Raw genomic sequence first — 57671 nt, forward strand, 5'->3', positions numbered from 1 at the left:
GGTTGCGATGTCGAGCGCATTCTGGAAATCGATCACGCCGCCGTTGCTGGAAGCCGCACCGCTGGCGTCATTGCCCGTGGTCGCAACCGACGCGCCACCGCTCACCGTAACGGTCGAACCCGCGTCGCTCGCGGCAATACCATCGGAGTCCACGCCATTGGTCGTGACATCGACGGCGGCCAGGTTGATGGCACCCTGGTTGGAGGCCTGCACACCCGCCGAGCTGTCGCCATTGGTGGTGACCCCTGCGTCACCGGTAATGTTGACCGTGGAGCCCGCGTCCGTCGCCGCAATGCCATCGGAGTCCAAGCCACTGGTCGTGACGTCGGCCGTCGTCAGGTTGATGGCACCCTGGTTGGAGGCCTGCACACCAGCCGAGCTGTCGCCGTTGGTGGCAACGCTGGCATTGCCTGACACGGTGACGCTGGAACCCGCGTCGGTAGCGGCGATGCCATCGGCATTGAGCCCGCTCGTTGTGATTTCAGCCGACGCCAAGCTGATGGAGCCGCCGGTGGTGGACAAGACCCCTGCCGAATCGTCGCCGTTGGTCGCCACAGTCGCATTACCGGTGATCAGAATGCTACTTCCTGCATCCCAGGTCACAATACCGTCAGCATCTTGGCCGCTCGTTGTGATATCGACCACGCCAAGATTTAGCACGCCGCCAAGGCGCGCGAGCGCCCCTTGAGAAAAGTCGCCCAAGGTGACCACGTTGGCCGCGCCGGCAACCCTTAGGATGCTGCCGGCATCCCTCACATATAGACCGACGGCGCCGTTTCCTCCGCCTTCCGTCCTAATGGACGCTGATCCGCCGACTTCCAACGAGGCTCCGCTACCTACGGTGAGACCACCAGACGAATCTCCCAGAGTCGTCACGGTTGCGTCGCCCGTTACTCGAAGCGTCGCGCCGACCGACGCGATTAAGCCGCCCGCGTTAAGACCTTGGGTGTCGACATTAGCGCTACCGATCGTGAGTTCGGCCCCGCCGCTTGTGCCGCCCTGCGCGCGAATGCCTGTGGCGTTGTCGCGACGTGTTGCGACCGTCGCCAAGCCATCAATATTCATAGTGGCGCCGTCATAGCTCCGGATACCCTGAGCTCCCAGGCCGTCGGTCAGGATCGTCGCGTTCCCATGGATGTCGACCGCAGAGCCTGCGAAGGCCGATTGAATTCCGAAGCTAGTTCCATCACCGGAGACTGAAGCCACTACATCCCCGTGCGCCGCGATACTTCCGCCAGAAACTGCGTAGATTGCGAAAGCGCCACCACCGCCAGTTGTGCTGACATCGAGGATGGTCCCCGATCCGCCCGCATTGCCAAACACGACTTGCGAGCCCGGGTTCTGGACCACCACGCCTCGGCCGGACGCGCCAGCCGCCGTCGTGTCGATGTCCGCACCACCTGGAACAGGAAGGACCGTGCCGTTCGTATGAACGATCCGCGTGGTCACTACTTGGCCGTACGAGCCACCTGCAAACAGTGCGCCTACTGCTAAAGCAACAGAACCAGTAAGCACACGACCACCGGTGGGCGACACGGCGCCGCGATGCGTCCCCGACTTCTTCCTGCCCCGCGCGAACTCAGAGGCCACCGTCCACTGACCCAAGACGGTGTTCCATACGACTCGATAGACCATATTCATGATGACTTCCCAACCGATTAATGCGTGCGTCAATTTCTTGACGCGTCGGGTGTCACACTACGAATCGCGACCCATGCGGATTTGAGTTTGGTCAATCAATCGCGCACGGAACGGTGTTAGACGCTGATACAGCGTGACGATGGACGTTCGAAACCTCGATCGCCGCCGGTATCCGAAGGTGCGGATATCACAGCGTTTGTGGCGTGGCTGGCGCCCGGAACCCATCAGCCGCGCTCTCTCGACGAGAAATCTGAAGTAGGGAGCTTTTGAATCGCGCATAGAAAAGCGCCATGACAAGCAAAATGCGCGTCATGAGGACTTCATGGCAGTCTCGCAGATGGACGCGACGGATCAGCGGCTCATGGTCATGCGTTCCCGCTGACGCGCGGCGACGTGGCGACCTCTACGGCATGGCGCGTGATCGAAGGACGGACATCGATCATCGGCGCAGTCGCTTCTGACAAAGGCGGCGACGTCTTTGTCGTGACGCTCTGGATTCAAAAGGACTCTTGACGTCGCCATGAGGACCGCATCCTTGTCGATCGCTTGCCAGGCATGTCTCACCCATCGCCACAAACAGAGACATCCTTCATCGGGCTGCCCGGAGGACGCGCCGGACGCTACACCTAGGCGTGTGATCTTGGCGTGACGCGGATCGCCACACGACGGCAAAGGCGCCGAGGGTCTCGCGCGCAGGCCAACTCGTAGTGTCGGAAGTCTAAACAGCGGATGCAATCTTGCAGGCGCATAATCGTCCTTGAGCACAGACTTCCTACGTCCTGAAGCAGGACGCGCGGGAATCAGACTTCGACCAGCCCTGACCGTAAGTTTCGGCAGCAACCAATGGACTGGCCGAGCGCGGCACGGATCCAAATCAGCATGCTCCGACGCTGGACCATCGCGCCGGTTGCCGGCCACGCAGGGCTGCCCTCCTTGTCTCGTGCCACGCATGGGCACCAAATGCGCGCTGGCGTGGCTCGCCTAGACAGGCTTATATCGGTTAGGAGCTATATGCGGGTCGTCTCGTCGCGCGACAGGGCACGCCATAGCTCCAGAACGCGCTCGCCCAGGATCTGCGGCCTGCCTCGGAAGATCAGCTTCTCTATCGCCTGAGGCCCTGCCAACTCGCTGGCGAGCGAGCGCCGTTCCTGCGCGTTGTTGATCAGCCGCAGTGCCGCGGCCTTGTACTCCTCGTGCGTGCTGGTCGTCATCCATGCAGGAAACCCCAGCCGCGCAAACATCCCCTGGTCGATGTGCTCGTTGACTTCTCGGCCCGTCTTGTTGACACCCACGAGCCCTGCCCAGACGGTATCGACAATGCCGTTGGTGTTTCCGAACGGAAACGGGTTCAGGAACAGATCGCAGTCTGCGATCACCTTCATGTAACGTTCGTAGCTCTGATGTTGGTGGACCACGGCATCCTTGCCGACCAGGCGACGCACTATGTTGCGCACCTGCGGATAGGTCAGCCCGGAGGCTTGGCCGACGAGAAAGTGAAACTCCACCGGCACGGCCGCCTCCCGCGCTATCTCGCCGCACGTTTTCAAAAAGCCTGGATTGAGCTTGATGATGGTCGCCGCGACCGCCACGCGTACTGTGTCGGCTGAGCGCGGCGGGGGAAGATGTCCTTTTGCGAGATTGAGCTCCAGCAGGGCCGAAGGCGCCCGATACGGCATTCCGTCCTTTGGCAATTGGAGCAGTTTTTCTGAAAAGCACGTCGGATCGCCCACATAGTCTTCCTCGACCACTACGTAGTCGATCGCGTGTCCATGCGTGGTGGCCGGGTGGCCTAAGGCCATCAGTTGCAACGGCGCTACGCGCAGGTTCGCCAGCATCATCGTCAACGGAAACATGCCGACGGATGGCATGTACATCACCTGTGCGCCCCGTGCCTCGCTCACCTGCCTGACATGAGCGACATGGCCCCACACGTTGTTGCCTTCCAGTGGGACGAATTCATCAAACACGTCGCGTCCCACCTCGTCGACCCGACTTTCAAACCCCATACCAACCAAATGAAACTTATCGCGCATCGCGACCATGGTTTGCGAGTGAGTGCGGTAAATCGAATGGTTCTTGGAGAACCACTCGAGTACGACCAGCAGCACCGGCTTCGCTCCCGTCGCACTGTCGTCACCCAGGCTGGCCGGCGGCCGAGCGACGTCGTGGAGATCGAGGCTGGCGAGCTTGCGCCGAATCAACGCGTTGATTGGCTTCTTGATGTCGTGCTTGCCCGGTAGGTCCGCATAGGAGCAATGCATGTAGGCATCGTGTAGTACGCCGGCGGGCAGCTGATCAAGGCTCTCGATCTGATCCAGCCGCGCAGGCAACCAGCGCAGGAGCATCTCGCGCTTCTGGTGAGCCGCCGGCGAGGCGACCAGTCGCGTCGCCAGAAGCGAGATGGCGAGATTGGCCGCAGCCACCTTGTCAAAGCGCCAGAACACATCCCAGTCCAGCCGCATTTCCGATTCGGCTAGGTAGAAGAGCTGAAACTTGCGCGTTTCCTCAGTGCGCATCGCCAAGGTGTTCTTGGCGTGGGGATCATTACCGAGCGACCGCAGAATATGGTCGGCATTGCGGAACGGACTGACTGCGAACAGGGCGGAAAGCCATCGCTGGAAGTGCGCAAGCTTGGCAATGCCGTAGTCCGAAATCGTGAAGCCGGGGTCGGTGACCAGCGCGGTGATAGCCGCGGCGAGCCGCGTTGTCAGGTGTTCGTCCATGATGTCCTGCGCTTCGGCTGACTGTGCCCAGTCGTCCACGTCCATCAAGACGCCATAGTGCTGGTCCACACGCTCCAATAGCGCCAAGAGCTGTCGGCCCGCGGTCTCATGCTCGCGCCGATAGCAGTGATACTCGAACTGGGTTATCGGGAAGACTTCAGGCATAGAACACCTTCGAATCGGATGCGGTGTTTGGACAGGCGTGAAGTAAGCCCGCTTGGCCACCGTGGCTGCTTGTATTCGGCGAATGGCTGGGTTCGTCAGGCACGGCCGGGACGGGAACCTTAGATCTGCCTACTGGCGCCAGGAGAGGGAGAGCCAGGTTTGAGTTGATCGATCGCCTAACTCGACCCACGAGCCATCGGAAAAGCCGAATGGTTTTGCCGCCGTCAGCGACAGCGTCGCTCCGATCGGTGTCAACCAGGCGAGCTCCAAACCGTAACCGGCGAGCTTGCGCGTGTTACTCACATCTGGAATGCCGACATAACTCTGCTCCCAGTTCAGCCAGGGATCTGCGTTTACGCGCGCGTAGGCGAAATCGGCAATCGGACCCAGTTGCAGTTGATGGCCCTTAGCGATCGCCAGACGCTTGTACATGCCCAGGCTGAGGATGAGGCCTTCATCCGCTGACCCCTCGTCAGTCCGGTACGCGCGCACCGCACCTGGGCCGCCCAGCATCAGCTGCTCGGAGGGGTCCAGGTTCCGATTCGCCCACTGTCCGCTAGCGCCCAGCGTCGCGAACAGATCGTTTGACTCGTTCAACATCAAACGCCCGAAACCGGAGCCTGAAAGTTTTGCGTAACGTCCTGCCCTGCGTGGTCCGATGTCCAGCGGATCATCGTTGTCCTGCCGTCCGAACGTCAGCGCGGAAGACGCGCTCCACAAGCTGGTGCGCAATTGCTGCGCGCGATCTCCGCTGTTACCGCTCAACGAAAGCTTGAGCCCGTCGATTTGCCCGTGCGTGGCAAAGTTGAAGTCGGTGAACTCGATTTCGGTTTCACTGTGCAGGTAGGACGCCCCGCCCCACAAATTGAAGTCGAGCCCGCGCGCAAACGGATAGGTCGCTCCGGCTGAAATGATATTGGCTGTCCCAGCCACGCGCGTGCCGACTGCGTTCACCGTGTATTGCTGCCGGGTAAAGCCGCCCGCCAGCCGTAGACCGTCGGAAAAGACCGGGATGCTGCCCGTCAGCGCACCGGTCCACATTCCCTCTGTCGTCACGGTTGCGCTTGCCGCGTAATCCTCCCCGAGCCCGAGGCGATTGTTTCCCCGGGCCGATACCGTGAACCTGGTTCGCCCGGTCGCCTCCATTCCGTTGTTATCGACCATCGCATCGAGGCTAACAGGCTTGCCCTTCGACGTGATCGCGAAGCTCACCTCAACATCGCCAGCCCCTGCGCCGGGGCCGAAGCGCGGCGCTCCCGCAAGGGCCACCCCAGGCAAGTCCTGCAGCAGCTGCGTGGTTCGCTCGAATCGCCGGGTTTCGAACAGGCACGTGCTCACGGGATCGCCACCTTGTTCTCGGCGTTCGGAACCCGACAAGGCGCGTACGTCGAGGCTTTCGTATTCGCACAGGGCCCTCGCGATCAGCTTCTCAAGCCGCTCGTCCTTGACCTGCGACTCATTCACCAGCTGAATCGCGCTAACGCGTCCCGGAAAGGCGGTAAATACCGTGTGCCCGGTCCGTTGCGCATTCGCCCAATCCATTTCGGTCATCAACACTTGACCGATCGGGAAGCCGCCCGCCCGAAGGGCCGCGGTCAACGACTGCGACCAGGCATCCACTTCTTCCAAGGTGCGTGGCGCGCGCTCTCGGGCCAAGGCATCGACCAGCGCAGCCCGAACCAAAGGCTCCTGTCGGCTTCCGGCTGGAATGACATTGATCGCAACCGTCGATGACGTCCGGTCGCCATCCCCAACTCGTGATCCGATCGGCCCCAACACGGCAGGCGATGGTGCGGTCTCCGCATTCGCCGGTCCTGCAAGCAAGAGCACAAGAAGGGTCATCGGTACCGACGATCCCAGCCTCCCGCGACACATCGCCACCGATGTGCTGCGATCTGAAGCGACCCTGCATTCCATATGCTCGCCACCCTTTGAGGACGTGTACTCGGTGCCTCGCGGCCGTCCAGTACAATCCTCGTTACATCCCCGCCTCGAAGGCGGCGATCATTCGACGATCAGTGTCGCCCGCCATTCGCCCACCCAGAGCCCTGCCAGCCCAACCGGGGACTGGCAGGAGACAACGCTGGAAGTGAGGTCAGATGGCTCCAGATTGCGCCTACTTCTTTGTCAACCAGCCGTGCGCCTTGACCGTGTATGGCTTGCCGTCCACCACGCCAGTCTCGATGAAGAAGTACTCACGTGTCTCTGGATTGACCGACAACTCGGTACGAATGCCTCCATCTTCGCTTGCGTAATGGCGCACTCCATCGCCACTGTCCTGCAACGTCAGCGTGCGTTGGAGCTCGCCCTGCCGTGTGTTCAGGCACACCTTAGCCGTTCCGGCCTGAACGTCCAGGCAGGTGAGCTGCGAGCCGTACCAAGCGGCTTGGTCGCCAGCCTCAACCGTGAGTGCCTGTGCCGAGTCCAGCGCCCACATTGCGTCGGGTCCGGACAGCGCCGCAGTCAGCCCCGCAATACCGCCAACGACTGCGACCCCTGCTGCTGCAGCACCCGAACCACCGCCGGAGGAACCGCCCGAAGTTGGAGGAGTGGGCGACTCCGGCGTTGGGGGCGGAGGCAGCACACCTTCCGGGAAGGTGCCATTGCCGGCAATCCTGGGATTGCCGTTGGCGATCACAGTCACCGTGCCACCGTTGCTCTCGATGATCGTGCCATCGTTGTTCAGCCCGATTCCGTCGGTCGAGTTGGCCGTCACATTGGTCGAGGAACCATCGCCGTCCGAGCCGATCGTGCCGTCATTGTTGACGCCGGTTCCGCTGTTCGATTCGCCCGTGATGTTGAGCGATCCGCCATTGGTGCTGCCTAGGTTTCCGCTGTTATCAACACCCGTGCCAGTCGTCGAGTCGCCGGTGACGTTGGTCGACGAACCATGGCCGTCGGAGGAAACACTGCTGTTCTCGCCGACACTGACACCTGCGCTCGCGTTCGAGCCGCCGGTGATGTTCACCGAGCCACCGCCAGTGCTGCTGCTGTCGCCCTTGAATCCAACGCCATCTCCGCTGCCCGCTGCATTGCCGGTTACGTTGGTGTTCGACCCCGTGCCGTCCGAGGACGCACTGCCGTTCTCGCCGACGTTGACGCCGGTGCCGGAGCCGTTGGGATCCGTGGAGTTGCCCTGGATGTTGACCGAGCCGGCGTTCGTCGAGTTGGCATCGCCGTCCAGGGCCACGCCGTCGCCAGTGTTGGACGTGCCGGTCACGTTCGTGCCCGAGCCATCGCCGTCGGAGGCCAGCGCGCCGTTGGCACCGATGTTCACACCGGCGCCGTCGGTCGAGTCGCCGGTGATGGTCACCGAGCCGCTGTTGGTCGAGTTCGCATCGCCGTCCAGGGCCACACCGTCGCCGGTGTTCGACGTGCCGGTCACGTTCGTGCCCGAACCATCGCCGTCGGAGGCCAGCGTGCCGTTGGTACCGATGTTCACACCGGCCCCGTCGGTCGAGTCGCCGGTGATGTTCACCGAGCCGGCATTGGTCGAGTTGGCATCGCCGTCCAAGGCCACACCGTCGCCGGTGTTCGACGTGCCGGTCACGTTCGTGCCCGAACCGTCGCCGTCCGATGCCAGCGCGCCGTTCGTACCGATGTTGACGCCCACGCCGTCGATCGAACCCCCAGTGATGTTCACCGAGCCGCTATTAGTCGAGTTGGCACCGCCGTCCAGGGCCACACCGTCGCCGGTGTTCGACGTGCCGGTCACGTTCGTGCCCGAACCACTGCCATCGGAAGCCAGCGTGCCGTTGGTGCCGACATTGACGCCCGCGCCGTTGGTGGAGTTGCCGTTGATGTTTACTGAGCCGCTATTGGTCGAGTTGGCATCGCCCTCAAGGGCCACACCAGCACCGGAGTCGGAACTGCCGGTCACGTTGGTACTCGAACCATCTCCGTCCGACGCCAGCGCGCCGTTGGCGCCGATATCGACGCCCGCACCACCGGCCGACTCGCCGGTGATGTTCACCGTGCCGCTGTTGGTCGAATTGGCGTCGCCGTACAGAGCCACGCCGTCACCAGTAGTCGATGTGCCGTTCACATCGATAGACGAACCTTCGCCGTCGGCCGAAACGCTGCCTTCGGGACCAACACTCACGCCGGCGCCTGAGTTGCTCGCGCCGTCGAGGTCGATCACACCCGCGCTCGTCGCATTGAGTGTGCCCCCTAGTTCAACGCCATTGCCGACGTCTGACGAGCCAGACACATTTACGACCGAAGTTTCGTCAGTCGAAGCGATCGTGCCAGTGCTGGACACGCTAACGCCGGCTCCCTCTGTGGAGCTCCCCGCGATAACCAATGTGCCACCGGTATTCGTTCCTGCTGCCCCGCCAATGTCTACGCCGCCACCGCTATTCGAGGTACCAGTGACAGTTGTTATCGCATCGACTGCGGAAACAAGCGAACCACCGGAAGGAGTGAAGTTGGCAGCATCGTACAGCACTGAATCGGGTTCGACGATCCATACGCCGGAACTGTCCGAGGACGAGGTCCCGATAATGGTAGTTTCCCCCCGGTCACCCGCAGTCGTCAGGTTGCCCAGTAGCGCAACTCCTCCTCCCATGCTCGGAGTGAGAGTGCCGTAGATGTTGATGGGCGCCTCACCGTCCGAGGTGCCGGTGAAAGATGTGACGCTATTTTCTGCGGTCACATTGCCTTGAATAATCACACCAATGCCGGCGTCTACATCCCCGGTTACGGCCAATACGCCGTTACTGGCGGTTGCCGTCCCATCCAGCTGTACACCAACTCCGCTTCCCGAGCTACCGCTCAACGTCAGTTCGCTGTCCGCAACCGTAAGCACGCCACTTGGACCAACGTAAATTCCTTTATCGCCTTGTGATGCGCCAAGGAAGTTGATGGTGCCATTATCAGTTGCTTGCACATTTCCATACAGGCTCATGCCGTTTACTGAGCCAATCGCGGTGGTAGTTCCGCTGACTGTAATGACACCACCATTGGAAGCAGCGAGGGTCGTGTTCGCGTATTGGTAATATCCTCGTTGGTTATGCCCCGTCCCGGCGATGCTGATGGTGCCATTATCTATTGCCGTGATGGTTCCACCTCCTTGCGCACTGCCATGGGCCACCGCACTGCCGGTTCCGTTCGAGGAGCCGCTAATCGTGAGATCGCCGGTGTCGGCTACGGTTACGTCACCGAGCAGACGCACGGCCGAACCCGCACCAGACTCTAGTGTTCCATCGATGCTTAAATTGCCACCCGTGACACTGACCGTAGAGTTCGTGGTGAATTGGACGCCGTGGGCGGAGTTTGACGTGCCCTCAATGGAGACATCCCCACCAGTGACATTTATCGTCGCGTTTGCGCCAAGAAAAACACCGCTTCCTCCGTTCGACGATCCCTGGACGGCAACATCGCCTCCATTGACATCGATTCGTGAGCCAACGCCAAGGTACACGCCCGATCCAGTACCCGCAGAGGACGTCCCGTCGACGTTGATTGCGCTGTTTGCCTCTGCGACGATTGCTCCCGACGTATTTAAGAAGACGCCGTGACCAGTTCCAGATGTTCCTGTGATGTTGACGGTGCTGTCAGTTGCCGACACCGCAAACCGTTGCCCCAAGCTCACGGCGCTGGAGGTGTTTGATGCGCCGACAATTTCGAGTGCGCCGCCGGTCATGTTTAAGCTGTTGTTGATGTAAACGGCTACTCCACCATTCGCCTCACCGGAGATCACGCCTCCACCAATGTTGGACAACGCCCCTTCCAAGCTGACGCCACGCGCGCTCGGCGTCATCGTGCTATTGCCGGAGACAAAGAGGCTGCCGCCCCCCAGGTCAATGGTGCTCCCGCTTGCTGTCGCTACTGTACCCACGCCACCGTTGCCCACATCGGCAGTCAGATTGAGATTGCCGCCACCCAGCGTGATGTTGCCCTGAATGCTGACATTGCCAACGGCTTCCATTGTGAGGTTGTTGGCGCTGCCACTAGTGATATTGGTACCCGCGGACAGGGTGATGTGGCCCGAGGCTGTGCCGGCAGTAGTGACGTTAGTGGTGATGAGAACGTCCGTCGTGCCGAGCGCTGCTTCGATCGAGCCGTTGTTGACAACGGCCGTGGTGGCGGCCGTGGCATTCGGTGAGAAGGTGCCGCCAGACTCAGTGCTGTTAGCACTTGCGCTGGTATTGATCACGATGTTTGTCGGATCAATCAGCCACAGACCCGCCTTTCCTTCGCGTGCCGACGCGCTGATGGTGCCCGCAAGCGCGAGCGCCTCGCCCGAGGTCTCGACGAAGCCGCCGTCGCCATGTGCGGAGCCCGCATCGATGTTGACGCCCTTATCGACCTGGGTGTAGCTCGCCAGTGCAACCTCATCGATCAGCCCAGCCGCTGAGGTGCCCGGGATCTTGCCGAGATTGTCACCACCGATGATCGCGGTGCCGCCTTGCACATCGCCCGTCACGTTGATCGAGGCGTTGTCGAACAAGCCCACTCGATCGCCGGAGAGGACCACCACCCCGCCCTTGCCTCCGGCAATGTTGTTCGAGGCATCAAGCTGGCCCGTCAACACCACGTCGCCCGTGGTTCCCGCATCGGCCACAATCGTGCCGGCTTTGACCACGCCCGACAGGTTGATCACCGTGTCGAGCACGGTATTGGCGCCGCGGGCCGTGATCAGGACGGAGCCATTCTCCCCGGCCTGAATGTTGCCACTGTTGTCCACCAGCGCATTCGCCGACGCGTTGGACAGCGTCACCGACACGCCCTGGCCGTTACTGAGCGCCACCGTCGCACTATCGCCCGCCGCCAGCACCACCTGGTTAGCGTTGATCGCGCCGCTGTTGCGGATCTGGTCGCCCACAAAGGTCACAAAGCCTTGGGCATTGACCGTGCCTTTGTTCACCACGCCGGCATTGGAACCCGTCGAACTCAGGGCAAGCGGACCTCCGCCATGAATTGGCCCGGATCCACATTCTTCGTGGTTGCGAGCAGCGAGCCCACGTTGACCGACGCACCGTTCCCGAATAGCACGCCGTTTGCGTTCTGAATCAGCACTTGGCCGTTCGCGCTCAGGGCACCCTCGATGCTCGAGGGGACGCCACCAATCACCCGGTTGAGCGTCTGCGCCTGTGCGTTGGGCTGGTTGAAGGTGACCGAGGCATCTTGACCGATGTCGAATGTCTGCCAGTTGATCGCGGCGCGTTGAGTCGACTGGTCGATGCTCATCGCAGACCCAGACTGTCCGATGATCGCCTGCCCGCCTATCACCTCGCCACCGGTGGGAAGGGCGCCGGAGGGCACCGATTGGGCCATCGCGCCCACGGGGTGCAGAAGCGTAGCCACAGCGACTGCGAGCATGGTGCGCTGGCCCGACTTCTTCTTTCCGTGCGCCAGTTCCGAGGCCACGGTCCACTGACCTGTGGCGGCATTCCATACGACTCGATAGATAGTATTCATATGACTTCCCAACCGATTCATGCGTGCGTCAATTTCTTGACGCGTCGGGTGTCACACTACGAATAGCTCCCCTTGCGGATTTGAGCCTCGTCAATCGATAGCGGGGAAATTAGTGATACGAGTCGAACGCAGCCTTGGCGAGGAGAGCTCAGATTCAGTGACAGCGACTTTGCATAAGGTGCGGATATGCTTTAAGCGGAAGTCCACATCGTCGCCCTCACGGGGCGGATGTTCAGCGCCGAGTCGCAACAGAGTTGAATTTTTTGAAAAGGCAAAGGCCTCGATGGGCAAAGCGCGCATGGCGAGGCGCTTGCGGCATGTTGGCGCCATGCGACGACCGGGGAACCTGCCGCGTGCGCGTCTGGCGCACTCCGACGTGCTGCGTCACCCGCGCACTACGCCCCGCCAGGGAATCGATGAGGGCAAAGGACATCGGTCATCGGCGCAGTCGCTTTTGACAAAGGCGGCAATGCCTTCGCCGCGACAGGCTGACTGTGCTCTGGAAATTCTTGTCGCCATGCGGACCGCATCCTTGTCGATGGCTTCACCAGACTTGTCTCACCCAGCACGAACAGAAACCTTCTTCGAGCTGCCCGGCGGACGCGCCGGACGCTACACCAAGACCTGTGATCCTGGCGTGACGCGCATGCCCACGAACGCCACAAACCGCACAAAGGCGAGCGTCACTTCATGTCAGTCCGCGTCACCCGTCGGGCTCGTTGCGCGTCTGCTCCCAAGAAGCAGCGGCGTTCACATCAGCACCTTCCTGTGCCGTGGCGCGGGTGCCCAATCCCTTGACGGTGCGGCATATGCATCCATCCCTCGCACGACCCACGTCATGGCACTCAGTGCCTTCGCACGCTAGTGGAAAGCCGCTAACGCGCCTTCGATGGGTTTGGGTCGAACACAAGTCCGCCGCGGTAGACCCGCCGGACTGGAAGCGCCTCCCCTAGCGCGCCAACTCGTTTTCGCAAACGGTGCAGGGTCGCATTCAGACGCGCGAGGCCCGACCTCCCGGTCTCCGCTCCGTACATCTCGATCAACAGTTCCGCAGTGGGCACCACTGCGCCCGCATTCCGAACGAGGGAGCCAAGCAGGACGCGCTCGTGCATATTCAGCTCGATCACCGCCCCTGATGGACACTGCAGCGTCCACCCATCCTCGCTTATTGCCCAACGTATGCGCTGCTGAGGCGCGATTCTGCGCGCGACCGACTCGATCGCTGCGCCGAGTACCTGGATAGCCACCGCCTTTACGAGACATGCATCGGCACCGGCCAGAAACGCCGCACTGTGCTCCGAACCGGCATGGGTATCCGTGAGCACGATGATGCCGATATGTGGGTCGGCGCGCCGCAGTTGCTCAAGCGTTGTCAAGCCGCTCTCCTTCGGCAATGCCAAGTCAAGCACCATGATGTCAAATGATGTGTGCGCAAGAGCCACCCAGAAGGTCTTCGCGCTGGGGCAGCCAATCACGTTGAAGCCGTAGTCGGCGAGCTTGGCAGACAGCTCCTCTAGGAGTTCAAGATCGCCCTCAACGATCGCTACGCTCAGTTTCGAGGGACTGGGAAGCGGCGTCACTCAGCGCAGACCACGGCGATCACGCATCCGAATTATGGGCGGGCTGCTTGATTTCGATAGCTGCATTCCCGTGCGCCATTGTGAACATACGAAGCGACGCTAGTCGTTCGAGCACACACGAACTTGATTCGGATCAACTCACCTGAACTGCAGGTGGCTCAAGTTCCGTAGGCCGCAAGAAGGAACGTTCTGATCAGTGCGCGTTACTGAGCCAATATTGCCCAGATGCGGAAATTACTGACGCACCGCGACTCGTGAGGCGATTGCATGTCATTGCTTAGCGAGTTCCTCTCTGCGCAGCAACTCTCGCCACGAGCATTTGCCCGTTTTGGCTTTCCGCGCATTGTGCGCCTGCCTTCGGCCGACACTTCAGCAAGTTGCGATGCCATGAATATTCGTTGCTTATCCAGTCGCCGTTGCCATACGCAACTGTTCCGGCCGTGCGTGATGTCGCGTTGCACCGCAGGCTCCGCGCTCTCGGAGCGAGCCTTGGAAGCCTTGGCCCGAGCCTCATCGTCGCACTGCGCTGACACAGGAGCAGAGGCGATCACGTTAAAGGCGGTGGGCGTGCGCCGATCCGCAGGCTTGGTGGAGACGGCATAAGTGATACGCGAAAGCCCGTCCGCTGGGCCCTCATGGCGACGCCCCGCGCCCGCCTCCACAGATGTCACCCGTGAATCTGTGGAGGCGCTTCTCGCGCGAGGTGGTCAGATCGAGAAGCTGCCCATTGGGGCACGCGGCACACCGCTCCTGCGGGACACACGTCCATTCGAGCTACGCAAGCACACCGGGAACGGCACATCATGAGATGCGTGTTGCAGCGAGACGCACAGCTCGGCACGCGGCGTCATAGCGCGTCACGGACTCCCGCGAAGGCAGGCGATACTCACCAGCTAAGACTTGGCGCGTATGACAAGCGGGCGCTGCGGAGCGGCCGAACGCTTTTCGCACGCAGGCCTTCATTGCTCTTTTGACGGTGCGCACGCCGATGCAGCTGGATGCATGGAGGCTTATGCGCGCACTGCGGATCGTCCTTGCACTGCTTGGACTCTTCTATGTTGTGGATGTCGTCTACTCGACCGTTCTTTACGGCGCACCGTCGCTCAAGTCGATCGCCTTCGCTTGGATGGATCTCTCCGTCGCGGCCTTCTCTTATGACGCGTCGAGTCCGCTCGCCGCTCGATCGGCGCCGCCGCATTCGAATGGCGAGACATCCAGATCCGACACGTGAACCTGCACCATCACCCCATCTCCTGCGGAGGCTCATCTCATGAACAAAGCCCAGCTCGTTGAAGCCATTTCCCTGCGTGCGCAGCTGCCCTCGTCGCAGGCCGAGGCTGCGCTCAATGCGACCCTCGCGGCCATTACGCAAGCACTGCAGGATGGCGAGCCGGTAGTCCTCGTGGGATTCGGCACGTTCGAAGCGCGCACGCGCGCGGCACGGTCAGGCCGCAACCCGAAGACCGGTGAAGCGATCGAGATTGCGGCGTCCGTGGTCCCGGCGTTCAAGCCAGGCAAGACGCTCAGAGCGTCGTTGCGATAACAGACGTCCGCCCCCACCGTGCGCTTTCCGCCAGCGAGGCGCGAGTTCCCTTAACGGCTCCCCAGGATGTCGGCCCGCGGAGATGGAGGGCGGGCCAGACCACCGGCTCAGGATTGGTCTTCCATGCCAATCCTGAGCCAGAGGTCGCAGACCATCAGGCCGAGGCAAGCAATGCGCTACCAGCCAACTGCGCGTCTGCCTCGACACGCCATCCCCACCCCCCGCAGGTCGTCTCGATCGCGATCTGACCGTCCACCGACTCCGCGTCAGGCACGGCAGTGGCGGCGCCCCAGATATCGGGATATTTCGCGATGAGGCCACCCAGCAGTGCGATCCTCAGTTGTACGGATTTCGTGGTTCGCAGCGTCACGCCATCCGCCATAAGGCCGCCCACTGTGCCGTCGTTGGAATGACGTTCCACCAGGTACTGCAGCACCCGACTAAACGCCTCGATGTCCTCCTCCGAGTAACCGTTGGCGCGATTGGTATGGTGATTGGTCCGGAAGACGCCCTGCTTCCTGAGCCCCTCAAGCACGTTCACCGACACGCCCAGCAGTTCGGCCGCGTGCCGCACGTTGACCGGCGCGTATCGCGACACCTTCCAACTGCGTGCCCAGTCCATGTCGACCAGGACGTACCGGTTTGCGCGGTGAACATCGGCACGCAAGATCGGAATGTCATCGCCGGCGCGGATGCGCCGAGCCAAGGTGCGCGGATCCATTCCGGCCACGGACGCCGCCTCCAGGATCGAACCCCATTGGCTGGCGACCGGTTGTCTGATCTTCTCCCCGCGCACCAGGCGCTCCCGAGGGATGTACCGCGCGCCGAAGTGATACACCTCATCGATCAGAAATTCATACTGGACCCGGCGTTTACGCATGTTCTTCTTCAGGCAGGTGAGCGCCCAATACAGCTGGCTTCTGAAGGCATCTCCCCATCGATCCGCGAGAATCGCCTCCTCATAGCGCTCCACAAGGAATGAGCGGAAGTTATGCGGCCAGTCGTCCAACATGACGGACACGGCTTCCAGATGTTCGGCGGTCCGCCTCGGTCCGAGGGGGATGCCCCGCTTGTCGCGCTCCCAAAATTGATCGCAAAGCACGTGGACCAATCGGCTCAGGGCATACAGATCCAGGTCCTTGAGGTGCGCCAAGGCCTCCGGCATCGGGGCCGCGGCATTTCGGTACAGCACGGCCCGAAAGGCCTGCAGCAGGCGCGCCAGTGTGTCCGAACACGTCGAGGCGCGTCCCTGGGCCGTGAGGTCGCTGCCGCAACTGCACCGCCCAACGGCCGGCCGGTTCCATCCAAGCGGCCGATCACAGGCCTCGCATTGCTCCAGGAGGCGGATCCGGTGGATCGGGCACCAGTCCATCACCTTGAGATGCCAAGCCGCCTCGTGGCGGCCCGTTTCCCTCACGCAGGCCGGGCAGATCCGGAACACGTCCATGCGCGCCTCGTCGACATACACCTCCTGGCCAAGCAAGCGCATGGTCTTCTTGGACTTGGGATCCTCGGGCCGAAAACACAGGCGTTCGGCCGTACGCTTATCCACGCCGGCGATGTCCCGAATGACGTCGATATCGGCCAGCCGCAAATGGACCAGCTTTCCGACACGGCGCAAGTGGCAGATGACCCGTGTCGGGCGATCGTATCCATTGGCGGTCGACAGCGTGTGGAGGTAGCCGGAGATGCATTCGGTGGGGTGAGGCGCAGGCGTCAGGACCAGCATCACAGCGCCCTCGCCATCTGGTCGCGCAACTCGCGCTTGGTGCCCCGCCCCTTGCGCCCGGTCCCCGCAGGCCGCGCTGTGGGGGACGCCGTGATCGACACCGCGCCGCTCGTGTCGGCGTAGGCGTCCTGCTGCGCCAGCGCCCGCACCTGGTCGAGGATCTCATCCTGCCGACACAGGTCCAGGTTCGCTCCGAACGGCCCATCTTCCAGCGGAAACGTGGGCGCGTACCAGATCGCACGATCAAACGCCGCCGCGAGGTCGTCGAGGCGGATTGCCGTGGTGTTGTGGCGGATCGCAGTCTTCACGGCACGATCCATCAGCTTGGCAAACAGGCCCAGGCGTCCGCTGGTGGCCAGATACAAGCGCAACGCGATCTCGTCCGATTCCAGCGCCGGCAACTCGAACGGTTGCAGCTCCATGGCGAACGCCTTGAGAACCGCTTTGAATTGGCGTCGCGAATGATCGTCCTGCCAGTTGAACAAGGGCATGGTCAACGGCGCATCGAAGCGTGCCTTGAGCTGCGGATTGGCGTTGACGACCGACACCGAGTCCGGCAACCCCACCGCAACCAGCGCCCATTCCCGGCTTTCGACCAGATTCTTCAGCCAGTCGGCCGATTCGAACAGGCGCTTCTTCTGGCCCTTGTCGACCAGGTGCTGGAACTCGTCCAGGATGATCATGCGGCAGCCCACCCCCTTGAGCAACGTGAGCAGGCGGTGAGTCATGTTGGTCCGACTGCCCTTCGACCAGAGCGGATCGCCAAGCGCCTTCAGCAGCTGCTCCAGAAGGGCCTTCACCGTGCCCTCCGGAGGGGCTGCGGCATAGATGACGGCTTGGCGCATGCCGTCCTTCCGACGTTTGGGCGGGTTTCGTGCAAGAAAATCCTTCACCACGCTCGATTTGCCCGTGCGGGTTTCGCCGATGAGCAGCAGGCAGGCGGGCACGGCCGGCTCCCCGTCCACTCCCGCATCCGAATCAACATCGTCGTACGTCTCGCTCAAGGCTTGATGGATCGCGTCGTATGCGCGGTGGTCGATGCGAATGGCGCCCACCAGGTTCTTGAACTGCGTCAGGTCCGTGTGCTTAGACATACAGGTTCTCCGATGAGGTAACACGGCGGGACACCAGGCTCGGCACGTCCTCGTCGATCGATTCGACCGGGAGGCGGGCAAGCTGCGGTGCGACCACGTCCGGCGACGGTGGTGGTGATGGCGACGGTGGCGGCGTCGACGTCGACGTGGGCGCGGGAGACGGCGCGGGCGTGGACGCGGCCCGGCCGGTCTCCATGAACCGCGCCTGCTTCTTGCGGGAGCTGCGCTTCACCAGATCCATGTCCATCCGGATCAACTCGCGGATGCGATCTCGGGCGGCCAGCAGACTGACCTCGCGGGCCTCGTCGTCGAGGATGCGGCGCTGATAGCGCTTGCAGACCTCATGCTGCCAGCGCGTCAGACCCGCGGCATAGGCCTGATCCAAGGCCGGCACCCGGATCAGCCATTCCCCGCCCCGCTCCGCCGCAGGCACGACGACAATGATCGATCCGACGTCCTCGTCCATGGCCCGGACTTCGACATGGATCTCGTTCCCGTACTGTTCCCGAACGGCACGCAGCTCATGCGAGTTGTAGAACAGGCAATCCAGCTCGATACCCTTGTGCGTGAGGCGACGCTCCAGCTTGCGGCTGAAGGCACTCTCGATGGACAGCGACGACGGGGGCAGCCAACGGTCCACGCCTTGGATGCGTTCCTGCCACTCCCGTGCCGGCGTGCTGTCCAAGCCGCGGTGCGGTTCCTGGTGATAGATGTCGACCAGCCAGGTCAGGACGATCTCGCGCAACGTCGACAACCGCACGACCGCATGCTTGGTCGGGTTGTAATCGCCCCGCGCCAGGATGTTGTGGAACGTCTTCCCGGGGATGGTGTCCACCAGACCGGTTCGCAGCGTCCGGAAGAAGCGCTCGACTTTCCCCTTGTACCAGGGCTTGCGCCTCGGGCAGAACTGCAGCCGCATGCCGAACCGACCAATGGCCTGTTCCAGCGCTTCGGAGTGCAGTTCCATGCCGTTGTCGGCGACGATCTCCTCGATCACGCCCCAGGCATCCCACGCATTGAGGATCTTCGGGTAGGCCGCGAGACGTTCATCCTTCGGCATGATCGCGTCCCGGATGGCGCGCATCACGCTGACGACGCTGGGCTCTTCGAACCCGAGGTAGAACCCCAGGACATTCCGGGTGCATTCGTCGAGGACGAGCGTCAACCACGGCCGCCCCAAGGGCAACCCGCTTTCCTCGTCGACCACCATGAGGTCCAGACGGCAGTGATCGATGCTGGCCCGGGCCAGGGGCCGCTCGGCCGGTGCGCCCATCCCCGCGGCCCGGAACCGGATGTCGGCAACCCGTTTTCCGTAACGGGCCACGCACCTGTCATACGGCGGGATCTCGGCGATCCTGCGTTTGAGGTAGCTGAGGCCGGGCAGCGGCAGCTTCTCGGACGCGAGACGGCCCAGGTTCTGCACCGCCACCTGTGCACGCAGTTCCTTGAGCACCATCGCCTTGCTGTTTCGCGCGGGCGTAAGGTAGTGCGTGGCAATCGCGTCGTCCGCCAGCCGCTCGACGATTTCATCCGTTTTGGAGTCGCGACTTCCCTTCTGGCTTTGCCGGTCGATGAGTGCGCGAATGTCGTATCCCGCGTCGCGGTAGGTGCGGATCCACGTCGCCACGGTGGTGAAATGCGGTGGCTTCTCGAAGATCGGTGCCGCGTTGCCGTCCGAGCCTGCCTGTTCTTTGGCCGCCTCCTCCCAGATCGCCTGGATGCGAGGCACGATCACCGACGCAGTGATCGGCACCCCCTCGAGTTTGCGGATGTACACCAGTTTGGCTTGCGCCCGCTTCCATAGCGCCTCCGGATAGCTCTGTCGAAACGCATCCTCGTGCGCTCGATGAAGCGCCGTCAGGCGTTCAGCCTGCCCCATCCGCTTCTCAGACGCGCCCTCGAAGAAACGCAACTCACCGCGGCTCCATTGCGCTAGCAGGCTCGGCGTTGTCTCCTCGCGAAAGCAACCAGTCGCCACATCTTCGAGGGTCCATCGGCCTTCCTGGATCTCGCGGAAGATGCGGTACGACGCCTCGCCGATCGAGAAGCGTTGACCGATCTGGAATGTGCCTAGCGCCATAGCCGATTCTCCTTGGCGAGTGCACGAGGCAAATGCACGGGCGTGTCGGCGCCGATGGTGGCGGTCATGTCGATGTGCAGGCGGCCGTCGATGATTTGCCGGGCGACGCCGGCCGCGTCGAAGCTGCCGGGCCGCTCCCAGTCAAAGTCGGCCAGCGTGGTCACACCGCGCTGCCGAACGGTCTCGTAGGCCTGAAGCGTCCAGATCGGCGTGGTGGCTTCCCGTCCTCGCACCAGCAACTTCCTGGCGTTGGCCAGCGCGGTGCCGCCCCGAATCTGGTCCTCGGTCACCAGCCGATACCCCACCCCGTAGCGATGCAGGCGCTGCGTCAGCAGGGCCGTGCGCTCAAGCACCTCGTCCGTGACCTGATGGCGAAATTTGACCTCGACGAACTCGCGACCCTCGGTGGTGGCCACCGCGAAGTCGGGGAAATGCGTGTGGATCACGCCGCGATGTGTGTACTGAAGGAGGGCGGGTTGCTCGCCGAACCACATCACGCCCGGGCACGCATCCAGAATGAGTGCCAGCTCTGCTTCCAGTTCCGACTCGCAGTGCACGCAACGCCCCAGCAGAATCGAGGGCACCTTGGTCACTGGCCGAGGCGCACCGCGATGGACAATTTTTCGCACGCGGCACCGCCTTGGGGGCGGCAGGCTCACGCCCACCCACGATCGGGTTGCGAGCATGGCGGGTGCGGTTGACGCCGCAGGCAACGTGCGTAATGCGCTGAGCAGCGCCGTGGGGCGTCCTCGCCCAATCGACGCCATCGAATTCATGTACATGTGTGCAGGTCCGTTCAAGGCCGGCATGGGCCGAAGCACATGCCGGCGGGAAGTGGACCGGGCAAACCCGCCCGTCGAGAACCTGGCCAAGCGGCTCAGGTCTCGTTGACAGAGAGGCGGGGAAGAGGCACCATCGCGACAAAGCACCGTAGCTTTATCGCTTTTCGGGCCCAGACACTCTGCCAGGAGTGCTGGGCCTTGTGCTTTTCCTAGCCCGGATTGGCGGTGGAGCCATCGGCGCTTAGGTCATGGAGTCCTCCTTCTGCACGTGCGGTGGGAAGCTCGCCTTTCTCGCGCAGCTAGCGAACGTGGCGGCCGCCTTTCTTTTCTTTGGACACGAGTCCTGTCAACGACAGGCGCGCCAAGTACTTCGCCACGTCTTTCGGGGTCGCCCACCAGCCGCGCCGATGGGCGATGCGCATCATCGGCAACGTGAGATGGCCGCGTCGTCGGGCCTTGGTCAGGGCATCCGCACTCGGATAGCCCAGCAGCCGCGCGGTGGTGGCGGAATCCAGCAACCCGCCGTATTGCTCAAGGAGCCTCAACTCGACTTCAGACGGCTGGGGCATACACAAACGACCCGAAGCGACCTTGCACCGACTGTATCGGCCCGGGCCGCCAAGTGCAAGTATATGATTTTGATCGATTTTTTCCACATTCGTCGTCATATCCGGATGGCTTGTTTCATAACCATCGTGACACTGCCTGCGCCGCGAGGCATGACGGGCGGGCACACCAGTTGACGGCGTCGTTGACGTCGTACTGATCGGATGCCCTACATCAGATATGCGCGGCGCTAGATCTGTATATCGAGGAGCTGGTGCGACGGCACCATTCCTGATGGGACGAGTCACTGATTCGATGACGTGCTACGACACACGCAGGTCGCAGCTTTCGCGCAACGCTGTTTCTAGAGCCTCGGTAGGTGCAACGCCGGGCCCGCGAGTGATCGGCGCCGGCGAGGTCACCAAACGCCGCATCGTGGCCGGCGTGGTCCTCGTCTCACACGCGACCAGATGCATCAAGGCTGCACGCGCGATACGCCAATCCCCGCTGGCGAACGACGTTGCTGCGGCACTCCATAAGAGTCCGCCGAACGCCAACGGCCACACGCGCCTAGAGTGGTTCGAATGCACACTCTCGTTGTGTCGGCCAAAGGGTGACGCAAAAGCGGTCGCCAGGCCGCCCTCCGATCGCAATGAGCTCGCGGACACCGCCGCGGACCAGACGTACCTTCTCGTGCGGGTCGACGTCTACGGTGCCTCCACCTCGCACGCGGAACCTGCCGGGCTGGAGGACGCGACAAGCCGCTGCAGGCAACCCCATTTGGCGATTCGTGATGGCTCCTTCCGTGAGCGTCATCTCCCAACTGATGCTTCCGTCTTCGTGGGTCCGGATTTCAATGATCTCGTTGGCGTTCCGGACGTACGCCTTGCGCATGCTGTGCCCTTCCAGCCGGGCGCCGCGGATCGCATAGATACCGTGATCGATACGGCGAATCATGGGCGAACATGACAACTGGACTGACAGTGAGATGGGGCTGATTCCCCCTTCTCCCACCAGCCTTGCCTTGATGTCGCCCAATGCCATCACGCCGCCATGCGTCCGCAGGAGGTCGATCACGCTCCCGATGACGCCATCGGGCGCCGTGCGCGACACGCGCGAATCGTCGACGAGCCGCAGGTCGTCCGCCTGCTGGACTTCGATATCCGGGCACGAGGCCAGCATCGCGAGCAGCACCTCAGCGGTAGGGAGTATCGGCGTGATGGGCGACGTCTCGTCGTAGAGGCGACTAAAGCGGGAAATCCCGGCATGGACGTGCTCGACATCCACACGGGCCCGTGCCGTGGCGAGAATGCGGCGCGACCAATCGAGCAGGCGATTGGCACCGTCTGCCTCACCGAACCAGAACCACCGTCCCGTACGATCAAGCTCCACATAACCGCAGACGGTGCGCAACGCCGTGCGAACCTCGTCCGCAGTAATTCGCTCTTCGTGCTCCTCCTGGGTCGCCGCCCACACCTGGTCAAGCAAGGCGGCGCCGTTGAACCGGATGAAGCGCCGCGCGTGACGTAAGGCGGTTGGCACCCAGTTCGCCTTCTCCCGCCCCACCAGCATGGGCACCGCCTGGCGGGTATCAATCTCGATTGGCAGCCCCTCGCCAAGCACATGCGCGCCATAGGTTTGCGCCGCTGCAAGCGTGACACCGCCCAGCAGATCGGTCCAGTTGCGCTTCGGCGCGTGACACCGGCATTGGCCCAAGGCCGCGGCAACGCTCTGCGACTTCAAGGAAACGCTCCCGGCGAGCGGGGCGGACGGCCAGATGCTCGAGCATGCGCGCAATTACCTGACGCACGCGCTCACGTGTGAGGCGGTGGCGATCGCCTATGTCCTGCAACGTTGACCCCAGCCCGTAATACTCTAGAAACAGCCTGGCGTTGCGCGCTGCATTGCCATGTGGGGCGCGGATCGAAGCGAGATCCGTCGCCACTTGTTCGATCTCCTCCATCAGTGTGTGCGCAGGCGGCGGAAGCTCGCGGAGCACCATCTGTTTGGCCTTGCGCCGACCGCTGAGACAAAGATCCGGGTGGAGGATGGGCAGCTCAACTCCGCACGCGGCCGCAGTCGCTTCGAGCTTCGGCCAACTCGGCAGCGTGGGTTTTCCCGGATGTTCCCAGATGCAGACGGTGACAGAACAGACACCAATGGCGTCGCCAAGCGCCGCCTGTGTCAGCCTCGCGCGATGTCGCGAGCCCCGCAGCCACACCTTGAGTTCCTGCGGGACACGCAACACCGCCGGCACGTCAGGTTCGGATGACGTGGCCGCGGCGCTCTCCGACTCAGGCGGGGCCTCGACGTGGGATGGCAACAGATCAACCGGCAGGTCGGGAGCCTTCGCGTGGAGGGCGGTAGCCAGTGCATTCAACTGCTCGCGGGTTGGCAGATCCTCGCAGCGTTCGTACTCCCAGAGGAATACCACTCGGGTAGCCAGTCCCAGATGCTTGGCGAGTTGTGGTTGTGTCAGCCGAGAAGCCCGGCGACTGGACCGAAGCCATTCCTTGAATTGTCGTGCCTCAGGCGCGAGGTCCATGGCACGTCACCGAAATCGCAGCTCTGCGAAGTCGCCGATCAGCTGCATCTGGTTAGCGGCAGCCTGCCGCATCCCGACATTCATGGCCACGCTCCTGCGACCTTGGCTCCATCGATGCGATGGGGGCCAGAACCTCCAAAGCACCATTTTGCTCAAATCTACCCCTCGTCCGGGCTCACCTTCAATCGGCCCGGACCACAGGTTGCGTGTAGCGCGATCGCGGCGCAGAGCGGAAGCGATCCGTGGCTCCCCCAACCATAGGTAACAAACAGTCGTCAGGACCTGCGGCGAGAACCGCGCCGTCGCTGATTCGGCTGCGTCTCGCTTACGTTACGCACGCTTAGGTGCGTGTTGCGCGACTGCACGAACGGGAGCGCATCCGACAAATGATTTCGCCAACTTGCCGAGGCACCCCATAGGGAGAGGAGACGCCAGAAGGAGGCAGCCGCGGCGAGCATCAGTACGGCTCCATTGACCACCATGCCAAGATGGTCAGATTTGATGCCGAACAGCGCGCACATTACGCCCGCCGACACGAGGATCAGATAGGCAACCAACAGCCACGTGTACGTGAACACTCGGCGCGAGCGTGAGTTGTAGCGCCGATTTCGCCAAGCGATCGCGCCGCGGGAACGATCAAAACGAAATACGCATGATTCATCGCGAACGCCCTTAGACGTTGCATAGGCTTATCACGCGACGTGATGTGCCGGATCGTCGCCGCGGACAACGTTACCCCGTAGCCATAAAGAACGATGCCCTCTAACCACAAGTCATCGTCGTGATGCTCCTTACGAATCCATAGATCCAGGAACTCTCGGCGCCTTTGATCGCGGGCCCGAATAGCCCCAAACATCTCCTTTGCGCACCACGCAACGGCAGGGACCACGATGACGATCACAGCCACCCAATCCCCACTTCGAAAGAGCTGTGATACCTGGCCTGCATCCATTCCCTGCCCTCATTTCGGCTGGTCGCATTCGCCCGAGGGTTGCACCTCGTCTACGGCTAGAACGTCAACGCGTCCCCTAACCCTCGTAGGACCGCACGGCAGCTTTAGCCCCCATTAGGGAGAGTGCGGCGGTCGGGCGCACGCCGCGAATCGCGTGCAGAACTGCTCAGACCTGCACCGCACACCCCCTGCTTAGAACCCCATTTATGGGGCGGCCTAAGCGAGCAGGCACGGGATGCCTGTCCTTATGACCATCGCTCACCTACTAGCGCCTTCTAGCGTCCTTACTAGTGACTTCTGGGGTCCGAACTAGCGCCTTCTAGGCACCCCCACAATCTAGTTGGTCAGAAGCAGGGCGCGAGCGTCACCCGCACTTGCTATACCCGCAATTCAAGCAGGTAGCACAGCCGTCCATGATCACCACCGCCTTGGTGCTGCACTTGTGGCACATGGTGGCGCTGGGCGGGAAGGCGGCGCCTTCGCCGGTGACTTCGACGTCTTCGCTGCGCGGGGCGTCGGCGACCTTGGGTTCGGGGAACAGGTCGCCGGCGGGGTTTGCGCTTACTTCAGTGTTTTTTTTTGAGAGCTGGGCGTAGGCCGCGCGCTTCTCGGCGATGAGGGCGCGCTGGGCGTCGCTCATCTCGGGGTCGTGGATCAGGCCGATGGACTTGAGGTGGTCTTCCACGATCGCGCCCAGTTCGGCGACCAGCGACGGCATGTACACGCCGCCCGGCTTCCAGTAGCCGCCGCGCGGATCGAACACGGCCTTCATCTCGTCGACCAGGAAGGTGACGTCGCCGCCCTTGCGGAACACGGCCGACATGATGCGGGTGAGCGCGACGATCCACTGGAAGTGGTCCATGTTCTTCGAGTTGATGAAGATCTCGAAGGGACGGCGCAGTTCGTGTTCGGTACCGGCGTTGAGCACGATGTCGTTGATGGTCACGTACAGCGCGTGCTCGAACAGCGGCGATTTGATCTTGTAGGTGGAGCCGACCAGGATCTCCGGGCGCTCGATGCGCTCGTGCATCTGGATGACGTCGGCCGTGGGCATGGGCTCGCTGACCGGGGCGGCAGCCTTGGCGGGCGCCGGCGCCTTGTCTTCCGGGGTGACGACGCTGTAGCCCTTGATTTTCTTGTCGATCTTGACGGCCATTGGCCAGCTCCTGCTGCGAATGCGTTGCGAGTTTTGCGGGGAATGGCGGTGGGTTCCGCCGTCTGTTTTTCGGCGGGTCCGGCGCGATGCGCTGCGGTGACCCGGCCTCGTCTTCAACTACGGCTAATGCGGTCGCCGCGCCGCGAGGGCGCGGCGACCAATCGGGGCTTGCTTACTTGCTGGCAGCTTTCTTCGCGACCTTCTTGGCGGGTCGCTTGGCTGCCTTGGTCGCGGCCTTCTTGGTGGGCCGCTTTACTGCCTTGGCCGCCTTGCTGGCGGCGGTTCCGGTGGCCGCCTTGCGGGTGGTCTTCCTGGCGGCGGTTTTCTTGACGGCGACCTTCCTGGTCGTCTTGCGCGCGGCGGTCACGGCCTTCTTCGCCTTGGCCGTCTTCTTGGCGGCCTTGCGCTTGGCGGCGCCAACGTCGCGCTTGGCGGTGCCCTTGGCCTTGGCCACCGCGGTCTTGCCAGCCTTGCGGGCGGACTTCACCTGCTTGGCCGCCTTCTTCTTGGCGGTGGTCGCCTCGCGCTTGAGCGTGGCGGCCTCCTTGCGTGCCTTGGCGCTGGCCTCGGCGAGCTTCTTCTTCGCCTTGCCGACCGCCTTCCTGGCGGCCTTGCGTGCGTTCTCGACGGCTTCGCGTGCGCTGGTCACGGCGTCGTCGGCGCGCTGCATGACCGCGTGACTGATGTTGGTGGCCGTGTCCTTCACGTTATCGGCGGCCTGTGTCAGGGTCGCCGTCACTCCGTTGCCATTGCTCATGTGTGCCCTCCTGACGGGCGTCTCATTCGTTTGGCGGTCGGTAATCGGGGTGGTGCGTGAGCGATGCTATACCTGCTGCATGCACGCGCAACGACACGCATCGCGCGGGCCTGCAACTGCAACACGAACGCGGAGCCGGCCCGGGTTCCGCGTGCAGCACGAAGCGCGATGTCCTTTGCCGCGCTACTCCATTCCGATGGAAACCGCGCGCCTGGCGCGCTGCCGGAAGCCGATGCAGGCCGCCATTGGCGACCTGCGCCCGCCCCGGCCTGTTCCCGCTCGGCCGGACCCTGCTGCGGGGCAAATATTGCACATCCGGACGCGCCTGACCACTAGATGTTGGGTCGGGTTGGGCGGTCCGCAACTGGCGAGCATGGGCCCGGGCGGCTGAATGCGCTCGGCCGCCGGGGCTGGTTCAGGCCGGCGATCGGGAGTCCTGCGCGGTGCGGCCTCCGGCCAGCGGCAGGACGGGCTCGATCAGCGCACGCGCATGCACCAGGGATTCGACGACACGGTGGCCGAGCGAGCGCGTGGCCTCGTCGGGATGGACAAGGTCCGGCACCTGGATCGGCGTCATGCCGGCGGCGAGCGCGGCGCGCACGCCGGGGCCGGAGTCTTCCAGCACCACGCAGCGCGCGGGCTCCACGCCCAGGCGCTGCGCGGCCAGCAGGTAGATGTCCGGCGCGGGCTTGGCGTGGGCCACGTCGCTGCCGGTGATCACGTCGTGGAAATGCGGCAGCAGGCCGCAGCGCTCCAGCTTCTGCAGCGCGCGGTCGCGACGCGTGGAAGTGGCGACTGCGCGCGGGATGCCGCGCTCGTCCAGCAGTTGCAGCAGTTCGATCACGCCGGCCTTGAGCGGCAGCCCGGCTTCGACGTGTGCGTCGTAGCGCAGCTGCAGCTCGTGCAGCAGCGCGGCCACCTGCTCCTCGGCCAGCCGCTCGCGCAGCATGTCGTGGCAGACGCGGTCGGATAGGCCCACGAACGACAGCCACAGCGCGTCGTCCAGCGTCAGCCCCAGGTGCTGCGACGACTCGCGCCAGCACTGCAACAGCGCGCGCTCGCTTTCGATCATCAGGCCGTCCATGTCGAACAGGACCGCGGCGGGGGCGAAATCGATGGGCAGGCTCATGTGGATTGCGTGGCTCCGAACAGGCGTTGCAGGTCGGCATCGTCGAGCAGGCGCCACTGGCCCGCTGGCAGATCGCCGAGTTCAAGACCGCCGATGCGGCTGCGGTGCAGCGTGTCGACGTGATTGCCAACCGCGGCGAACATGCGGCGCACCTGGTGGTAGCGGCCTTCGGTCAGCGTGAGTGCGGCGTGGCGCGGGTCGGCCACGTGCAGCTGCGCGGGCGCGAGCGGCGTGGTTTCCGACTCCAGCATCAGCGTGCCGCTGGCGAACACCTCGCCCTCGTCGCCGCGCAGGTCGTGCGCGAGCGTGGCCTCGTACACCTTCGCCAGCTTCGCCTTGGGCGAGACGATGCGATGCAGCAGCGTGCCGTCGTCGGTCATCAGCAGCAGGCCGCTGGTGTCGCGGTCCAGCCGGCCGACGCTGGACAGCAGTGGCGAACGCAGGCGGAAGCGCGGCGGCAGCAGCTCGTAGATGACGCGGCCGGGATCCTTCGTCGAGCAGGTGTAGCCGACCGGCTTGTGCAGCATCAGCGCCATGCCGGCGGGCGGATCGAGCGGCTCGCCGTCGATGCGGATGGTGTCGAACGGCACCTTGTCGTCGGCGTACAGCACCTCGCCCGCGGCATCGGTAACGAGACCTTCGCGGAACATCGCGGCGACGTCCTTGCGGCTGCCGTAGCCGAGGTTGGCGATCAGCTTGACCAGTTTCATCGTGAGGCTCCTTCGCCCGCGCGCACCGCTTCGACCACCTTGAATCCGTCCTGCTGCGCCACCGTGCGCACCTGCGCGAAGTGCGCGGCGAGTTCGGCCTCGTACGGCAGGTGGCGATTGGCGACCAGCCACAGCCGGCCGCGCGGCTTCAGCGACTGCGCAGCCACCGCGATGAAGCGGCGGCCCAGATCAGGCCGGTCCGCGCGCGACTGCGCATGGAACGGCGGATTGCACACGATGGCGTCGTAGCGATGCTCCAGGCCGCGCGTGACGTCGTGCCAGTGGAACTGCAGCTTCACGCGCGGCGCGAACTCCGCCAGGTTGGTGCGCGCCAGTTCCAGCGCGCGCAACTCGGCTTCGTAGAGATCCAGCGCGGTGATCTGCGGACAGCGGGTCAGCAGTTCGCTCGACAGATAGGCGTAGCCGGCGCCGAGATCGGCGGCATGGCCGGAAAGATCGGTCGGCAGGTGCCCGGCCAGCAGGCGCGACGCCGCATCGATGCGGTCCCACGCGAACACACCGGGGCGGCTGACGAAGCGCCCGTCGGCGATGGGCCGCGGCGCGTCGGCCTGCAACCATTGCTGCATGAGGTCCGCATCGGCAGGTCCATCCAGCGGCGCGGTCCAGAACACGCGGCACTTGTGCTTGGATTCGCTCGACAACGGCCCGGCCAGGCGCGCGAGATCGGCCTCGCCGGACTTCGCGCCTTCGTTGTTGGGCAGGCAGGCCACCACGCGTCCGCCGGGTGCGCAGCGTGCGACCGCGCGCGCAAGCAGCGCACGCGATTCCTCGCGCTGGCGCGGCGGCAGCACCAGCACCAGCGGATGGCGCTGCGCGTCGTCAGCCTCGACGAGGCTGAAACCGGAACGCTGCAGCGCATCGGCTTCGGGCCGCCAGCTCTGCTCGCACACCAGCCCGGGCCATGCGCGCTGGTGCAGCGGCCAGCCTTCGCGCGCGCGCAGGAACAACGCGCCGCCTTGCGCGGGCCACGCAAGCAAACCGTCCATGAACGGCATGAACAGGGTCGGCAGTGCGACGTCGCCTTCGTCGGCGCGCATGTACGGGTCCGTGCGTGTGATGGCCGTCAATTCTACGCAAGCCCCGCGGACTTCGCCGATGCCCGCCGCGGCGGCTTCATGCGGATTCAACGCGCGCCGGGCGACGATGACCGGCGTATCAATCGCAGGAGAAACGCGATGCGCGCCCTTTTCGTCGGTGGTGTGGTCGACAACAGCGAACTCGATCTGGACGGCGCCGAGCCGCCGATGCACTACCCCGAGAACACCGGTGGCGGACAACCCCGTTACCGTCTGCACCAGATCGGCCTGCGCGATGGCGAGATCGCGTATGCCGTCTACGGCGCGCCGGAACTGGCGCACGAGGAAGTGGACCGCGTGGTGCGCGAACGCGACTATCCGCGGCGTTTCAGCGCAAGGCCGCAGGGTGTTGTGCAGTAGCGCGATGCCGGTTGCGATGCGTATGTAGCCCGGGCAAGGCCGCAAGTCGCACCCGGGTTGCGGCGAGGCGATACCCGGGGTGCTTCGCCTACTTGGGCCAGCTTGCGGCGACGCTTCGTTCATCGCACCGCCGCCCTCCATGGCGCAACCGTGGAACGAACGGACCACCCGGCCCGACCATCCATGGTCGTGCGTTCGGCAGACCACGCGGCCGTGCCGCGTAAGCGGCCTACCTCACCCCTGCAGCTCGCGCAGCGTCACCGACGGTGGCGCATCGAGAACGCGCCGTGTCGCGAACAGGCCGGCCAGCAACGCGGCCAGCACGCCCAGCGCGGCACCGACGGCGGCCATGCGCCAGTCCGGTTCCCACGGCAGGTCGAACACCTGCGTGGCCACCACGCCGGCCAGCACCGAGGCCGCGATGGCGGCAGTGAGGCCTGACAGAAGGCCGATGGCGGCGAACTCCGATGCCTGCGCCAGTCGCAACTGGCGACGGCTACCGCCAATGGCGCGCATCACGCCGCCTTCGAGCAGGCGTTCGTCCTGGCTCGCGCTCACTGCGGCCATCAGCACCAGCAGACCGGCCACCAGCGAGAAATAGAAGACCACTTCGACCACCGTCGACACCTGGTCGGCCGTGCTGCGCACCTGCTTGAGCACGGCGTCGATGTCGATGACCGACAGGTTGGGGAAGCGCTCCACCAGATCCGCGGTGAAGCGCGTGCGTTGCGGCGGCACGCTGACCGCGGTGATGTGGCTGGCCGGGAATCCGTCCAGCGAACCCGGCGAGGCGATCACGAAGAAGTTGGGACGGAAGCTCTCCCATTCCACGCTGCGCAGGCTGGTGATGGTGCCGGTGAACGCCTGGCCGGCGATGTCGAACGAGATGCGGTCGCCGATCTTCCAGCCCAGGCGCTCGGCGAACTCCTCCTCCACCGACACTTCCGGCTTCGCGGGCTTGCGCCCGTTCCAGAACTCGCCGGCGGTGACGCGGTTGTCGTCGCGCAGGTGGTCGGCCACCGACAGGTTGAACTCGCGTTCGGCCAGGCGCTGCGCGCGTGCGCCCTGTTCGACGTAATCCTTGCCGGTCACCGGCTTGCCGTTGTGGGCGACCAGACGGCCGCGGATCATCGGATACAACGTCGGCGGCGCCACGCCCTGCTCGGCGATGAAGGCGCGCACGTCGGCGACCTGGTCGTCCTGCACATTGATGATGAAGCGGTTGGGCGCTTCCTCGGCCAGCGCGAGCTGCCAGCGGTCCAGCAGGTCGGTGCGCACGAAGGTGAGCAGCAGCAGTGCCATCAGGCCAAGGCCCAGCGCCGACACCTGCGCGATGCTCGCGCCCGCACGCCGGCTGACGTTGGCCAGGCCGTAGCGCAGGCTGCCGCGCAGGCGCGAACGCGCGCGGCGCACCACCACGATCAGCAACCACGCCAGCAGCGCGAGCACCGCCAGCGTCGCGACGATGCCCAGCAGCATCGACAGGCCCAGTGCCGCCGAGCCGGCCTTCCACCACAGCAGCGCCGCCAGACCGCCGAGACCCGCGATGGCGACGAGCCACGCGCTGGGCTCCGTCGGATCGAGATCGCGGCGCAGCACGCGCAGCGCGGGCACGCGGCGCAGCGCGAGCACCGGCGGCGCACCGAACGCCATCAGCACCACCAGGCCGACGCCGTACCCCTGCACCGCCGGCATCCAGCCCGCCGGCGGAATCGACAACTTCAGCGCCTGCGCCAGCCAGCCGCCGATGGCCCACTGCAACGCGAACGCGAGCGCGACGCCCACGCTGCTGGCAATGAGTCCCAGCATCAGCAACTCGCCCAGTTGGATGCCGACCAGCGTGCGCTGGCTGGCACCCAGGCAGCGCATCACGGCCGAACCGGACAGATGCCGCGCGCTATGCCGGCGCGCCGCCATCGCCACCGCCACCGCAGCCAGCACCACCGACACGAGCGCCGCCAGGCCTAGGAAGCGGCCGGCACGATCGAGTGCGGAGCGGATCTCCGGACGCGCGTCGGAAATGGTTTCCAGCCGCTGTCCGCGGCCGAGCGCCGGTTTGGCCATGGCGACGAATTGCTCCACGGCCGACGCGGGCCCGGCGATCACCAGCCGATAGCGGATGCGGCTGCCTTCCTGCACCAGGCCCGTGGACGGCACGTCGGCCAGGTTGAGGAACACCTTCGGCGCGACGTTGAAGTAATCCAGCGCGGCATCCGGCTCCTGCACCACCAGCGCGGCGAGGCGGAAGCGCGCATCGCCCAGCGATACCTCATCGCCCACGCGCGCGCCGAGCGTGTCCGCGCCGGCACGGCTCATCCACACGGTGCCGCGTGCGGGCACGTCGCCTGCGTCGCGTTCGACACCGCCTGCGTCGACGATGCGGAAACTTCCGCGCAACGGAAAGCCGCTGCCCAACGCACGCAGATCGCCGAGCTGCAGGCGCTCGCCGGCGCGGATCATGGTCTGCAGTTCCATCGTCTCGGTGCGCTGCAGCTGCGGCGCGTTGGCCGCCTCGCGCACCGCGCCGGTGATGGGCGTATCGCCGCGCACCACCGCATCGCCGCCGAGCAGGCGATTGGCTTCGATGGCGAGCGCACGCTCCGCACGGTCCGTCACGAAGCCGACCGCCGTGACCGCGAGCACCGCCAGCACCAGCGCCGCGATCAGGATGCGCACGTCGCCCGCCGCGAGATCGCGGCGCAGCTGGCGCCACGCGAGCGTGAACGTCCTCATGACGACACCAGGCGACCGCTGTCCAGGCGCAGCAGGCGGCTGCAGCGCGACGCCAGGTGTTCGTCGTGCGTGACCAGCACGAGCGTGGTGCCGGCGTGCGCGTTGAGTTCGAACAGCAGCTCGATGATGGCCTGGCCGGTGTGCGTGTCGAGGTTGCCTGTAGGTTCGTCGGCGAACAGCAGCGAAGGCTGCGTCACGAACGCGCGCGCCAGCGCGACGCGCTGCTGCTCGCCGCCGGACAACTGGCGCGGGTAGTGGCCCAGGCGCTGGCCCAGCCCGACCTTCTCCAGGATGCCGCGGGCGGGCGCCTCGACTTCGCGATCGCCGCGCAGTTCGAGCGGCAGCATCACGTTCTCCAGCGCAGTCAGCGACGGCAGCAGCTGGAAGTTCTGGAACACGAAGCCGACCTTCTCGCCGCGCACGCGCGCACGGCCGTCTTCATCCAGCGTCGACAGCGGCTCACCACCCAGCGTCACACGCCCGCTGCTGGGCGTGTCCAGCCCAGCGAGCAACGACAGCAGCGTGCTCTTGCCCGAACCCGAGGCTCCCACTATCGCCACGGTGTCGCCGTGCGCGATGTCGAACGACACATCATCCAGGATGGTGAGTTCGCCCGACGGCAGCATCACGCGCTTGCCGAGGCCGGCAACCTGAAGCACGGCGGAAGTGGTGGTACGCGGCGCGATGGAATCGGCCATGATGGTCCTTATGCTGGTGGAGCCCGGGCGGGGTTCTTCGATCATCGGGAGCAAGGATTAAATGTTCTTTAAAGATCTGTTCTACGGCGCATCCGTGCCGTCCATGAGGGCATATGGCCGATCACGCGGCCTCGTGCAATGTGCCATGCGCTGGGTTGCGGCGATGTCGCTGGCCTTGGCCGTTGCCCTGCCCGCGTCCGCGCAGACCGCGGCGAAGGCCACGCCCGCACCGAAGCCGGCACGCACGGTGCTGGTAATGGGCGATTCGCTGTCGGCCGGATACGGGCTGACTGCATCGCAGGGCTGGGTGGCGCTGACCGCGGACCGCATCGCGAAAACGAAGCCGGGCTGGCGCGTGGTCAACGCGAGCATCAGCGGCGAAACCACCGCCGGTGGTGCCGCGCGCATCGATGGCGAACTCAAGCGGAACAAGCCGTCAGTGGTGGTGATCGAACTGGGCGCCAACGATGGCCTGCGCGGATTGCCGCTGGCGCAGTCGCGCAGCAATCTCGATCGCATGATCCGTGCATCGAAGGCCGCCGGTGCGAAGGTATTGCTGATCGGCATGCGTATGCCGCCGAACCTGGGCCGCGAGTACACGCAGGGATTCAGCGACAACTACGCCGCATTGACGAAGCAGCATGGCGTGGCGTTGCTGCCGTTCCTGCTGGAGCCGATCGCACTGGATCGCAATGCGTTCCAGGACGACAACCTGCATCCGGTCGCAACCGCGCAACCAAAGCTGCGCGATCACGTGTGGATGCAGCTCGAGCCATTACTGCGATGACAGCGAGCCGGATCCGCGAACAGGAATTCCATCGCACGCATCGACCACGCATCTACCGCGTGTCTACCAATCATTTCCCGACGAACGGTCTTGCATTCAAATTTACGAATGCGTAACGTGCGCGGCCTTCGCAGTCACACATCAATTTGATCTTCGCAACGCCATGAACATTTTCTTCCCCATCGCCCAGCACGACGCACGCAAGCCCAACGGCTTCGGTCTGCGTGCGCGCGACGAACACGGCCACTGCGACTGATCTCCTGCACACGGGAGGTCGGTCACCCCGACCTCCCGAGGAACGCGAACGCCCTCGGGTCCGCAACCCGGGGGCGTTTTCTTTTTGGCGTTCGCAAAGGCCAACACACGATCACAACGCGATTGCATCGCGCGATCCCGAAGCATCCGGAACATGCTGGTTTCGAGGCAGGGAACGCCGTGAAGCGCTGATGCGCTGTGCCTGGATGCTTCGGCACGGGCGGCACGCGGATGCACTCGCACAACGGATTGATGTCTTCGGGTTCGCCGCCCGGAGGCGTCAGTGCACGGCACATCGGCGGAACATCCACAGCGGCACGGGTTCGTGGCGGAAGCCTCACCCTTCCGGTGCGCGCGGCGCTGCCGTGGCGTATGCCGTGGATCGATGCAGTGTGTCGTGAGCGGACGATAGCTCAGCAGGAAGAGCATCGGCTTCACGCCGACGCCACCGGTTCGAATCCGGTTCGTCCACCACTGGATAGCTCAGTCGGGTAGAGCATCAGGTTCATCACCTGAGTGTCGCGGGTTCGATTCCCGCTCCAACGACCTGTCACGTCGTTATCCAAGGGCGAAAGCCCACAACGGAAACACCCCGCGCGGTGTTCCACCGGCACGTCGCCATGTGCGTCGTGCACAACGGAACGCCGCAGCGGTGACATCGCCGACCTGTTGCCCTCGAAGCATGAGCGACGGTTGTACGAACGCAATCCTGGCAGCGTCATCGCCATGGAGCGCGGAACGCAGCCGCCGCGTGCAGGCAGCGCAACGGGGCCGCGATGTTGGCGTGGGGTGTTTCCATCTTCTTCTTTTCCTCCTGTCTGCAGGAGGGAGCGTGCTCGGTTTGGCGCATGCGCCGACGTATGCCGCAACCCTCTTCCAGCGAAGAGCAGCATAAGCAACGCGACAACCGATCCCTCGCGCACAAGCGGATCGGACCACCAGAGCCAACAAGGAGACATGAAGATGTTCTGGACCAAGAGGGTCGTGATCGGTGACGGCGAGCGCGGCCTGGTGTATCGCAACCGTCAACTCGAAGCCGTGCTGAAGCCCGGCGTGTACAGCTGGTTCGATCCGCTGGACCGGATCGAAGTGAAGCTGCACAACATCGTGCTGCGCCCGGAATACGTGGGCAGCGACGAGAGTGCGCTGATCGATCGCCTCGGCGATGCGCTCGGCGAGACCTTCGTGCTGGCCGACATCGGCATGGACGAGGTCGGCCTGGTACTGAAGAACGGCAGGATCGAAGAGGTCCTGGCGCCCGGCGAGCGTCGCCTGTACTGGAAGGGCCCGGTGTCGGTGGAGGTTCGCACGCTGTCGCTGGACGAGACGCTGGAAGTTCCGGCGGCGGTCGCCGCGCGCCTGCGCCAGTTGTCCTCGCTGGAGCGTGTGGCGGTGGTGCTGGCGGTGCCGGCGGAGTTCGCCGGCCTGGTCTTCATCGACGGCAGGCTGGCGCGCGTGCTCGATCCGGGCACCTACGCGTTCTGGAACTTCCGCCGCAACGTCGTGGCACAGTCGGTCGATCTGCGCGTGCAGTCGATCGACGTGTCGGGCCAGGAGCTGCTGACGCGCGACAAGGTGAGCCTGCGCGTCAATCTGGCCGCCAGCTTCCGCGTCACCGACGCGGTGGCCGCGATCACGCGCGTCGCCAAGTACGGCGAGTACGTGTACCGCGAGCTGCAGTTCGGCCTGCGCAAGGCGATCTCCGCCAAGACGCTGGACGAACTGCTGGGCGACAAGGCCTCGCTGGACGCCGACATCTTCGGCTACGTGCGCGGCCGCACCGGCGAACTCGGCATCCAACTGCTCGGCGTGGGCGTCAAGGACGTGATCCTGCCGGGCGAGATGAAGGAGATCCTCAACAGCGTCGTGCAGGCGGAGAAGGCGGCCCAGGCCAACGTGATCCGTCGTCGCGAGGAGGCGAACGCCACGCGTTCCCTGCTCAACACCGCACGTCTGATCGAGGAGAGCCCGGTGCTGATGCGCCTGAAGGAGCTGGAGGCTCTGGAGAAGGTGACCGAGAAGATCGACAAGCTGACTGTGTTCGGCGGCCTGGATGGCCTGATGAAGCAGTTGGTGAGCCTGAAGCAGTAACCCGTGGGCCGGACGGATTCGGCCCGCGGACAGGCACGGACTGAGCAATCGCAACGACTGAAACACCGAATCAGAACGACGCCCGGCGTAGTGTCGGGCAGACAAGGACAACGTCATGAACACGCAACACGATTACGAGCTCCTGCACGCCGAGGGTGCGTCCACGCCGATCAAGGGCTGGGTGCGCGGCGTGCCGGTCGAGGACAAGGCACGGCAGCAGCTGCGCAACATCGCCACCCTGCCCTTCGTCGGGCCGTGGGTGGCGGTCATGCCCGACGTGCACCTGGGCATTGGTGCGACGGTCGGATCGGTCGTGCCCACGCAGGGCGCGATCATCCCGGCCGCCGTCGGCGTCGACATCGGCTGCGGCATGGCCGCGGTCCGCACGACGCTGCGCGCCAGCGACCTGCCCGACGACCTGTCGCTGCTGCGCAATTCCATCGAGCGCAGCGTCCCGGTCGGCAACGGCCCGGGCGGCGATCATCGCCGCATTCCGGACAGCGTCGAGACGAGGCTCGCGCAGTCGGGCCTGATGGCACGGCTGGAGGTGATCCGTCGCAAGCATCCGAAGATCCGCCCCGACAAGGCGGACCGCCAGATCGGCACGCTGGGCGGCGGCAACCACTTCATCGAGATCTGCCTGGACGAGAGCGACGCGGTGTGGGTGATGCTGCACTCGGGCTCGCGCGGCACCGGCAACCTCATCGGCACGTACTTCATCGAGCTGGCGCGCCGCCAGCTGGAGAAGCGCGTGCTCGGTTTCCACGTGCCCGACCGCGACCTCGCGTTCTTTCTGGAAGGCGAGGACCTGTTCGCGGACTACGTGGAGGCGGTGTCGTGGGCGCAGGACTACGCGCGTGCCAACCGCGAGGCCATGATGGGCCGCGTGCTGCACGAGATGCGCCACCGGCTGCCGAAGTTCCAGCTGGAGAAGGCGGCAGTGAACTGTCACCACAACTACGTCCAGCGCGAGGAGCACTTCGGCCAGCCGCTGCTGGTGACCCGCAAGGGCGCCGTCAGCGCACGCGAAGGCGAGCTGGGCATCATCCCGGGCAGCATGGGCGCACGCAGCTACATCGTGCGCGGCAAGGGCAACGCGGACAGCTTCCACAGCTGCAGCCACGGCGCCGGCCGCGTGATGAGCCGCACCGCCGCCCGCGCGCAGATCACGCTGAAGCAGCACCGCGAGGCCACCGCACACGTCGAATGCCGCAAGGACGCCGGCGTGATCGACGAGTCACCCGCCGCGTACAAGGACATCGACGCGGTGATGGCCGCGCAGTCGGAGCTGGTGGACATCGTGCACACGCTGAGGCAGGTGGTGTGCGTGAAGGGGTGAGGCCACGCGCTTGCGAAGCGTAGCTTCGCGCGTGGCCGAACGCCCGGCCATGGATGGCCGGGCCGGGCGTTCCGGAGCCGATCGCGTTACGCCCTGGATGGCAGCGACACCTTCATCGAAGCACCGAACGCGGCCTGCCGCGCGGCAGGCCGAACGCCCGGCCATGGATGGCCGGGCCGGGCGTTCCGGAGCCGGTCGCGCTACGCCATGGAGGGCAGCGACACCTTCATCGAAGCAGCACGTGCGCCATGTCGCGCGTGGCCGAACGCCCGGCCATGGATGGGCGAGGAGGAATGCTTGCGCGCCACTGGCGCGCATTCCGACGAGCGCCCGGCCATGGATGGCCGGGCCGGGCTTTCCGAAGCCAGTCGCGTCGCGCCATGGATGGCAGCGACACGTTCATCGAAGCACCGAACGCGGCATGCCGTGCGACAAGCCGAACACCGGCCATGGATGGGCAAGGAGGAATGCTTGCGCGCCACTGGCGCGCGTTCCGACGAACGCCCGGCCATGGATTGGCCGGACCGGGGCTCCAAAGCCAGTCGCGCTACGCCATGGATGGCAGCCACACGTTCAATCGAAGCACCAAGCGCGGCATGTCGTCATTTCCGCAAGACCGGAATCCACGGACCTTTTTTGAGCCTTGCTGTCCGCCTGCTGAAACATAGTTCCGCGCTAGCCTGGCTGGCAGAAGCTATGGCTCTCGTAATCAGGTGCACCGGGAAAGCGTGAAACGTCCCTGGATCCCCGCCTTCGCGGGGACGAGCAAAGGCAACAGCAACACCATCAGTAACGACATCAAACATCAACAACATCAAACATCAACAACATCACGACATCAGACATCAATGCCGCGCGGCAGCCCGAACGCCCGACCATGAATGCCATCGATCTTCGTCGCATGCGGCGCATTACGCCTTCGGCTAATGCGCCCTACGTGGATGGGCGGTACGGCCGGATATGACTCTGTATGGCGCAATAACATTGCGCCACGGCGCTCTCGATCTCCATCGCATGCGGCGCATTACGACCTAGCCTTTGCGCCCCACGTGGGTTTGTCAGGCGCGTCGCAATGCTCCCGGCGCAGCGGCGAAACGCATGGCCAGTTGCCAGAGCGCCGAGATCGCCAGGCATGCCACCACCAGCACGCTCCAGTCGGACGATGGCGTGGAGGAAGCCGGCCACAGCGCAGCAAACGCCGGCCACCACGACGCGCCGTAAGCATCGACGACCACCATCGCCGCGACCACCAGCGCGCCCATCAACCCGCGCAACAGCCAGCGTTCCACGCGTTCGCCGAACATCTGCGCGTCGGCCACGCGCTGCACGATCTGCGCGGCCAGGTCGAACGGCAGCGGTTCCATCGCGGGCGTGCGCAATGCGCGCGCGATCAGCCGGTACTCGGCCAGGCGCGAATCGGCCGGGTCCAGCGGCAGGCCACGGCGTTCCTGTTGCAGCGCGCGTTCCTGCGCACGCCATTCCTCGTCGTGCCGGCGCCATCCGGCATCGTGCGGTGGATCGGGGCGTCGATCGTTCGTCGTGTTCATGCGGTCACTCCCATCCGGGCATGCAGGCGCTCGCGCAGACGCGCCCGGCTCCGGAACAGATGGCTCTTGATCGTACCTTCGGCGAGTCCGGTGATGCGGGCGATCTCGCCAATGGGCACTTCGTCCAGGTGATACAGCGTGAGCAGGGTCCGCTGCAGCGGCGGCAGGGCCTCGATCTCCTCGTGCAGGCCGGCCGCGATCTCGGCGTCCGCGCAGGCCGCCTCGATGTCGAACCCGTCGCTGACCTGGTCCAGCAGCGACACGCCGTCGTCGTCGCCCACCGGTTCGGCGATGGCGATGCGGCGCTTTTCCAGGTGACGCTTGGCCATGGAGTAGGCGACCTGGCCGATCCACGACTTCAGCGCGCTTTCGCCGCGGTACTGGTGCAGGCACTGGTGCACGCGCAGGAAGGTTTCCTGGCACAGCTCGCGGGTGTCTTCCGGCTGGCGGACCATGCGCTGGATGATGTGCCAGCACAGACCTTGGTACTCGCGCACGAGCCGTTCGAACGCGCCGGGCACGTTGCCCAGCACGGCATCCACCAGAGCGCGATCGTCCTCGGTCACGGGGTTTCACCGGTCATGACCATGTGGATACGCCGGGGAGGCCGATGGTTGCAACGGATCCTTCACGTCGCTGCTGCAACCGGGCCCGCCCCCGCCGTATCCATGGCCTCAGACCCACCCGAACACTCGACGAGAGGCCGCCATGGACTTCGAAACGCTGATCCCCATCACCCTGTTCATCTGCATCGCCTACGCCATCAAGGCCGTGGTCGATGCGCGCACGCGCGCCAAGTTGATCGCCAGCAACGGCTCGGAAGAGCTGATCCGTTCGCTGGTGCAGGCCGAGGCGTTGCAGCGCCGGCATGCGTCGCTGCGCTGGGGCATCCTGCTGCTGGCGGTGGCGCTGGGCTTCGCGCTGATAGAGGCGTTCGGCTGGCACGAAGTCACCCCTGGCGTGATCGCGGTGCTGCTGGCCGTGACGGGCGTGGGCAACCTGCTGGCGTACGCGGCGTCGCGCAAGCTGGGTTGACGGAACGTTTGCCGCGTTGCTCCCCTTCGCCCGGAACATGACGCGAAGTGGAAGGCCGGCTCGCCGCCTCAGCGCCGGTCCAGCGTCGTACGCAGCACCGGCACCGTGGTGACGTCGTCCACGCCCTTGAAGCCGGCGATGCGTTCGCGCAGGTCGGCCAGTTGGCCCGGCGTGTCCACCTGCACCAGCACCAGCAGGTCCAGTTCACCGGCGACGCTGTGGCACAGGCGCACCTGCGGCAGCGAGGACAGCAGCGGCATCACGTCGTCGCAGCTGAAGCCGTCGGCGTAACGCAGCATCAGCCAGGCCTGCAACGGATCGCCACCGCTGCCCAGGCGCACGGTGTACTGGGCGATCACGCCGGCGTTTTCCAGCCGCTGCAGCCGCTCCTGCACCGTGGTGCGCGACAGGCCCACGGCCTTGGCCAGTGCGACGGTGGACAGCCGCGCGTTGTCCTGCAGCAGGGCGATGAGCTGGCGGTCGGTTTCGTCGAGGGTCTTCATGCGGGGGAGCGGTGCCGGCGACACCGGCATTGTGCCGGGTTGAGACCGGCGTCGGCGAGCGCGCATCGTGGCGTCCTCCCACACGGCATCACCCAGCATGAGCCACTCCCACGGCTTCGCCACGCTTCCGCCACCGCCCTATTACGCGGTGATCTTCTCCTCGCAGCGCAACGGCGCCGACGAGGACGGCTATGCGGCGACCGCCGCGCAGCTGTTCGATGCCGTGCACGGGCAACCGGGTTTTCTGGGCGCGGAATCGGCACGCGATGCGCAGGGCTTCGGCATCACGGTCGCCTACTTCGACAGCGAGGCCTCGATCGCCGCATGGCGCGACGACGCCGCGCACGCGGCCGCGCGCGAACATGGCCGTCGCCACTGGTATCACCACTACGAGCTTCGCATCGCCCGCGTCGAACGCGCCTACGGTGCACGCACGTCCGTCGCTGCGGAGGCCACGGCATGAATTTCGATGCACGCACCGCGCTGATTCCCATCGACGTGCAATGCGGATTCGATTTTCCGCCGTGGCTGGCGCGCAACAACCCGGCGATGGAAACCAACGGCCTGCGCTTGCTCGACGCGTGGCGACGGGCCGGCCTGCCGTTGATCCACGTGCGCCACGATTCGGTGATGGCCGGTTCCTCGCTCGCACCGGGTCATCCGGGCAACGCGCACCGCCCCGGCTTCGCGCCGCTGGAAGGCGAAGCGCTGGTCACCAAGTCGGTCAACGCCGCCTTCATCGGCACCGATCTGGATCTGCGCCTGCGTCGCTTGGGCGTGGATACCGTGGTGCTGTTCGGCATCAGCACGGACATGTGCGTGTCGACCACCGCGCGCGTGGCGGCGAATCTCGGCTACCGCACGGTCGTGGTGGGCGATGCCTGCGCCTGCTTCGACCTGCCGGATGCGGACGGCCGCGTCATTCCCGCCGACCAGATCCAGCGCGCGCACCTGGCCACGCTGCGCGCGGAGTTCGCGCAGGTGGTGGACACCGACGAGGCGATCGCCGCGCTGATGACCCGCGCGGCCTGATCCGCGCAAGGACACCCAAAAAAACGAACGCGCCCCGGAGGTCCGGGGCGCGTCGTCGTCATCATCGCGGCGGAAGGCGCGGCTCAAGTACTGCCGTGAGCCTTCCGACGGGCAAGGTCGTCAGAACTTGCCGTAATACCCTTCCTTGAGCGCGTCGAACAGGTTGGCGGCGGTGTGCATCTCGCCGTCGTACTCGATCTGCTCGTTGCCCTTCACTTCCAGCACGCTGCCGTCTTCCAGTTCGAAGCGGTAGGTGGTGTTCTCCAGGTCCGCTTCCTTCACCAGCACGCCCTGGAAGGCGGCCGGGTTGAAGCGGAACGTGGTGCAGCCCTTCAGGCCCTGCTGGTGCGCGTAGCGGTAGATGTCCTTGAACTGCTCGTACGGATAGTCCGTCGGCACGTTGGCGGTCTTGGAGATCGAGCTGTCTACCCACTTCTGCGCGGCCGCCTGCACGTCGACGTGTTCTTTCGGCGTGATGTCGTCGGCGGCGATGAAGTAGTCCGGCAGCTTCGCATCCGGCTCTTCGGAGAACGGCATCGCCTTGGCGTTGATCAGTTCGCGGTAGGCCAGCAGCTCATAGCTGTAGACGTCGACCTTTTCCTTGGTCTTCTTGCCTTCGCGGATCACGTTGCGGCTGTAGTGGTGCGCAAACGAGGGCTCGATGCCGTTGGACGCGTTGTTGGCCAGCGACAGCGAGATGGTGCCGGTCGGCGCGATCGAGCTGTGGTGGGTGAAGCGTGCGCCGGTGTCGGCCAGTTCGTCGACCAGTTCCGGCGCGACTTCGGCGATGCGCTGCATGTAGCGGCTGTAGCGCGCGTGCAGCACGCGGCCCGGGATTTCCTGGCCGATCTTCCAGCCGTCCTTCTTCATCTCCGGACGCTTGCGCAGCATCTCGGCGGTGACGGTGAACACCTCGTCCATGATCGGCGCGGCGCCCTTTTCCTTCGCCAGCGCCAGGCCCATTTCCCAGCCGGCCACGGCCATCTCGCGGGCGATGCGCTCGGTGAACTCGCACGATTCCTTGCTGCCGTACTTCATCTTCAGCATGGTCACGGTGCTGCCCAGGCCCAGGAAGCCCATGCCGTGCCGGCGCTTGCGCATGATCTCGTCGCGTTGCTGCGGCAGCGGCAGGCCGTTCACCTCGACCACGTTGTCGAGCATGCGGGTGAACACGCGCACGACTTCCTTGTATTCCTCCCAGTCGAAGGAGGCCTTGTCGGTGAACGGGTCGCGCACGAATTTGGTCAGGTTGACCGAGCCCAGCAGGCAGGCGCCGTACGCCGGCAGCGGCTGCTCGCCGCACGGATTGGTGGCGCGGATGTTCTCGCACCACCAGTTGTTGTTCATCTCGTTGACGCGGTCGATGAGGATGAAGCCCGGCTCGGCGTAGTCGTACGTCGAGACCATGATCATGTCCCACAGGTGGCGCGCACGGATGTGGCCGTAGATGCGGCAGGCCACCAGGCCGTCGTCGCGGACGATGTAGTTGCGGTGGGTCGGCCACTCGCGCCACACCACCTGGCTGGCGTCCGCCAGGTCCAGGTCGTCGCGCTCCTTCACGTGTACCGGGAACACCAGCGGCCAGTCGGCGTCCTGGTCCACCGCTTCCATGAAGCCGTCGGTGATCAGCAGCGAGAGGTTGAACTGGCGCAGGCGGCCGTCCTCGCGCTTGGCGCGGATGAAGTCCTTCACGTCCGGATGGCTGACGTCGAACGTGCCCATCTGCGCGCCGCGGCGACCGCCAGCGGAGGACACGGTGAAGCACATCTTGTCGTAGATATCCATGAAGGACATCGGGCCGGACGTGTACGCGCCGGCGCCGGCGACGAACGCGCCGCGCGGACGCAGCGTCGAGAACTCATAGCCGATGCCGCAACCGGCCTTCAGCGTCAGGCCGGCCTCGTGCACCTTCTCCAGGATGCCGTCCATCGAGTCCTCGATGGTGCCCGACACGGTGCAGTTGATGGTCGAGGTGGCGGGCTTGTGCTCGAGCGCGCCGGCGTTGGAGGTGATGCGGCCGGCGGGAATCGCCCCGCGGCGCAGCGCCCACACGAAACGCTCGTTCCAGTACTGCTGCTTCTCGGACGTGGGCTCGGCCTCGGCCAGCGCCCTGGCCACGCGCTGGTAGGTGGCGTCGATGTCGGCGTCCACCGCCTGGCCGGCCTTGGTCTTCAGCCGGTACTTCTTGTCCCAGATGTCCTGGGACGCGGGCTGCATCGGGATCTCCCGCTCGGCCGCGGCTGTCTTGACCGCCTCGAGGCGCACTGTGCTCATGCCTGTCCTGTCTCCTGTTGCGGGCGGCGGATCGGGACCGCCACCGTGGATTCTTATGTTGGGTCCAGCCCCGTCGCGAACCGCTCAACGGCCAGCGACGGCTATGCCCGCGGCCGCGTTTCCGCGGTCGCGACGGCATCGGTTTTTCGTCGAATCTGCGCTCATCCTGCTCCGTTCCGCGCCCTCCCCCGAAGGCGCTCACAGCTCAGCAACTCAGGCCTGCGGAACCCCAAGTTTGGGCTCCTCCCGCCTGCACGACCACTACATCTTGTGGCGAAGGCGAGGGGTCAAGCTACCCCCGCCTCCCGGAAGTGTCAACGCTTTTTTGATGGCAGTCACGTGTTGTGACGAACGTCGGACGGGCCCTGGGCGCACCGGCACGCGACGGCGCATGGGCGCCTGCGAAACAGGCGCGACGGCGCTCGCAGGGATGCGCACGCGCGTGAAACTTCATCGCATATTTAGTGGTCTTTGCAGACACTGGCCGCCTGCGGATTCCTTGCGGAGCCCGGTCACGACGGCCCCCGACCGTCTTGATCCGTGTCGCAGCGCCACGATCTACCACCCTGTTCACCTTCCACAGAACGACGCAATGCGCCCTCTGCCGACCCTGCTCACGCTGACCCTGGCCGCCGCTTTCGGCGGCTTCGCCGCCACCGCGATCCGCGACGGCCTGGAGGCCCCTGCGAACGCTGCGCCCGCGGCCGCCGTTCCCACGCCCACGGTCGCGGCGCTGCCGGCGGTGGTCAGCGGCCAGCCGTTGCCGTCGCTGGCGCCGATGCTGGCACGGGTGACGCCGGCCGTGGTGAGCGTGCACACCAAGCAGCGCGTGCGGGTCAGTCCGTTCGGCAACGACCCGATCTTCCGCCGCATGTTCCCCGAGCTGTCGCAGGAGCGGATCAACGAGTCGCTGGGTTCGGGCGTGATCGTCGACGCGCAGCGCGGCTACGTGCTGACCAACCACCACGTGATCGAGGGCGCCGACGAGGTGTCGGTGACGCTGGCCGACGGCCGCACGCTGGCGGCCGAGTTCGTCGGCTCGGACCCGGACACCGACGTGGCGCTGATGAAGATCCCGGCGCAGAACCTGACCGCCCTGCCACTGGCCAACTCCGACGCGCTGCGCGTGGGCGACTTCGTGGTGGCGGTGGGCAATCCGTTCGGCATCGGCCAGACGGTCACCTCCGGCATCGTGTCCGCGGTGGGCCGCACCGGGCTGCGCGGGCTGGGCTTCCAGAACTTCATCCAGACCGACGCCTCGATCAACCCCGGCAATTCCGGCGGCGCGCTGGTCAACCTCAACGGCGAGCTGGTCGGCATCAACACCGCCAGTTTCAATCCGCGCGGCTCGGCGGCAGGCAACATCGGCCTGGGTTTCGCCATTCCCACCAGCCTGGCGCGCAACATCATGGGCCAGCTGATCGCCAACAACGGCGTGGTGATCCGCGGCACGCTCGGGCTTGAGTCGCAGGACGTCGATGCGCGCATCGCACAGGCGCTGGGCCTGGGCGAAGCGCGAGGCGCGGTGGTGACACAGGTGTTCACCGGCGGGGCCGCCGCCAGCGCTGGCCTGAAGGTGGGCGACGTGATCGTCGGCGCCAACGAGGAACGCATCGACAGCCGCGACGAGCTGCGCAACTACGAAGGCCTGCAGCCGGTGGGCTCGCGCATCGCGCTGGACGTGCGCCGCGACGGCAAGCCGCTGAAACTCATGGCGACGCTGCGCGAGCAGCCGCGCTCGTTCGCCGGGCAGGAGATCGATCCGCGCCTGAGCGGCGCGGTGTTCGCCGAACTGCCCGAACGCCTGCGCCAGGCGGGTCTCTCGGGCGTGATGATCGAGTCGGTCGCGCGCGGCAGCCGCGCCGAGGCCAACAGCCTGCGCAAGGACGATGTGGTGATCGCCTCGAATACGGGAAACTTCGAGGACCTGCCGGGTTTCCGCGCGAGCTTCACGCAGGCTCCGGCACAGTTGGTACTGCGCATCCTCCGCGGCAACCGGCGGGCCGATCTGCTGATGCAGTGACGCCGCTACGCCGCCGCGCCCGTTCACGACACAGGAGCCGTTCGATGAATACCAGCCCCAACGATCCGACCCTCACCGGCGGAACCGATACCGGCGCCTCGGCCACCACCAGCTACGGCGAAGGCCTGCGCACCAACCTCAACCAGGCCGGCGGCAGCCTCAAGCAGGCCGCCAGCGATGCCGGCACCGCGCTGCGCGACGCGGCCAGCGCCGCAGGCGAGGAGCTGCGCGTGGGCAAGGCCAACGTCAAGGCCGATCTGGCCGACAGCGCGCTGGCCGGAATTGCCGCGGCCGAGAACGCCGGCGGTGCCGCGCGCGAGCAGGTCGACGCGCTGATGGACAAGGGCCGCGACCTGATCGACAGCGCCGCCGAGCTCATCCGCGAACGTCCGCTGGCGTCGTTCGGCGTCGCCTTCGCGGCGGGCTGGATCATCGCCAAGCTGGCGCGCAGCGGCGACAAGTAAGCCGTGAGCGAACCCGGCGAGGAACGCCAGGCCAAGGACACGGCGCCCGAGCCACCCGACCTGGCCGAGTCGCTGCGCGAGATCGGCGCCACCGCCAAGGCCAGCCTGGGCGCCACCGCCGCGTCCGCGCGCGCACTGCGCACGCTGGTGGCGGCCGACCTGTCGCTGGCGCGCAGCGCACTCGGGCGTGCGCTCACCTTCGCCGGGGTAGCTATCGTGTTCGGTGCGTCCGCTTGGCTGCTGCTGATGGCCACGCTGGTGGCGCTGCTGCGCACGTTCGGCGTGTCGTGGCTGGTGGCGATGCTGATCGCCGCAGGGATCAGCCTGGCGGTGACGATCTTCGCCGGCGTGCGCGCCATGCATTACTTCGAACACACCCGCCTGCAGGCGACGCGTCGCCAGCTGGCCCGTCTGGGCATCGGCGAACTGGCCGACCTGATGCCCACGCCGGACTCGGCCGAGTCCGCGCGTGCGGCGGCGGAGAAACTGCGCGAGGATGCGGAGAAGCTCCCGCGCAAGCCCGACGGCATCGACATCACCCCGCCCTGACATGGCACGCCAGAAAGTCAAAGCGCTGCGCTTCGAGCAGCTCATCGCCAAGGTCCAGCAGGCCGAGGACATGCTGGAAGCGCAGGAACGCAGCGTCGCGGCGGACCTGCGCCAGTTGCGGGATACGTGGCGCAAGGCGTGGACGCCGGGGCGCATCGTCATCGCCGGCCTGGCCAGCGGTTTTCTGATCGGACGCGCCGAGCCCGGCCGCGCGATCGGCAAGAGCGGACAGCTGATGCACCTGGTGTCGATGGTGTCGAGCCTGTTCGCCGGCGGCAGCGCCCAGGCCGCCGCCGAAGAGGCCGGCGAAGCGAAGGAAGAAGTGCGCGAGGCCGCCCCCGCCGCGGCAGCAGCGGCCGCCGTCGACGAAGTGCCGCCTGCCGTGCGTGCGCCCGACGAGGAGGTAGTGGCGCTGGCGCGTGCGGAAGCCGCGTTGCGCGCCGCGCGCACCGCCACCGTCGACCAGGTGCAGCCTTGAACGCGTCGCCACCCGCCGCCGAACCCTCGTCCGAGGATCCGGCCGAACAACCCGCCAGTCGTCCTCCACCGCCGCGTCCGCGTTCGCCAACCGCGGTGGTCGTGCTCGCGGTGCTGGCCGTCGGCTTCACGCTGTGGGCCGCGCAGGAATTGATCCTGCCGATCCTGCTGGCGATGTTCTTCGCGCTGGTGGGCAACCCCATCATCCGTGGCCTGCAGCGGCTGCACGTGCCGCGCTTCATCGGCGCGGTGATGGTGCTGCTGGGCGGCCTGTCGGTCGGCATGGCACTGGCCAACCAGCTGATCGAGCCCGCCGGCGAATGGATCCGCCAGGTGCCGCGCGAGATGAAGCAGATCGCGCCGAAGCTGCGCGACCTGACCAAGCCGATGCTCGACGCGAACAAGGCGGCGCAGAACATCGCGCGCGCCGCCGGCGGCGAAAGCACCTCGCGTCCGGTGCAGGTGATCCGCACCGAACTCAACGAGCCCTACAAGGTGCTGACGGCGACGCCGCGCCGCATCGCCTCGGTGCTGGCGGTGGTGCTGCTGACGTTCTTCTTCATGGTGTACGGGCAGACGCTGCAGCGAAACGCCATCGCCCTGCTGCCCACGCGCCAGCAGAAGAAGCTGACGGTGGACATCCTGCATTCGATCGAGCGCGAGATCTCGCGCTACGTGCTCACCATCACCGTCATCAACACCGCGGTGGGCCTGGCGCTGGCGGGCGCGCTGTACTGGCTGGGCGTGCCGCTGCCCGAATCGCTGCTGTGGGGCACGATGGCGGCGATCCTCAATTTCGCGCCCTACGTCGGCCCGCTGATCGGCATCATCATCATGCTGCTGATGGGCTTCGTCGCGTTCGACGAGCTGTTCCCGTCACTGCTGCCGGCCGGCATCTACCTGCTGCTGCACACGCTGGAAAGCCAGATCGTCACGCCCATCATCCTGGGCCGCAGCATGCGCCTGTCGCCGCTGATCCTGATCCTGGCGCTGATGGTCTTCGGCTGGCTATGGGGCATCATCGGCCTGCTGCTGGCGGTGCCGCTGCTGGTGTGCATCAAGCTGGTGCTGGCGCGCATCGAGGGCCTGGAAGGCTGGGCGCGGTTGCTGGAATGACGAAGGACGGAAGTCCCGCGGACGGGACTTCCGGTGCGGCCCGTGCGCCTCAGTCGGGACACTGCAACGGCACGATCGTGTACGTGTCCGTGCGCTGGCCGGTGAAGCTGTAGCTGTTGTCGCAGTGGCCGATCTGCCAGCCCACGGCGTTGCCCGCCTCGTCGTAGAACGTCATCACGTAAGGCCAGCGACCCGCGACGACGGTGCCGGCGACCATGAGTGCCAGCAGGGCCGCGACGGCGAGCAAGCGGCGTGGGGAACTGCTCGGGTGGCGCATACATCCTCCAGCGTTGGGCCGGGGCGCGAGCCGTCCTGGGCGCACCGGCGACGGGATTGCGGCACGCGCGCCGGGGTCCGGGCGGCTCCACGGGTGCCGCGACCTGCTTACACCGCACCGGAGGCCCGAACCGGGACGGTGACCACGGATGAGGCCTCCCGGCGGCTGCCTCGCGACGGACGGCGCCACCACGGGGGAACGCGGCCGGCAGGCTAAAATGTGGGAATGCCGTTATCCATCCGCGCGATCACCCTCGACCTCGATGACACGCTCTGGCCGTTCGCCCCGATCGGCGAGCGCGTGGAGCGCGTGCTGCACGCATGGCTGCTGCAGCACTGCCCGCGTACGGCGCAGCAGTATCCCGCCGAGGCGATGCGCGAACTGCGCGCGCGGATCCATGAGGAGCACCCGCACCTGGCGCACGACCTGTCGGGACTGCGCAAGCTGACGCTGGCGCGCGCGATGGAGCTCAGTGGCGACGATCCGGCGCAGGCCGATGTCGCCTTCGAAGCGTTCTTCATCGAACGCAACCGCGTGGAGTTCTACGAGGACGTGCTGCCCGCGCTGGAGCGCCTGGCCGCGCGCGTGCCGCTGGCGGCGCTGAGCAACGGTAATGCCGATCTCACCCGCATCGGCGTGCACCATCACTTCGCGTTCCAGCTGGGCGCGTTCGAACACGGCACGCCCAAGCCCGCCGCCAGCATCTTCCATGCCGCATGCACACGCCTGAGCGTGTCGCCGCACGAGGTGCTGCACGTGGGCGACGACATCGACATGGATGTGGTGGGCGCGCATCGCGCGGGCCTGCGCAGTTGCTGGCTCAACCGCACCGGCGCCGCATGGCCGCATGCCGACGTGCAACCCGATCTTCAGTTCACCACCCTCGCCGAACTGGCCGACTGGCTGGACGCGGCCCACTCCCCGGAAAACGTCGCCGCATGAGCCTGCCGCCTGGATTCACCACCTCCGCCACCGAAGCGCTGCCGCTGCACGTGGTCACCCGCGACACGCTGCCGGCCTGGCGTGCGGCGCAGCCGGCCGCGACGGGCGCATGGCTGGACGCGCAGGGCTTCGACGGAGCGCCGCTCTCGATCATCACGCTGCCGGCGGCCGAGGGCGGCATCGCCGCAGCGCTGATCGGGGTGGGCGACGTGCTCGATCCCTCGTCCTACGGGCATGCGCCTTTCGGACTTCCGGCGCGTGCATGGACGATCGCGACGGAACTGCCGGCCGATGTCATGGCGGCGCTGCAACTGGGCTGGGGCCTGGGCAGCTACCGGTTCGATCGCTACCGCAAGCCGCTGCGCGTGCCGGCGCAGTTGCTGGTAAAGGACCTCGAAGGCGAAGCATTCGCGCAGCTGGCCGCCTGCCTGCGCGTGCGCGACCTGGTCAATACGCCGACCGAACACATGGGCCCGGACCAGCTCGAACAGACCGTGCGCGAGATCGCCGAGCGTTTCGGCGCGCGCATCGAAGTCGTCAGCGGCGAGGACTTGCTCACGCGGAACTTTCCGGCCATCCATGCCGTCGGCCGCGCCAGCCATCGCGCGCCGCGCCTGATCGCGCTGCGCTGGGGCGACGAAGCGCACCCGCACGTGGCGATCGTCGGCAAGGGCGTGTGTTTCGATACCGGCGGCCTGGACCTCAAGCCGGCCGACGGCATGCGCAACATGAAGAAGGACATGGGCGGCGCCGCACACGCGATCGCCCTGGCCGAACTGGTGATGTCGCGCGGCCTGCCGCTGCGCATCACGTTGCTGGTGCCGGCGGTGGAGAACGCGGTGGGACCCGACGCGTTCCGTCCGGGCGAAGTGGTCGCCACGCGTGCCGGCCTCAGCGTGGAGATCGACAACACCGACGCCGAAGGCCGCGTGATCCTGTGCGATGCGCTGACCTATGCGGTGGAACAGAAGCCAGCGCTGCTGCTCGATTTCGCCACGCTTACCGGCGCGGCGCGCATCGCGCTGGGCCCGGACCTGCCGGCGCTGTACAGCAACGACGACGCGCTGGCGCAGCAGTGGCTCGACGCCGGCGTGCAACTGCGCGACCCGCTGTGGCGCATGCCGCTGTGGCGTCCGTACGTGCGCTACCTGGTCAGCAACGTGGCCGACATCGCCAACGGCGGGCCGTCGAAGATGGCCGGCAGCATCACCGCGGCGGTGTACCTGGACCGCTTCGTGCCACCGACGCAGAAGTGGGCGCACCTGGACGTGTACAGCTGGAACGACATGGACCGCCCGGGCCGCCCCGCCGGCGGCGAGGCACAGGGCCTGCGCGGCGCGTATGCGCTGCTGAAGCGGCACGCGGGGGTCTGAGGCGCAGCTTTCGCGCGCGGTGCGGTAACAAGCCCCCCGTTCGCCCCTTCGGGGCACCGCACGACGCGCGTTACAGCCAGCCTTTCTGTCGCGCCAGCCGATACGCCTCGATGCGGTTGCCGACGCCGAGCTTGCCGATCGACTCCGACAGGTAATTGCGCACGGTGCCCTGCGAGAGGTTCAGGCGCGCGGCAATGTCCGCGGCGGTCAGGCCGTCGCCGGCCAGTCGCAGTACCTGGCGTTCGCGGTCGTTGAGCGGATCGGCCTCGCCCCATGCGTCCACTGCCAGTTGCGGATCGATCACGCGGCCTCCGCGGTGCACCTGGCGGATCGCCTCGGCCAACTGCTCGGCCGGCGCATCCTTCAGCAGATAGCCGCTGGCGCCTGCGTCCAGCGCGCGCCGCAGGAAGCCGGCTCGCGCGAACGTGGTGACGATGATGACACGCGTGGAAAGCTCATGCCGCTGGATGCGTTGCGCGAGTTCCAGGCCGCTGAGGCCCGGCATCTCGATGTCGGTGACCAGCACGTCGGGTCCGCGTCCATCGCGATGCAGGCGCTGCAGCAGCGCCCACGCTGCTTCGCCGTCTGCTGCGCCACCAAGCACGTCGATGTCCGATTCCAGGCGCAGCAATGCGGACAGCGCACCCAGCACCATCGCCTGGTCTTCGGCCAGCAAGACTCCGATCATCGTCCGCACCCGCGCCGCGTTTGCGCGCACGTTAGCACCGCTCGCGGCGCTCACGCCGCGGCGGACGGCACGTGCACGCAACAGGCATCGACGCGGGCGTCATCGCATGGCGACGCATGCACCGGCACGCAGGCCTGCACGCGCGTGCCCTGGCCCGGCACCGAGTCGATCCGTAAACGACCGCCAAGCGCTTCGAGCCGCTCGCGCATGCCCGACAGCCCGTTGCCCGGCGTGATCGCGCCGCCGCGTCCATCGTCCTCGACACGCAGCACCACCTCGGTGCCTTCGATGGCGAGCCGCGCACGGGCTCCCCGCGCGCGCGCATGACGCTGGATGTTGGTCACCGCTTCGCGCAGCGTCATCGCCAGCACCGTCTCGACATTCGACGGCAGAGTCATCGATGCGTATTCGTAGGCGAACGTCACGCCGTCTGTTTCCAGCAGCAGGCGGGCGGAAGCGAGTTCGGACGCGACACCGGCCGCGCGGATGCCGGTGACGGCGCTGCGCACCTGGCTGAGCGCATCGCGCGCCACGCGCGTGACCTCGACCAGTTCGCGCTGCGCCGCATGCGGATCGCGCTCGACCAGCTTGCCGGCCAGCTCGGACTTCAACGCCACCAGCGACAGCGTGTGGCCGAGCAGGTCGTGCAGGTCGCGGCCGATGCGCTCGCGCTCGGCCAGGGCTGCGAGCCGGCGTACTTCATCATGCGACAGCTGCAGCGCGGCCTGCTTGCGCCGGCTCTCCAGGTAGTGGTGGTTGCCGAAGAACACCGCTACCGCAACGATGGTGGTGACCAGGAAGATGAAGATGGAATCGTGCAGCAGCACGACTTCCAGCAGCAGTCCCCCGAGCATTCCCACCATCCACGCCACCCGCTTCCACAGCGGCCCGCCGAGCGTCGCCGCGAAAGCCACCGCATAGGTCAGGTAGGTGTTGGCGAAGGCATTGGTCGGCAGCAGCGCGTAACCCAGCGCGGCGATGCCGAGCATGCACGCCACCCGCCTCGCGCCGATCTGCCGGTAGGCGAAGAAGTACAGCGGCAGGAACACGATGATCGAGAGGATCGTGGGCCACAGGATGACCTCGCGTCCGAACGGGCTGCGGCTGTCGCCCGTCCAGACCATGATCGCGGGCAGGAACAGGAAGACCAGGTAGCCCAGCAGCAGGAACGGCGCCCAGCCCATTCCCACCGACTCGGGAATCAGGCGCCCCCGCCAGCGCATCAGCACCGGCATGATCGAAACGGACATGGCGCGGTCTCCGTGACGCGTCGGCATGACTCTATCCCCCCGTCCCGTCAGCGCGAAAGCCGCCGCCGGGCCAGCACGAAGAACACCACAGTGATCGCCGCCAGCACCAGCACGTGCAGGCCCACTGCGGAGCCGGCATCACGTCCGACCACCTTCAGCGCCAGCTGGCCCAGGTGCCAGGCCGGCCACACCGGCGCGATCTGCGCGAACACCGGCGGCAGCACGTGCAGTGGCATCCACAGACCGGACAGGAACGCCATCGGCATGTACACCAGATTGATCACGGCCGGCGCGCCACTGCCGCTGACGAGACTGCCCAGGTACAGGCCGAGTGCGCAGAACGGCAGTGCTCCGGCCACGTTCACCACCAGCAGCAGCGCCCATTGCGATGGCGCCAGCGACACGCCCGCCGCGACGGTTCCGAGCAGCGCCAGGAATACCGAGATGCTGGCCGAGAACAGCATCGCCATTGCCATCTTCGCCAGCAGATAGGCACCGCGCGGCATCGGCAGCACGCGCTTGAGCACGAGATAGCCGTTCTCGCGCTCGATGGCCACGCTCGCGCCGAAGCCGAACAGCGATACACCGATCGCGCCGAATACCCCGTAGGTCGTCATCAGGTACTGCGCCATCGCGGCGCCGCCGCGCGAACCAGGCAGCACCACGCCGAACAGCAGGTAGAACAGGACCGGAAACAGCAGCGTCGGGATCGCGAACATCGGCGTGCGCAGCAGGCGCAGGAACTCGTACTTCGCTTCCAGCCAATGACTGCGCAACGTGCCGTGCGGATGCGCACTCCCGATTGTCGTCGCGGCGTCCATCACGCGGCCTCCTTGATCTCGTCGCGGGTGAGTTCGAGGAACGCATCGGCGAGGCCGGCGCGCTTCACTTCCAGTTCGCGCAGCGTGGCGTCTTCGGCAAGCAACCGGCGCACCACCGGCTCGGCGGCATCAACGACCAGCTCCAGCCGGTCGCCCTCCCCGCGTGCATCGATCACGTGCGCCCAGCCCGCCACGCGTTGTGCGGACAACGCGGTGACGCACCGTATGCGCAGCTGCACGAGATGGCCGCGCAGATCACTCACCGAGCCCTCGACGACGACGCGACCGTGGTTGATCACGACGACGCGATCGGCCAGCGCCTCGGCTTCTTCCAGGTAATGCGTGGTCAGCAGCACGCCGCAGCCGTCGGCCACCAGTTCGCGGATGGCGCGCCACAACAGTTGCCGGGCCTGGATGTCGAGGCCGGTGGTCGGCTCGTCCAGGAACAACAGTTGGGGACGCCCGCACACCGCCAGCGCGAACTGCACGCGGCGCTGCTGCCCGCCGGAAAGCCGGCCGTAGCGCCGATCCAGTAACCCATGTAGGCCGGCCAGCACGACGCAGTCGCTGATGCTGCGCGGATGCGGGTAGTAGCTGCGCGTGAGTTCCAGCAGTTCGGACACCTTCAACGTGTCCGGGATGCCCGCGCTCTGCAGCATCACGCCGGTGCGCCGACGCGCCTGCAGCTCATGCGGTGTCATGCCGAACGAGGACACCGTGCCCGCATCGGGCGCGTATTGGCCCAGCAGCAGGCCGATCGCGGTGCTCTTGCCTGCGCCGTTGGGGCCCAGCAGCGCCAGCAATTGCCCGCCGCGCACCTCCAGGTCGACGCCGGCCAGCGCTTCCACCCTGCCGTATGACTTGCGCACCTGTTCCAGGCGCGCCAGTACCGCGTGTTCGCCCTTCATCGCCTTGCCCTCTCCATGCGGGTCCGATGGCGGGCATCATCTGCAACATGTGGTTTACGCTGCAGTCGCAGGCGTCACCCGGATGACATGACAAGCATCAGGTGACCGCATGGCCCGCATCGCATAGGCTGTGCCCCATTCACGGCGCCGCGCGGCGAAAAAGTTACTTCCGGCCCCTAGCGCCGGCGCGACCGGCCTGTCCAAACTTCCCCCTTTCCATCGTCCTGGATGTCGATGAACAACTCTGCCGATCTGCTGAAGGAACTGCGTATCGACCGGAGCGCCCCGCCTCCGCCGCCTTCCCGGCGCGGGCTGTGGATCGCATTGGCGGCTATCGCCGCGCTTATCGTGCTGGCACTGGTGGCGTGGGCCGTGTTCGGCCGCAGCCGCGGTGTGGAGGTGCAGACCGCCACCGTCACGGCCATCGGCAATGGCGGCGGCAGCGCGTCCGTGCTGGATGCCAGCGGCTACGTGGTCGCGCGGCGCATGGCGACGGTGTCGGCCAAGATCACCGGCAAGGTGCGCGAGGTGCTGATCGAGGAAGGCATGCGCGTCGAGGCCGGCCAGGTGATGGCCACGCTGGATCCGATCGATGCCGATGCCGAACGCGCGCTCGCCACGGCGCAGGCCGGCGCAGCTCGCAGCCAGGTCGAGAGCGTGCGCGCACGGCTGGCACAGGCCGAGGCCGATGCGCGCCGCCTGTCCACGCTGGTGGGCCAGCAGCTGATCTCCAGGTCGCAGTACGACGAGGCGATCGCCGCGCGCGATTCGCTGCGCGCCGAACTCATCACCTCCGAGCGCAATGCCAAGGTCGCCAACGACCGCCTGCGCATCGCCGACATCGGCGTGGACAACACCATCGTGCGCGCGCCGTTTGCCGGCGTGGTCACCGCCAAGGCGGCGCAGCCGGGCGAGATCGTCTCGCCGCTCGCGACCGGCGGCTTCACCCGCACCGGCATCGGCACCATCGTCGACATGGAATCGCTGGAAGTCGAAGTCGAGGTCGGCGAGGCCTTCATCGGGCGCGTGCAGCCGAAGATGCCGGTGGAAGCCACCCTCAACGCCTATCCCGACTGGAAGATTCCGGCCGAGGTCATCGCCATCATCCCGGCCGCCGATCGCGGCAAGGCGACGGTGAAGGTGCGCGTGGCGCTGAAGCAGAAGGATCCGCGCATCGTGCCGGACATGGGCGTGAACGTACGCTTCCTCGAAGCCGCGCCGCCCAAGGATGCGCCTGCAGTGGCGCGCGGCGTGCGTGTACCCGCATCGGCGCTGACCGAGCGCGACGGCCGGGAGGTCGCCTTCGCCCTCGCCGGCGAGTCGTCCGATCGCGTCGAACTGCGCGCGGTGAAGACAGGCCGCACGCTCGGCGAGGATCGTGAGGTCCTGTCCGGCCTGTCCGCGGGCGACGAGGTCGTGCTGGATCCTCCGGCCGAGCTGGAAGACGGCGCGCGGGTACGCGTCGGCAGTGCCGCCGACGAGTAACCCGCGGACCCGGGGGACACTCGTCCGCCACAACGTTGTCGCTATAGGCATGTCGAAATGGTCCCTGCCCGTTCGTCGAACGGCAGTGGCTTCCAGCGGGGCGACGTCCCCCGCGCCGGTTCCGTTCATGTCGGGGACGTCGCCCGACCGTTGACGAGGCAAATGCGATGGCTTCCCTGGTTTCGCTCCGCAATCTGCACAAGACCTACCAGCGCGGTCCTGAAAAGGTGGACGTGCTGCACGGCATCGACCTGGACATCGACAAGGGCGACTTCGTGGCCCTGATGGGCCCGTCCGGTTCGGGCAAGAGCACGCTGCTCAATCTGATCGGTGGTCTCGATACGCCGACCTCGGGCGAGATCGAGGTCGGTGGCCAGCGCATCGACAGGCTGAGCGCCGGCCAGCTGTCGCAATGGCGCAGCGACCACGTCGGGTTCGTGTTCCAGTTCTACAACCTGATGCCGGCACTGAGCGCGCAGAAGAATGTCGAACTACCGTTGCTGCTGACCAACCTCGGTGCCGCGCAGCGCAAGCGCAACGCGGAGATTGCCCTGCAGCTGGTGGGCTTGGCCGAACGCGGCAAGCACAAGCCGAACGAGCTGTCGGGCGGCCAGCAGCAGCGCGTGGCGATCGCGCGGGCCATCGTCTCCGACCCGACGCTGCTGATCTGCGACGAACCCACGGGCGACCTGGACCGGCAGTCGGCCGAGGAGATCCTCACGCTGCTGCAAACGCTCAATCGCGAGCACGGCAAGACCATCGTGATGGTCACCCACGATCCCAAGGCCGCCGAATACGCCTCGCACACGTTGCATCTGGACAAGGGCACGCTGGTCGAACAGGCAGCGCACGCCGCCTGAGACAGGAGTCGACGCCATGAAATATCTCCACCTGATATGGGCCGAGCTGTTCCGGCGCAAGACGCGCACCGTGCTGACGCTGCTGTCGATCCTTGCCGCCTTCCTGCTGTTCGGCCTGCTCAACGGCGTGCGC

General features: G+C 65.7%; 47 protein-coding genes and 1 tRNA gene (1 of these 48 running past the window's edge). 20 read left to right on the forward strand and 28 right to left on the reverse strand.

What is annotated here, in order from left to right:
* From VFE83_RS09390 to VFE83_RS09415, 6 genes are all read right to left on the reverse strand, one after another.
* On the reverse strand, positions 1-1641 hold a 1641-nt coding region (locus tag VFE83_RS09390; RefSeq protein WP_324905402.1), incomplete at its 3' end, for an ESPR-type extended signal peptide-containing protein.
* A gap of 1007 nt (positions 1642-2648) precedes the next feature.
* Positions 2649-4529: a hypothetical protein gene (locus VFE83_RS09395; RefSeq protein WP_324905404.1), complete on the reverse strand. Its 1881-nt coding sequence runs from the start codon at positions 4527-4529 to the stop codon at positions 2649-2651.
* Between the two features lie 129 nt (positions 4530-4658).
* Positions 4659-6371, reverse strand: a complete 1713-nt coding sequence (locus VFE83_RS09400; RefSeq protein ID WP_324905405.1) for a ShlB/FhaC/HecB family hemolysin secretion/activation protein — start codon at positions 6369-6371, stop codon at positions 4659-4661.
* 274 nt (positions 6372-6645) lie between these two features.
* The gene (locus VFE83_RS09405; RefSeq protein ID WP_324905407.1) at positions 6646-11400 is read right to left on the reverse strand and encodes an S-layer family protein; all 4755 of its coding nucleotides are present in this window, start codon (positions 11398-11400) and stop codon (positions 6646-6648) included.
* A 23-nt stretch (positions 11401-11423) separates the two neighbouring features.
* The gene (locus tag VFE83_RS09410; protein WP_324905409.1) at positions 11424-11951 is read right to left on the reverse strand and encodes a filamentous hemagglutinin N-terminal domain-containing protein; all 528 of its coding nucleotides are present in this window, start codon (positions 11949-11951) and stop codon (positions 11424-11426) included.
* Positions 11952-12826: 875 nt separating this feature from the next.
* Positions 12827-13531 carry a response regulator transcription factor gene (locus tag VFE83_RS09415; protein WP_324905411.1) on the reverse strand — a complete coding sequence of 235 codons (705 nt, stop codon included), beginning with the start codon at positions 13529-13531 and terminating at the stop codon, positions 12827-12829.
* A 988-nt stretch (positions 13532-14519) separates the two neighbouring features.
* Here VFE83_RS09415 and VFE83_RS09420 point away from each other — a divergent pair.
* Both VFE83_RS09420 and VFE83_RS09425 read left to right on the forward strand, forming a co-directional pair.
* Positions 14520-14762: a hypothetical protein gene (locus VFE83_RS09420; protein WP_324905413.1), complete on the forward strand. Its 243-nt coding sequence runs from the start codon at positions 14520-14522 to the stop codon at positions 14760-14762.
* A 9-nt stretch (positions 14763-14771) separates the two neighbouring features.
* Positions 14772-15074 carry an HU family DNA-binding protein gene (locus VFE83_RS09425; protein ID WP_324905612.1) on the forward strand — a complete coding sequence of 101 codons (303 nt, stop codon included), beginning with the start codon at positions 14772-14774 and terminating at the stop codon, positions 15072-15074.
* 154 nt (positions 15075-15228) lie between these two features.
* Here VFE83_RS09425 and VFE83_RS09430 read toward each other — a convergent pair whose 3' ends face one another.
* The 11 genes from VFE83_RS09430 to VFE83_RS09480 all read right to left on the reverse strand — a co-directional run bounded on the left by VFE83_RS09430 (position 15229) and on the right by VFE83_RS09480 (position 29612).
* On the reverse strand, positions 15229-16803 hold the full coding sequence (locus VFE83_RS09430) for a TniQ family protein (protein ID WP_324905415.1): 1575 nt from the start codon (positions 16801-16803) through the stop codon (positions 15229-15231).
* Positions 16803-17897: a TniB family NTP-binding protein gene (locus VFE83_RS09435; protein WP_324905417.1), complete on the reverse strand. Its 1095-nt coding sequence runs from the start codon at positions 17895-17897 to the stop codon at positions 16803-16805. Before VFE83_RS09435 ends, VFE83_RS09430 begins: the two co-directional genes overlap by 1 nt.
* Positions 17890-19977 carry a hypothetical protein gene (locus tag VFE83_RS09440; protein WP_324905419.1) on the reverse strand — a complete coding sequence of 696 codons (2088 nt, stop codon included), beginning with the start codon at positions 19975-19977 and terminating at the stop codon, positions 17890-17892. The genes VFE83_RS09435 and VFE83_RS09440 overlap by 8 nt, the downstream gene beginning before the upstream one ends.
* Positions 19968-20570, reverse strand: coding sequence for a hypothetical protein (locus tag VFE83_RS09445; RefSeq protein WP_324905421.1), 603 nt, complete (start codon positions 20568-20570; stop codon positions 19968-19970). The genes VFE83_RS09440 and VFE83_RS09445 overlap by 10 nt, the downstream gene beginning before the upstream one ends.
* Before the next feature lie 488 nt (positions 20571-21058).
* Entirely contained in the window at positions 21059-21328 is a 270-nt protein-coding gene (locus VFE83_RS09450; RefSeq protein ID WP_324905423.1) for a hypothetical protein, read from the reverse strand.
* 547 nt (positions 21329-21875) lie between these two features.
* Entirely contained in the window at positions 21876-23048 is a 1173-nt protein-coding gene (locus VFE83_RS09455; RefSeq protein ID WP_324905425.1) for a hypothetical protein, read from the reverse strand.
* A 2118-nt stretch (positions 23049-25166) separates the two neighbouring features.
* A complete protein-coding gene (locus tag VFE83_RS09460; protein ID WP_324905427.1) occupies positions 25167-25958 on the reverse strand; it encodes an NrdJb in 792 nt (263 codons plus the stop codon).
* 172 nt (positions 25959-26130) lie between these two features.
* Complete coding sequence (locus VFE83_RS09465) at positions 26131-26715, reverse strand: hypothetical protein (protein WP_324905429.1); 585 nt, start codon at positions 26713-26715, stop codon at positions 26131-26133.
* A gap of 415 nt (positions 26716-27130) precedes the next feature.
* Positions 27131-27844, reverse strand: coding sequence for an HAD family phosphatase (locus tag VFE83_RS09470; protein ID WP_324905430.1), 714 nt, complete (start codon positions 27842-27844; stop codon positions 27131-27133).
* Positions 27841-28554, reverse strand: coding sequence for a 16S rRNA pseudouridine(516) synthase (locus tag VFE83_RS09475; RefSeq protein WP_324905432.1), 714 nt, complete (start codon positions 28552-28554; stop codon positions 27841-27843). The genes VFE83_RS09470 and VFE83_RS09475 overlap by 4 nt, the downstream gene beginning before the upstream one ends.
* Entirely contained in the window at positions 28551-29612 is a 1062-nt protein-coding gene (locus VFE83_RS09480) for a class I SAM-dependent methyltransferase (protein WP_324905434.1), read from the reverse strand. The genes VFE83_RS09475 and VFE83_RS09480 overlap by 4 nt, the downstream gene beginning before the upstream one ends.
* 138 nt (positions 29613-29750) lie before the next feature.
* On the opposite strand from VFE83_RS09480, the gene VFE83_RS09485 reads away from it, so the two are divergent.
* Positions 29751-30011 carry a hypothetical protein gene (locus VFE83_RS09485; RefSeq protein WP_324905436.1) on the forward strand — a complete coding sequence of 87 codons (261 nt, stop codon included), beginning with the start codon at positions 29751-29753 and terminating at the stop codon, positions 30009-30011.
* Between the two features lie 234 nt (positions 30012-30245).
* Here VFE83_RS09485 and VFE83_RS09490 read toward each other — a convergent pair whose 3' ends face one another.
* Positions 30246-32744 carry an ABC transporter permease gene (locus VFE83_RS09490; RefSeq protein WP_324905438.1) on the reverse strand — a complete coding sequence of 833 codons (2499 nt, stop codon included), beginning with the start codon at positions 32742-32744 and terminating at the stop codon, positions 30246-30248.
* Positions 32741-33442, reverse strand: coding sequence for an ABC transporter ATP-binding protein (locus VFE83_RS09495; RefSeq protein WP_414674716.1), 702 nt, complete (start codon positions 33440-33442; stop codon positions 32741-32743). The genes VFE83_RS09490 and VFE83_RS09495 overlap by 4 nt, the downstream gene beginning before the upstream one ends.
* A gap of 145 nt (positions 33443-33587) precedes the next feature.
* Here VFE83_RS09495 and VFE83_RS09500 point away from each other — a divergent pair, with 145 nt between their 5' ends.
* The 4 genes from VFE83_RS09500 to VFE83_RS09515 all read left to right on the forward strand — a co-directional run bounded on the left by VFE83_RS09500 (position 33588) and on the right by VFE83_RS09515 (position 37914).
* Positions 33588-34229, forward strand: a complete 642-nt coding sequence (locus VFE83_RS09500) for an arylesterase (protein ID WP_324905440.1) — start codon at positions 33588-33590, stop codon at positions 34227-34229.
* 730 nt (positions 34230-34959) lie between these two features.
* Positions 34960-35027 (forward strand) — tRNA-Met (locus VFE83_RS09505).
* A 420-nt stretch (positions 35028-35447) separates the two neighbouring features.
* The gene (locus VFE83_RS09510; RefSeq protein ID WP_324905442.1) at positions 35448-36575 is read left to right on the forward strand and encodes a slipin family protein; all 1128 of its coding nucleotides are present in this window, start codon (positions 35448-35450) and stop codon (positions 36573-36575) included.
* Positions 36576-36690: 115 nt separating this feature from the next.
* Positions 36691-37914, forward strand: a complete 1224-nt coding sequence (locus VFE83_RS09515; protein ID WP_324905444.1) for an RtcB family protein — start codon at positions 36691-36693, stop codon at positions 37912-37914.
* 1058 nt (positions 37915-38972) lie between these two features.
* Here the strand turns inward: VFE83_RS09515 and VFE83_RS09520 are convergent.
* Both VFE83_RS09520 and VFE83_RS09525 read right to left on the reverse strand, forming a co-directional pair.
* Positions 38973-39461 carry a hypothetical protein gene (locus VFE83_RS09520; RefSeq protein WP_324905446.1) on the reverse strand — a complete coding sequence of 163 codons (489 nt, stop codon included), beginning with the start codon at positions 39459-39461 and terminating at the stop codon, positions 38973-38975.
* Positions 39458-40027 carry a sigma-70 family RNA polymerase sigma factor gene (locus VFE83_RS09525; RefSeq protein ID WP_324905448.1) on the reverse strand — a complete coding sequence of 190 codons (570 nt, stop codon included), beginning with the start codon at positions 40025-40027 and terminating at the stop codon, positions 39458-39460. Before VFE83_RS09525 ends, VFE83_RS09520 begins: the two co-directional genes overlap by 4 nt.
* Positions 40028-40169: 142 nt before the next feature.
* On the opposite strand from VFE83_RS09525, the gene VFE83_RS09530 reads away from it, so the two are divergent.
* Positions 40170-40496, forward strand: a complete 327-nt coding sequence (locus VFE83_RS09530) for a DUF6249 domain-containing protein (protein ID WP_324905450.1) — start codon at positions 40170-40172, stop codon at positions 40494-40496.
* 68 nt (positions 40497-40564) lie between these two features.
* Here the strand turns inward: VFE83_RS09530 and VFE83_RS09535 are convergent, their stop codons facing one another.
* Positions 40565-40999: an Lrp/AsnC family transcriptional regulator gene (locus tag VFE83_RS09535; protein WP_324905452.1), complete on the reverse strand. Its 435-nt coding sequence runs from the start codon at positions 40997-40999 to the stop codon at positions 40565-40567.
* 97 nt (positions 41000-41096) lie between these two features.
* Between VFE83_RS09535 and VFE83_RS09540 the strand changes: the two genes are divergently transcribed.
* Positions 41097-41462, forward strand: coding sequence for an antibiotic biosynthesis monooxygenase family protein (locus VFE83_RS09540; protein WP_324905454.1), 366 nt, complete (start codon positions 41097-41099; stop codon positions 41460-41462).
* On the forward strand, positions 41459-42031 hold the full coding sequence (locus tag VFE83_RS09545) for a cysteine hydrolase family protein (RefSeq protein WP_324905456.1): 573 nt from the start codon (positions 41459-41461) through the stop codon (positions 42029-42031). Before VFE83_RS09540 ends, VFE83_RS09545 begins: the two co-directional genes overlap by 4 nt.
* 120 nt (positions 42032-42151) lie before the next feature.
* On the opposite strand, the gene VFE83_RS09550 is transcribed toward VFE83_RS09545, so the two are convergent.
* Positions 42152-44305 (reverse strand): adenosylcobalamin-dependent ribonucleoside-diphosphate reductase, encoded by a 2154-nt coding sequence (locus VFE83_RS09550; protein WP_324905458.1) that lies wholly within the window; start codon positions 44303-44305, stop codon positions 42152-42154.
* 592 nt (positions 44306-44897) lie between these two features.
* Here VFE83_RS09550 and VFE83_RS09555 point away from each other — a divergent pair.
* Genes VFE83_RS09555 through VFE83_RS09575 form a run of 5 tightly spaced genes read left to right on the forward strand, consistent with a single transcriptional unit; the run spans position 44898 to position 48934 of the window.
* The gene (locus tag VFE83_RS09555) at positions 44898-46328 is read left to right on the forward strand and encodes a trypsin-like peptidase domain-containing protein (protein WP_324905461.1); all 1431 of its coding nucleotides are present in this window, start codon (positions 44898-44900) and stop codon (positions 46326-46328) included.
* Between the two features lie 44 nt (positions 46329-46372).
* A complete protein-coding gene (locus tag VFE83_RS09560) occupies positions 46373-46792 on the forward strand; it encodes a hypothetical protein (protein ID WP_324905463.1) in 420 nt (139 codons plus the stop codon).
* 3 nt (positions 46793-46795) lie between these two features.
* The gene (locus VFE83_RS09565) at positions 46796-47341 is read left to right on the forward strand and encodes a phage holin family protein (protein ID WP_324905465.1); all 546 of its coding nucleotides are present in this window, start codon (positions 46796-46798) and stop codon (positions 47339-47341) included.
* Between the two features lies 1 nt (position 47342).
* Positions 47343-47819 carry a hypothetical protein gene (locus tag VFE83_RS09570; protein WP_324905467.1) on the forward strand — a complete coding sequence of 159 codons (477 nt, stop codon included), beginning with the start codon at positions 47343-47345 and terminating at the stop codon, positions 47817-47819.
* A complete protein-coding gene (locus VFE83_RS09575; protein ID WP_324905469.1) occupies positions 47816-48934 on the forward strand; it encodes an AI-2E family transporter in 1119 nt (372 codons plus the stop codon). The genes VFE83_RS09570 and VFE83_RS09575 overlap by 4 nt, the downstream gene beginning before the upstream one ends.
* Before the next feature lie 49 nt (positions 48935-48983).
* Here VFE83_RS09575 and VFE83_RS09580 read toward each other — a convergent pair whose 3' ends face one another.
* Positions 48984-49211 carry a DUF6289 family protein gene (locus tag VFE83_RS09580; protein WP_324905471.1) on the reverse strand — a complete coding sequence of 76 codons (228 nt, stop codon included), beginning with the start codon at positions 49209-49211 and terminating at the stop codon, positions 48984-48986.
* A gap of 225 nt (positions 49212-49436) precedes the next feature.
* On the opposite strand from VFE83_RS09580, the gene VFE83_RS09585 reads away from it, so the two are divergent.
* On the forward strand, positions 49437-50153 hold the full coding sequence (locus VFE83_RS09585) for an HAD-IA family hydrolase (RefSeq protein ID WP_324905473.1): 717 nt from the start codon (positions 49437-49439) through the stop codon (positions 50151-50153).
* Positions 50150-51526, forward strand: a complete 1377-nt coding sequence (locus tag VFE83_RS09590) for a leucyl aminopeptidase family protein (protein ID WP_324905475.1) — start codon at positions 50150-50152, stop codon at positions 51524-51526. The genes VFE83_RS09585 and VFE83_RS09590 overlap by 4 nt, the downstream gene beginning before the upstream one ends.
* Before the next feature lie 70 nt (positions 51527-51596).
* Here VFE83_RS09590 and VFE83_RS09595 read toward each other — a convergent pair whose 3' ends face one another.
* Genes VFE83_RS09595 through VFE83_RS09610 form a run of 4 tightly spaced genes read right to left on the reverse strand, consistent with a single transcriptional unit; the run spans position 51597 to position 55193 of the window.
* Positions 51597-52214: a response regulator transcription factor gene (locus VFE83_RS09595; protein WP_324905477.1), complete on the reverse strand. Its 618-nt coding sequence runs from the start codon at positions 52212-52214 to the stop codon at positions 51597-51599.
* 50 nt (positions 52215-52264) lie between these two features.
* Positions 52265-53464, reverse strand: a complete 1200-nt coding sequence (locus VFE83_RS09600) for a sensor histidine kinase (RefSeq protein WP_324905479.1) — start codon at positions 53462-53464, stop codon at positions 52265-52267.
* A gap of 47 nt (positions 53465-53511) precedes the next feature.
* Positions 53512-54285: an ABC transporter permease gene (locus VFE83_RS09605; protein WP_324905480.1), complete on the reverse strand. Its 774-nt coding sequence runs from the start codon at positions 54283-54285 to the stop codon at positions 53512-53514.
* Positions 54285-55193 (reverse strand): ABC transporter ATP-binding protein, encoded by a 909-nt coding sequence (locus tag VFE83_RS09610; RefSeq protein ID WP_324905482.1) that lies wholly within the window; start codon positions 55191-55193, stop codon positions 54285-54287. Before VFE83_RS09610 ends, VFE83_RS09605 begins: the two co-directional genes overlap by 1 nt.
* Before the next feature lie 234 nt (positions 55194-55427).
* On the opposite strand from VFE83_RS09610, the gene VFE83_RS09615 reads away from it, so the two are divergent.
* The 3 genes from VFE83_RS09615 to VFE83_RS09625 all read left to right on the forward strand — a co-directional run.
* Positions 55428-56678 (forward strand): efflux RND transporter periplasmic adaptor subunit, encoded by a 1251-nt coding sequence (locus VFE83_RS09615; protein ID WP_324905484.1) that lies wholly within the window; start codon positions 55428-55430, stop codon positions 56676-56678.
* A gap of 167 nt (positions 56679-56845) precedes the next feature.
* Positions 56846-57538 (forward strand): ABC transporter ATP-binding protein, encoded by a 693-nt coding sequence (locus tag VFE83_RS09620; protein WP_324905486.1) that lies wholly within the window; start codon positions 56846-56848, stop codon positions 57536-57538.
* 16 nt (positions 57539-57554) lie between these two features.
* On the forward strand, positions 57555-57671 hold the 5' end (the start) of the coding sequence (locus VFE83_RS09625; RefSeq protein ID WP_324905488.1) for an ABC transporter permease. 1050 nt of this gene lie beyond the right edge of the window; the window shows 117 of its 1167 coding nt (coding positions 1-117); it begins with the start codon at positions 57555-57557; its stop codon lies off the right edge, out of view.

The sequence above is a fragment of the Lysobacter sp. genome, from assembly GCF_035655815.1.
Classification (GTDB): Bacteria; Pseudomonadota; Gammaproteobacteria; order Xanthomonadales; family Xanthomonadaceae; genus Lysobacter_J.

Bases quoted from the DNA above. Each gene is read 5' to 3' on its own strand.
- VFE83_RS09450 (WP_324905423.1), bottom strand. From the start codon at position 21,328: ATGCCCCAGCCGTCTGAAGTCGAGTTGAGGCTCCTTGAGCAATACGGC.
- VFE83_RS09600 (WP_324905479.1), bottom strand. From the start codon at position 53,464: ATGTCCGTTTCGATCATGCCGGTGCTGATGCGCTGGCGGGGGCGCCTG.
- VFE83_RS09470 (WP_324905430.1), bottom strand. From the start codon at position 27,844: ATGAGCCTGCCCATCGATTTCGCCCCCGCCGCGGTCCTGTTCGACATG.
- VFE83_RS09540 (WP_324905454.1), top strand. From the start codon at position 41,097: ATGAGCCACTCCCACGGCTTCGCCACGCTTCCGCCACCGCCCTATTAC.
- VFE83_RS09395 (WP_324905404.1), bottom strand. From the start codon at position 4,529: ATGCCTGAAGTCTTCCCGATAACCCAGTTCGAGTATCACTGCTATCGG.
- VFE83_RS09550 (WP_324905458.1), bottom strand. From the start codon at position 44,305: ATGAGCACAGTGCGCCTCGAGGCGGTCAAGACAGCCGCGGCCGAGCGG.
- VFE83_RS09520 (WP_324905446.1), bottom strand. From the start codon at position 39,461: ATGAACACGACGAACGATCGACGCCCCGATCCACCGCACGATGCCGGA.
- VFE83_RS09500 (WP_324905440.1), top strand. From the start codon at position 33,588: ATGCGCTGGGTTGCGGCGATGTCGCTGGCCTTGGCCGTTGCCCTGCCC.
- VFE83_RS09475 (WP_324905432.1), bottom strand. From the start codon at position 28,554: ATGAAACTGGTCAAGCTGATCGCCAACCTCGGCTACGGCAGCCGCAAG.
- VFE83_RS09555 (WP_324905461.1), top strand. From the start codon at position 44,898: ATGCGCCCTCTGCCGACCCTGCTCACGCTGACCCTGGCCGCCGCTTTC.
- VFE83_RS09535 (WP_324905452.1), bottom strand. From the start codon at position 40,999: ATGAAGACCCTCGACGAAACCGACCGCCAGCTCATCGCCCTGCTGCAG.
- VFE83_RS09510 (WP_324905442.1), top strand. From the start codon at position 35,448: ATGTTCTGGACCAAGAGGGTCGTGATCGGTGACGGCGAGCGCGGCCTG.
- VFE83_RS09440 (WP_324905419.1), bottom strand. From the start codon at position 19,977: ATGGCGCTAGGCACATTCCAGATCGGTCAACGCTTCTCGATCGGCGAG.
- VFE83_RS09545 (WP_324905456.1), top strand. From the start codon at position 41,459: ATGAATTTCGATGCACGCACCGCGCTGATTCCCATCGACGTGCAATGC.
- VFE83_RS09465 (WP_324905429.1), bottom strand. From the start codon at position 26,715: ATGAGCAATGGCAACGGAGTGACGGCGACCCTGACACAGGCCGCCGAT.
- VFE83_RS09435 (WP_324905417.1), bottom strand. From the start codon at position 17,897: ATGTCTAAGCACACGGACCTGACGCAGTTCAAGAACCTGGTGGGCGCC.
- VFE83_RS09610 (WP_324905482.1), bottom strand. From the start codon at position 55,193: ATGAAGGGCGAACACGCGGTACTGGCGCGCCTGGAACAGGTGCGCAAG.
- VFE83_RS09495 (WP_414674716.1), bottom strand. From the start codon at position 33,442: ATGGCCGATTCCATCGCGCCGCGTACCACCACTTCCGCCGTGCTTCAG.
- VFE83_RS09515 (WP_324905444.1), top strand. From the start codon at position 36,691: ATGAACACGCAACACGATTACGAGCTCCTGCACGCCGAGGGTGCGTCC.
- VFE83_RS09590 (WP_324905475.1), top strand. From the start codon at position 50,150: ATGAGCCTGCCGCCTGGATTCACCACCTCCGCCACCGAAGCGCTGCCG.
- VFE83_RS09490 (WP_324905438.1), bottom strand. From the start codon at position 32,744: ATGAGGACGTTCACGCTCGCGTGGCGCCAGCTGCGCCGCGATCTCGCG.
- VFE83_RS09480 (WP_324905434.1), bottom strand. From the start codon at position 29,612: ATGCGCGCCGACGAAGGCGACGTCGCACTGCCGACCCTGTTCATGCCG.
- VFE83_RS09595 (WP_324905477.1), bottom strand. From the start codon at position 52,214: ATGATCGGAGTCTTGCTGGCCGAAGACCAGGCGATGGTGCTGGGTGCG.
- VFE83_RS09460 (WP_324905427.1), bottom strand. From the start codon at position 25,958: ATGGCCGTCAAGATCGACAAGAAAATCAAGGGCTACAGCGTCGTCACC.
- VFE83_RS09430 (WP_324905415.1), bottom strand. From the start codon at position 16,803: ATGCTGGTCCTGACGCCTGCGCCTCACCCCACCGAATGCATCTCCGGC.
- VFE83_RS09400 (WP_324905405.1), bottom strand. From the start codon at position 6,371: ATGACCCTTCTTGTGCTCTTGCTTGCAGGACCGGCGAATGCGGAGACC.
- VFE83_RS09580 (WP_324905471.1), bottom strand. From the start codon at position 49,211: ATGCGCCACCCGAGCAGTTCCCCACGCCGCTTGCTCGCCGTCGCGGCC.
- VFE83_RS09410 (WP_324905409.1), bottom strand. From the start codon at position 11,951: ATGAATACTATCTATCGAGTCGTATGGAATGCCGCCACAGGTCAGTGG.
- VFE83_RS09485 (WP_324905436.1), top strand. From the start codon at position 29,751: ATGCGCGCCCTTTTCGTCGGTGGTGTGGTCGACAACAGCGAACTCGAT.
- VFE83_RS09570 (WP_324905467.1), top strand. From the start codon at position 47,343: ATGGCACGCCAGAAAGTCAAAGCGCTGCGCTTCGAGCAGCTCATCGCC.
- VFE83_RS09585 (WP_324905473.1), top strand. From the start codon at position 49,437: ATGCCGTTATCCATCCGCGCGATCACCCTCGACCTCGATGACACGCTC.
- VFE83_RS09560 (WP_324905463.1), top strand. From the start codon at position 46,373: ATGAATACCAGCCCCAACGATCCGACCCTCACCGGCGGAACCGATACC.
- VFE83_RS09530 (WP_324905450.1), top strand. From the start codon at position 40,170: ATGGACTTCGAAACGCTGATCCCCATCACCCTGTTCATCTGCATCGCC.
- VFE83_RS09615 (WP_324905484.1), top strand. From the start codon at position 55,428: ATGAACAACTCTGCCGATCTGCTGAAGGAACTGCGTATCGACCGGAGC.
- VFE83_RS09620 (WP_324905486.1), top strand. From the start codon at position 56,846: ATGGCTTCCCTGGTTTCGCTCCGCAATCTGCACAAGACCTACCAGCGC.
- VFE83_RS09605 (WP_324905480.1), bottom strand. From the start codon at position 54,285: ATGGACGCCGCGACGACAATCGGGAGTGCGCATCCGCACGGCACGTTG.
- VFE83_RS09420 (WP_324905413.1), top strand. From the start codon at position 14,520: ATGCAGCTGGATGCATGGAGGCTTATGCGCGCACTGCGGATCGTCCTT.